51 protein-coding genes and 1 tRNA gene (1 of these 52 only partly in view) are annotated in these 56,658 nt (G+C 62.0%); 45 read left to right on the top strand and 7 right to left on the bottom strand.

Going from position 1 to position 56,658, the window contains the following annotated elements; genetic code table 11:
* A protein-coding gene (locus tag DMP11_RS04045; protein WP_123185222.1) for an IS3 family transposase crosses the window boundary here: on the top strand, positions 1-1,134 show its 3' portion. Its footprint begins 60 nt before the window's first position; 1,134 of the gene's 1,194 nt are visible here — the last part of the coding sequence; its start codon lies off the left edge, out of view; the stop codon is at positions 1,132-1,134.
* 66 nt (positions 1,135-1,200) lie between these two features.
* On the opposite strand, the gene DMP11_RS04040 is transcribed toward DMP11_RS04045, so the two are convergent.
* On the bottom strand, positions 1,201-2,049 hold the full coding sequence (locus DMP11_RS04040; protein WP_214647096.1) for a nucleotidyl transferase AbiEii/AbiGii toxin family protein: 849 nt from the start codon (positions 2,047-2,049) through the stop codon (positions 1,201-1,203).
* The gene (locus tag DMP11_RS04035; protein WP_123185226.1) at positions 2,046-2,645 is read right to left on the bottom strand and encodes a type IV toxin-antitoxin system AbiEi family antitoxin domain-containing protein; all 600 of its coding nucleotides are present in this window, start codon (positions 2,643-2,645) and stop codon (positions 2,046-2,048) included. The genes DMP11_RS04040 and DMP11_RS04035 overlap by 4 nt, the downstream gene beginning before the upstream one ends.
* A 311-nt stretch (positions 2,646-2,956) precedes the next feature.
* On the opposite strand from DMP11_RS04035, the gene DMP11_RS04030 reads away from it, so the two are divergent.
* From DMP11_RS04030 to DMP11_RS04005, 6 genes are all read left to right on the top strand, one after another.
* Positions 2,957-3,622, top strand: coding sequence for a hypothetical protein (locus tag DMP11_RS04030; protein ID WP_123185225.1), 666 nt, complete (start codon positions 2,957-2,959; stop codon positions 3,620-3,622).
* 77 nt (positions 3,623-3,699) lie between these two features.
* The gene (locus DMP11_RS04025) at positions 3,700-4,077 is read left to right on the top strand and encodes a hypothetical protein (RefSeq protein WP_123185224.1); all 378 of its coding nucleotides are present in this window, start codon (positions 3,700-3,702) and stop codon (positions 4,075-4,077) included.
* A gap of 12 nt (positions 4,078-4,089) precedes the next feature.
* On the top strand, positions 4,090-4,464 hold the full coding sequence (locus DMP11_RS04020; protein ID WP_123185223.1) for a hypothetical protein: 375 nt from the start codon (positions 4,090-4,092) through the stop codon (positions 4,462-4,464).
* Positions 4,421-5,614 (top strand): IS3 family transposase, encoded by a 1,194-nt coding sequence (locus DMP11_RS04015; RefSeq protein WP_123185222.1) that lies wholly within the window; start codon positions 4,421-4,423, stop codon positions 5,612-5,614. Before DMP11_RS04020 ends, DMP11_RS04015 begins: the two co-directional genes overlap by 44 nt.
* A gap of 59 nt (positions 5,615-5,673) precedes the next feature.
* A complete protein-coding gene (locus DMP11_RS04010; protein ID WP_123185221.1) occupies positions 5,674-6,666 on the top strand; it encodes a hypothetical protein in 993 nt (330 codons plus the stop codon).
* Positions 6,663-7,964, top strand: coding sequence for a hypothetical protein (locus tag DMP11_RS04005; RefSeq protein WP_123185220.1), 1,302 nt, complete (start codon positions 6,663-6,665; stop codon positions 7,962-7,964). Before DMP11_RS04010 ends, DMP11_RS04005 begins: the two co-directional genes overlap by 4 nt.
* 7 nt (positions 7,965-7,971) lie before the next feature.
* On the opposite strand, the gene DMP11_RS04000 is transcribed toward DMP11_RS04005, so the two are convergent.
* Positions 7,972-8,223 (bottom strand): hypothetical protein, encoded by a 252-nt coding sequence (locus DMP11_RS04000; RefSeq protein WP_214647095.1) that lies wholly within the window; start codon positions 8,221-8,223, stop codon positions 7,972-7,974.
* Positions 8,224-8,376: 153 nt separating this feature from the next.
* Complete coding sequence (locus tag DMP11_RS03995; RefSeq protein WP_214647094.1) at positions 8,377-9,531, bottom strand: DNA polymerase Y family protein; 1,155 nt, start codon at positions 9,529-9,531, stop codon at positions 8,377-8,379.
* 420 nt (positions 9,532-9,951) lie between these two features.
* On the opposite strand from DMP11_RS03995, the gene DMP11_RS03990 reads away from it, so the two are divergent.
* Positions 9,952-10,794: a hypothetical protein gene (locus tag DMP11_RS03990; protein ID WP_123185218.1), complete on the top strand. Its 843-nt coding sequence runs from the start codon at positions 9,952-9,954 to the stop codon at positions 10,792-10,794.
* Positions 10,795-10,811: 17 nt separating this feature from the next.
* Complete coding sequence (locus DMP11_RS03985) at positions 10,812-11,834, top strand: helix-turn-helix transcriptional regulator (RefSeq protein ID WP_161555294.1); 1,023 nt, start codon at positions 10,812-10,814, stop codon at positions 11,832-11,834.
* Positions 11,835-12,016: 182 nt separating this feature from the next.
* Here DMP11_RS03985 and DMP11_RS03980 read toward each other — a convergent pair whose 3' ends face one another.
* Complete coding sequence (locus DMP11_RS03980; protein ID WP_123185216.1) at positions 12,017-12,388, bottom strand: helix-turn-helix domain-containing protein; 372 nt, start codon at positions 12,386-12,388, stop codon at positions 12,017-12,019.
* 239 nt (positions 12,389-12,627) lie between these two features.
* Here DMP11_RS03980 and DMP11_RS03975 point away from each other — a divergent pair, with 239 nt between their 5' ends.
* From DMP11_RS03975 to DMP11_RS03900, 16 genes are all read left to right on the top strand, one after another.
* Positions 12,628-13,245, top strand: coding sequence for a TetR/AcrR family transcriptional regulator (locus DMP11_RS03975; RefSeq protein ID WP_123185215.1), 618 nt, complete (start codon positions 12,628-12,630; stop codon positions 13,243-13,245).
* 1 nt (position 13,246) lies between these two features.
* Positions 13,247-13,804 (top strand): flavodoxin family protein, encoded by a 558-nt coding sequence (locus tag DMP11_RS03970; RefSeq protein WP_161555293.1) that lies wholly within the window; start codon positions 13,247-13,249, stop codon positions 13,802-13,804.
* Complete coding sequence (locus DMP11_RS03965; protein WP_123185213.1) at positions 13,798-14,247, top strand: hypothetical protein; 450 nt, start codon at positions 13,798-13,800, stop codon at positions 14,245-14,247. Before DMP11_RS03970 ends, DMP11_RS03965 begins: the two co-directional genes overlap by 7 nt.
* Positions 14,237-14,695, top strand: a complete 459-nt coding sequence (locus DMP11_RS03960) for a hypothetical protein (protein ID WP_211329067.1) — start codon at positions 14,237-14,239, stop codon at positions 14,693-14,695. Before DMP11_RS03965 ends, DMP11_RS03960 begins: the two co-directional genes overlap by 11 nt.
* Positions 14,696-14,838: 143 nt before the next feature.
* Positions 14,839-15,456, top strand: a complete 618-nt coding sequence (locus DMP11_RS03955) for a helix-turn-helix transcriptional regulator (protein ID WP_161555292.1) — start codon at positions 14,839-14,841, stop codon at positions 15,454-15,456.
* Positions 15,457-15,536: 80 nt separating this feature from the next.
* Positions 15,537-16,565: a DNA alkylation repair protein gene (locus tag DMP11_RS03950; protein ID WP_170155475.1), complete on the top strand. Its 1,029-nt coding sequence runs from the start codon at positions 15,537-15,539 to the stop codon at positions 16,563-16,565.
* Positions 16,566-16,628: 63 nt separating this feature from the next.
* Entirely contained in the window at positions 16,629-17,540 is a 912-nt protein-coding gene (locus tag DMP11_RS03945; RefSeq protein ID WP_123185210.1) for a class I SAM-dependent methyltransferase, read from the top strand.
* Between the two features lie 130 nt (positions 17,541-17,670).
* On the top strand, positions 17,671-17,925 hold the full coding sequence (locus DMP11_RS03940; RefSeq protein WP_123185209.1) for a Sec-independent protein translocase subunit TatA/TatB: 255 nt from the start codon (positions 17,671-17,673) through the stop codon (positions 17,923-17,925).
* A 146-nt stretch (positions 17,926-18,071) separates the two neighbouring features.
* Positions 18,072-18,542: a transcription elongation factor GreA gene (gene greA / locus DMP11_RS03935; RefSeq protein WP_123185208.1), complete on the top strand. Its 471-nt coding sequence runs from the start codon at positions 18,072-18,074 to the stop codon at positions 18,540-18,542.
* Positions 18,543-18,777: 235 nt separating this feature from the next.
* Positions 18,778-20,778, top strand: a complete 2,001-nt coding sequence (gene lysS / locus DMP11_RS03930; RefSeq protein WP_123185207.1) for a lysine--tRNA ligase — start codon at positions 18,778-18,780, stop codon at positions 20,776-20,778.
* 267 nt (positions 20,779-21,045) lie between these two features.
* A complete protein-coding gene (locus DMP11_RS03925; protein ID WP_123185206.1) occupies positions 21,046-23,628 on the top strand; it encodes an ATP-dependent Clp protease ATP-binding subunit in 2,583 nt (860 codons plus the stop codon).
* Positions 23,629-23,726: 98 nt separating this feature from the next.
* A complete protein-coding gene (ispD, locus tag DMP11_RS03920; protein ID WP_123185205.1) occupies positions 23,727-24,584 on the top strand; it encodes a 2-C-methyl-D-erythritol 4-phosphate cytidylyltransferase in 858 nt (285 codons plus the stop codon).
* A 12-nt stretch (positions 24,585-24,596) separates the two neighbouring features.
* A complete protein-coding gene (gene ispF / locus DMP11_RS03915) occupies positions 24,597-25,091 on the top strand; it encodes a 2-C-methyl-D-erythritol 2,4-cyclodiphosphate synthase (protein WP_123185204.1) in 495 nt (164 codons plus the stop codon).
* 51 nt (positions 25,092-25,142) lie between these two features.
* A complete protein-coding gene (cysS, locus tag DMP11_RS03910; protein WP_123185203.1) occupies positions 25,143-26,651 on the top strand; it encodes a cysteine--tRNA ligase in 1,509 nt (502 codons plus the stop codon).
* Between the two features lie 87 nt (positions 26,652-26,738).
* Entirely contained in the window at positions 26,739-27,530 is a 792-nt protein-coding gene (locus DMP11_RS03905; RefSeq protein ID WP_123185202.1) for an ABC transporter ATP-binding protein, read from the top strand.
* A complete protein-coding gene (locus DMP11_RS03900) occupies positions 27,527-28,324 on the top strand; it encodes a hypothetical protein (RefSeq protein ID WP_123185201.1) in 798 nt (265 codons plus the stop codon). The genes DMP11_RS03905 and DMP11_RS03900 overlap by 4 nt, the downstream gene beginning before the upstream one ends.
* A gap of 222 nt (positions 28,325-28,546) precedes the next feature.
* Here the strand turns inward: DMP11_RS03900 and DMP11_RS03895 are convergent, their stop codons facing one another.
* A complete protein-coding gene (locus DMP11_RS03895; RefSeq protein WP_214647093.1) occupies positions 28,547-29,191 on the bottom strand; it encodes a TetR/AcrR family transcriptional regulator in 645 nt (214 codons plus the stop codon).
* 311 nt (positions 29,192-29,502) lie between these two features.
* Between DMP11_RS03895 and DMP11_RS03890 the strand changes: the two genes are divergently transcribed.
* From DMP11_RS03890 to DMP11_RS03860, 7 genes are all read left to right on the top strand, one after another.
* Positions 29,503-30,828 carry a U32 family peptidase gene (locus DMP11_RS03890; protein ID WP_123185199.1) on the top strand — a complete coding sequence of 442 codons (1,326 nt, stop codon included), beginning with the start codon at positions 29,503-29,505 and terminating at the stop codon, positions 30,826-30,828.
* A 116-nt stretch (positions 30,829-30,944) separates the two neighbouring features.
* Complete coding sequence (locus DMP11_RS03885; RefSeq protein WP_235869387.1) at positions 30,945-31,808, top strand: methylenetetrahydrofolate reductase; 864 nt, start codon at positions 30,945-30,947, stop codon at positions 31,806-31,808.
* The gene (locus DMP11_RS03880) at positions 31,808-32,473 is read left to right on the top strand and encodes a vitamin B12 dependent methionine synthase (RefSeq protein WP_123185198.1); all 666 of its coding nucleotides are present in this window, start codon (positions 31,808-31,810) and stop codon (positions 32,471-32,473) included. Before DMP11_RS03885 ends, DMP11_RS03880 begins: the two co-directional genes overlap by 1 nt.
* 3 nt (positions 32,474-32,476) lie before the next feature.
* Complete coding sequence (locus tag DMP11_RS03875; protein WP_123185197.1) at positions 32,477-34,951, top strand: homocysteine S-methyltransferase family protein; 2,475 nt, start codon at positions 32,477-32,479, stop codon at positions 34,949-34,951.
* Positions 34,952-35,137: 186 nt separating this feature from the next.
* Positions 35,138-35,434: a CDP-alcohol phosphatidyltransferase gene (locus DMP11_RS03870; RefSeq protein WP_123185196.1), complete on the top strand. Its 297-nt coding sequence runs from the start codon at positions 35,138-35,140 to the stop codon at positions 35,432-35,434.
* A gap of 152 nt (positions 35,435-35,586) precedes the next feature.
* On the top strand, positions 35,587-36,432 hold the full coding sequence (locus DMP11_RS03865; RefSeq protein WP_123185195.1) for an Mrp/NBP35 family ATP-binding protein: 846 nt from the start codon (positions 35,587-35,589) through the stop codon (positions 36,430-36,432).
* A gap of 57 nt (positions 36,433-36,489) precedes the next feature.
* Positions 36,490-36,565: transfer RNA gene (locus tag DMP11_RS03860), tRNA-Ala, on the top strand.
* Positions 36,566-36,867: 302 nt separating this feature from the next.
* Here DMP11_RS03860 and DMP11_RS03855 read toward each other — a convergent pair.
* Positions 36,868-37,110, bottom strand: a complete 243-nt coding sequence (locus DMP11_RS03855) for a hypothetical protein (protein WP_123185194.1) — start codon at positions 37,108-37,110, stop codon at positions 36,868-36,870.
* Positions 37,111-37,522: 412 nt separating this feature from the next.
* Here DMP11_RS03855 and fusA point away from each other — a divergent pair, with 412 nt between their 5' ends.
* The 13 genes from fusA to tyrS all read left to right on the top strand — a co-directional run bounded on the left by fusA (position 37,523) and on the right by tyrS (position 56,182).
* A complete protein-coding gene (gene fusA / locus DMP11_RS03850) occupies positions 37,523-39,592 on the top strand; it encodes an elongation factor G (RefSeq protein ID WP_170155474.1) in 2,070 nt (689 codons plus the stop codon).
* A gap of 188 nt (positions 39,593-39,780) precedes the next feature.
* Positions 39,781-40,986: a class II glutamine amidotransferase gene (locus DMP11_RS03845; RefSeq protein WP_123185193.1), complete on the top strand. Its 1,206-nt coding sequence runs from the start codon at positions 39,781-39,783 to the stop codon at positions 40,984-40,986.
* Positions 40,979-42,484 carry a glutamate synthase-related protein gene (locus DMP11_RS03840; RefSeq protein ID WP_123185192.1) on the top strand — a complete coding sequence of 502 codons (1,506 nt, stop codon included), beginning with the start codon at positions 40,979-40,981 and terminating at the stop codon, positions 42,482-42,484. The genes DMP11_RS03845 and DMP11_RS03840 overlap by 8 nt, the downstream gene beginning before the upstream one ends.
* A 5-nt stretch (positions 42,485-42,489) precedes the next feature.
* The gene (locus DMP11_RS03835; protein WP_123185280.1) at positions 42,490-42,954 is read left to right on the top strand and encodes a 4Fe-4S dicluster domain-containing protein; all 465 of its coding nucleotides are present in this window, start codon (positions 42,490-42,492) and stop codon (positions 42,952-42,954) included.
* A gap of 1 nt (position 42,955) precedes the next feature.
* On the top strand, positions 42,956-44,311 hold the full coding sequence (locus tag DMP11_RS03830) for an NAD(P)/FAD-dependent oxidoreductase (protein WP_123185191.1): 1,356 nt from the start codon (positions 42,956-42,958) through the stop codon (positions 44,309-44,311).
* Position 44,312: 1 nt separating this feature from the next.
* Positions 44,313-45,044, top strand: coding sequence for a GltB/FmdC/FwdC-like GXGXG domain-containing protein (locus DMP11_RS03825; RefSeq protein WP_123185190.1), 732 nt, complete (start codon positions 44,313-44,315; stop codon positions 45,042-45,044).
* 401 nt (positions 45,045-45,445) lie between these two features.
* Positions 45,446-45,874: an FKBP-type peptidyl-prolyl cis-trans isomerase gene (locus DMP11_RS03820; protein WP_123185189.1), complete on the top strand. Its 429-nt coding sequence runs from the start codon at positions 45,446-45,448 to the stop codon at positions 45,872-45,874.
* 498 nt (positions 45,875-46,372) lie between these two features.
* Positions 46,373-47,704, top strand: a complete 1,332-nt coding sequence (locus DMP11_RS03815) for an argininosuccinate synthase (protein ID WP_123185188.1) — start codon at positions 46,373-46,375, stop codon at positions 47,702-47,704.
* A 30-nt stretch (positions 47,705-47,734) separates the two neighbouring features.
* Positions 47,735-49,123, top strand: a complete 1,389-nt coding sequence (gene argH / locus DMP11_RS03810) for an argininosuccinate lyase (RefSeq protein WP_123185187.1) — start codon at positions 47,735-47,737, stop codon at positions 49,121-49,123.
* 138 nt (positions 49,124-49,261) lie between these two features.
* Positions 49,262-51,517 (top strand): transglycosylase domain-containing protein, encoded by a 2,256-nt coding sequence (locus DMP11_RS03805; protein WP_123185186.1) that lies wholly within the window; start codon positions 49,262-49,264, stop codon positions 51,515-51,517.
* A 161-nt stretch (positions 51,518-51,678) separates the two neighbouring features.
* Positions 51,679-52,203 carry a hypothetical protein gene (locus DMP11_RS03800; RefSeq protein WP_123185185.1) on the top strand — a complete coding sequence of 175 codons (525 nt, stop codon included), beginning with the start codon at positions 51,679-51,681 and terminating at the stop codon, positions 52,201-52,203.
* A 154-nt stretch (positions 52,204-52,357) separates the two neighbouring features.
* On the top strand, positions 52,358-54,892 hold the full coding sequence (locus DMP11_RS03795) for a U32 family peptidase (protein WP_123185184.1): 2,535 nt from the start codon (positions 52,358-52,360) through the stop codon (positions 54,890-54,892).
* A 78-nt stretch (positions 54,893-54,970) separates the two neighbouring features.
* Positions 54,971-56,182, top strand: a complete 1,212-nt coding sequence (tyrS, locus tag DMP11_RS03790; RefSeq protein ID WP_123185183.1) for a tyrosine--tRNA ligase — start codon at positions 54,971-54,973, stop codon at positions 56,180-56,182.
* Positions 56,183-56,658 lie beyond the last annotated feature (476 nt).

Below are 56,658 nucleotides of genomic sequence, written 5' to 3'. Positions count from 1 at the left end.
ATGCATACCGCCGAGATCATCGGGGTAAGCAGAAGGACGCTCCACAGATGGATTGAATCTGCGCGCACACTTAGCGAAGAGGCCGTACCTGTACCATTGGATGACGATGAGAAAGGTGCAGAAATGGACGATCTTTATGAGCCGCCACGCTCGGGACCCTTGGCGGGGCTTGAACCTTCCCAGATAGAGAACCTGCTGCTTCGGGCGGTGTTGGCCGACCTAAAAGCGGAAGGGTGGGCGCCGGATTCGATCTCGAACAGGAGCAAATGCGAGTTAGGCGAGAGATTGAGAATGGCGACAGGCCTGCCCCTCCGCTCGATCACAGGTTTCTTGAGGATATCGAAGAGCTCCTATGAGTACCACAAGCGCCGTCTTAGGTACGACAAGTACGCTGATCTCAGAAAAGAGGTGCGCATGCTCTTCGATGCGAGCAATCGCACCTTCGGCTACCGGCGCATCTGGGCGACCCTTAAAAGAGGCGGCGTGAAGGTCTCCGAGAAGGTGGTTCGCCGCCTCATGCGCGACGGGGGCATGCACGTGATACGTCCGAACAAGCCTAGGAAGTACTGCTCCTACAAAGGGGAGATCACAGATGCTCCAGCGAACCATGTCAAGCGCCACTTTCTGGCTGATGCTCCCGATGAGGTCTGGTTGACGGACATGACCGAGTTCGCGCTTCCCGGAGGTGGCAAGGTCTATCTCCATCCCGTGATCGATGTCTTCGACGGCGCCCCTGTCTCTTGGCGGATCGGAAGGCATCCTTCAAAAGAGCTCTCCGATGGGAGTTTGAAGGATGCGATCGCAAGGAAGCGGAAGGGATCGCATCCTATCATCCATTCCGATCGAGGTGTCCATTACCGTATCCCGTCATGGATTAGGCTCTGTGAGGAAGCGGGGCTTACAAGAAGCATGTCCAGGAAGGGATGCTGTGCCGATAACTCCGCATGCGAGGGCTTCTTCGGACGTCTGAAGATCGAGTTCTACCACGGACGCGATTGGCGGGGTGTTGGCGCTAACGAGTTCATCGAACGCTTAGATTCCTACCTTCGCTATTATTATGAGGAGCGTATCAAGAAACGCTTAGGCTGGCTAAGTCCCAAGGAGTACAGGCAATCCCTTGGATATGCAAGCTGAACGGTCCAAGAAAACATCCGCACTCCCTTTTGTCTCACCGTTTAGCTCTCTGAGGTTAGAGTCCAGCTATAGCCTCAGCGAACCCATCAATCTCTCGATCGAATCAAGCGAATCGTCGAAGGAGGTGCCCTTCGCATATGGGGCGTCGGCAATATAGGAAGACCAAACCTGATGCATGATGGCTGAAGCGCGAATCCCTTCGAGCGTGTCTTTCCAGTCCGCGATAGCCTGCTGTGAGCCTCGCTTCTCTGCAGTGTGGCGAAGAGCTTCTCGAAGGTCTTGTTCACTTATGGATCCGGAATAATAGCGCGGGATAGCATACAGGTCGTAGAAGTCCCTGCCGCGCGTGTTCGCCTCTCCTCGGCTAATCACCGTCTCCAGCTTCTCTGCCAGAACGGTAGCCGGATGATAGGACAGTACATCGAGCGTGCCTTGATCGAACATCAACTCGAAATTATGCCTTATCTGCGTTGGATAGATGGCATCGCCAGTCGTGATGTCCACTTTCACCGGCGCGTCGATTCTTCCATATAACGCCCTGAGGTGCGCGCGCCAGTTCGCGTACTCGTCGTCTTCGCGGATGGGCTCGATCCTCTCGAACTCGAATGTCATACCGTCGCCAACATCGGTTGCGCAGATCTCGCGCAGAGCCTTCGTAATTGTCGCCTCATCCATGGACATGCCCACGACGGTCGCATCCATGTCCATTGTCGTGCGCTGATAGATGCCGGTCATCGACGAGATCAGAAGGCCGCCCTTGAGAACGAACTTGTCAGCGTAGGAGCTCACCGCCAAGCGCATGAGCAGATGCTCGAAGAGATACATCTGAAGCACTTCCTGGGGCTTTAGTCCGTGCTCTTTGGCAAGGTGGCGCACTTTCCCTCTCAGGCTCGCATCGCTTCTCATCTCGCTCATTCGAGCACCTCCAGGTACCTTTGCAGCTCATCTCGAACGCCCAAGGCCTCGCACATCTTCGCGAGCTTGGGCAGGTCGCGGTCGCCCTTCCTGAAATAGCCCACTATGGCATCCCTCACGATCTGCGGGTTCGCGGTTCCCTTGGCCCTCTCTTGGATGATGTCGGCTATGGATCGCTCCGCATCGTAGGTGGGCACGATGATGCCCATAGGGTCTTTCACTGTGGTCTTGCCCAACCCGTAGAGTCTGTCGCTCTCGCGATGGATCCTCATGTCAGGATGGGTTCGCCTCAGCTCCTGCGGATTATAGTCCCGTGGGACACTAACGCTCAGGTTCCCGGGGACGCGGTCGGATAGCCCCAGCAGATACAGCGCGGTTCCATGCGAGAGTATGCACTTTGGCCAGCGCATGGTCACCGCCGCGAACTCATCGTCCAGCACATCGAGCGAGCAATAGACGCCTCGGGTCAGCCTGTCGATCTTGCCGCTGCTCAAGGCGTACTCGATCACACCAGGCGCATACCCAGCCTCCTTGAGTTGAGATGAGGTGGCGACGCCTCCCAGCTTCTCGATATGTTCTGCAATGGTTTCGGTCACTTGGCCTCCTAGACTAACAGACCCATATTCTAGCGTTTTTTGGGTCTAATAATCTACTTCCACTCGATTCGCCTTGCGCCCTATTGCGGCGAGCCCGCTTCTCCTTCTGGCTGAAAGACTTGCCGAGAACCAGCCTCGGCTCAAGGGCCTCGAAAAACTTTTGTCATGAGTGGAGGATTCCCGAACAGGCAAAACTCATAGCCCTCCGGGTTTTCGCTTTTCCCCTTGCGCCGTCCGCTGAACCTCGTCGCACCTCCGCCCGAAAGGCGAAGGCATAGGGCCTGCGCCGATACAATAGGAGGTCGCAAACCATGGGAAATCGAGCAGTCATCACGACAAAAGACCGCAAGCTCGGCGTCTATGTCCACTGGAATGGAGGCCGTGACACGATCCAGCCTCTCCTCAAGTACTGCGAGCTGAAAGGATACCGTCCGCCTAGCTCCGACTCATACGGCTGGGCTCGCTTGTGTCAAGTGCTGGGCAACTTCTTCGGAGGCTCAAACAGCGTCGGCATCAGCACCTACACGACGGATCGCCAGATGGACCCCGGCGACAACGGCATCTACGTCATCGACGGCTGGGAGATTGTCGAGCGCCTCACCACCGATTACGGCAGCGACTTCAGTACCTCCCGCATGGTCGCCTATCCGGAATCCCAAGAGCAATCCGAATACGACTTCGCTGAGATGCTCAAGGCCTTCGATGAGTGCATGCCCGAGACAGAGCGCCTAGGCGCCTACCTCGATGCGGAAGTGGTCCCGGTATGCGAGCTGAGGCTCGGCGACGAGGTTTGGATGTGCGAGGTTAACGGTTCGGTCAAGACGTATCCGGTCGTGGGCTTCGGCACCGGGATGGTTAACGGCTCAGACCGCAAAGGCGTCGCATACGTCGAGCGATACGACCACGAAGGCGACCACTCCTGGAACCCGAACAACTACCCCCACGGAGACACCTGCAGGATCGTGCCGCGCAGGTAACCGCCCCTGCCGCCGTCGGCTCACAAGAGCTGGCGGCGCTTCCTTGTTCAGCCGCCCATACGAGAAAGGATACGAAGATGGGATACAGAAGCGAAGTCAAGATAGCGACCATCCGTGAGGGGTACGACGCCCTTCTCGAAATAATGGATCTCAAGAACAAGAGCGGCAACGTCGAATATCCGCTCATCGGTTCCGACATCGACCCCGGCTACTTCGAGGAAGAAGGCGGCAGCGTCGTATTCGGATGGGACGACATCAAATGGTACGTCGGACTCCTCTGCGACGTCACCAACGTGGAAGAGGCGCTGGGTGAGTTCGACGAGCAGGAGATTCCCTACGAGTTCTGCCGTATAGGCGAGAGCTGGGATGACATCGAGTTCCGCACATCCGGCGACAACGAGAACCTCGCGATCCATGTTGAGCCGTCGGTGGCGATAGAGGTCGTATCTAGCTGAAAGGAGGCTCCTATGAGCCACGTAGCCATCGCAACGGTCATAACCGAGAACGGCATATCGCGCTGCATATCAGCAACACCGTCATCTGGACCCGGCACATCCGACCTCCGTATAACCGGTGTGACCGAGAGGGCTGCGAGCGAGATCAGGGCTCTGGTCATAGCCGCTATGCTCGCCCACGGCATTCAGTTGCCAGATCGCGCAATCACGGTTGATCTAGTCTTCGATGTGCCTTTCGAGGCGACGAGCGAGTTGGCTCTCGCTGCATACATCTCAATCGTTGAGACAATTTGGAGTGCGGACGAAAACTTGGACCTAAGAATCGGTCAGGTTAGGAGTCCGCATGTACAAGCAGAAGCTTCAGGCAAAAGCAATCAAGATGGTTGAGGAAGGCGCCACCGTCATGCATACCGCCGAGATCATCGGGGTAAGCAGAAGGACGCTCCACAGATGGATTGAATCTGCGCGCACACTTAGCGAAGAGGCCGTACCTGTACCATTGGATGACGATGAGAAAGGTGCAGAAATGGACGATCTTTATGAGCCGCCACGCTCGGGACCCTTGGCGGGGCTTGAACCTTCCCAGATAGAGAACCTGCTGCTTCGGGCGGTGTTGGCCGACCTAAAAGCGGAAGGGTGGGCGCCGGATTCGATCTCGAACAGGAGCAAATGCGAGTTAGGCGAGAGATTGAGAATGGCGACAGGCCTGCCCCTCCGCTCGATCACAGGTTTCTTGAGGATATCGAAGAGCTCCTATGAGTACCACAAGCGCCGTCTTAGGTACGACAAGTACGCTGATCTCAGAAAAGAGGTGCGCATGCTCTTCGATGCGAGCAATCGCACCTTCGGCTACCGGCGCATCTGGGCGACCCTTAAAAGAGGCGGCGTGAAGGTCTCCGAGAAGGTGGTTCGCCGCCTCATGCGCGACGGGGGCATGCACGTGATACGTCCGAACAAGCCTAGGAAGTACTGCTCCTACAAAGGGGAGATCACAGATGCTCCAGCGAACCATGTCAAGCGCCACTTTCTGGCTGATGCTCCCGATGAGGTCTGGTTGACGGACATGACCGAGTTCGCGCTTCCCGGAGGTGGCAAGGTCTATCTCCATCCCGTGATCGATGTCTTCGACGGCGCCCCTGTCTCTTGGCGGATCGGAAGGCATCCTTCAAAAGAGCTCTCCGATGGGAGTTTGAAGGATGCGATCGCAAGGAAGCGGAAGGGATCGCATCCTATCATCCATTCCGATCGAGGTGTCCATTACCGTATCCCGTCATGGATTAGGCTCTGTGAGGAAGCGGGGCTTACAAGAAGCATGTCCAGGAAGGGATGCTGTGCCGATAACTCCGCATGCGAGGGCTTCTTCGGACGTCTGAAGATCGAGTTCTACCACGGACGCGATTGGCGGGGTGTTGGCGCTAACGAGTTCATCGAACGCTTAGATTCCTACCTTCGCTATTATTATGAGGAGCGTATCAAGAAACGCTTAGGCTGGCTAAGTCCCAAGGAGTACAGGCAATCCCTTGGATATGCAAGCTGAACGGTCCAAGAAAACATCCGCACTCCCTTTTGTCCCAGTTAAGCAAGGAGGGAGAAGAGATGGATGCAGCAAGAAGGCAGCGATTGAGCTTGATCGGCTTCGGCACGCTGGGTCTCGCCCTCTACACCTACGGCGTCATCTCTGCTCCATACATACCAAGTCACATCGAAGGCGTCGCTTTGCCGCTCGACTTCATGGTCGGGATCCCTGTCGGCTTCTACCTTCTCGTCGTAAGGCCGCGAAGGCTCACGCTTCTTTCGGTCATCCCCGTCATTTGGATCGGCTATGGACTGAGCGTCTTCGCGCTCGGGTCTGCCGAGGCTGGTGTGCTGCCGTATCTGCTCGCTGCGTTGGTGCCTGTCGAGATCGCCATCGCTGTCAAGGAGTGCCTGAAGGTGGCCAGGGTCTACAAGTCCGCGAGGAAAGCCAGCGCAGATCCCATGGTCTGGTTCAAGGAGACGATGCTATACCTCGTGAGGAAAGATACGCCTGCGGGCATGGCGGCAGCCGAGCTCAGCGTCTGGTACTACGCATTGCTCTCGTGGCGAAAGAAGCCCTACGTGCTTCCGGGAGAGAGAGCTTTCAGCTATCACAATGCCGGAGGCTACATGAGCATGATGCTCGGTCTCGCGCTCGCGTTCCCGGTTGAGATAGTTGGTGTCCACCTCCTCATATCGCAGTGGAGCGTAGCCGCCGCATGCGTCGTGACGGCACTTTCGGTCTATGCGGTCATCTGGCTCGTAGGTGACGCGCGAGCTCGCGTGATGCGTCCTGTCGCGATAGGCGAGGATTGCGTTCGCCTGGAATGCGGCATCCAGATGGAGGCGGTGATTCCGCTTTCCGAAATCGAGAAGGTCTGCGTTACTGAAAGAGATGCCTGCGACCTTCCAAAAGAGGATGCGCTCAACTTTGGGACCTTCTACAAAGCAAATCTTTGGATCATCACGAAGTGCCCAGTGTTAGCGCGAACAATAACCGGCACGAAGCAAGTGCGGGCTATCGGAATAAGCATAGACGACCCCAAAGCAATGATTCGGGAGATCCAGAAATGAAAGACAACAACAGTGATAACGAAGAGCTGAATCTTGAAGCCGCACTCGTTCCTCCAGGTGAGGACGATGACATGATCTTGATTGGGTGCGAAGAGCTTGATGCGGTCCCGCTAGAAAGCGAAGACCATTCACTCGCAATCCCTTCTGGTTTCAGCGGGTTCAAAGCGAGACTCGATGCCCTCATTCCGCTTCTTGGCAACGTTGCTGCAGCCGTGCCAGGCAAAGATGCGGCCATAGTCCGGTTTCCAGTGGTCGATGGCAAGCAGCTTGGTTGGAGCGATCTGCTCAACCGCAAAACGCCCGGCTGGGAAGAATGGAAGCAACTGGGCGGATTCAACAAGGACGGAAATTTTAATCCCCAAGCCGCCATCAAAAAGGCGGGGCTGAAGTCCAACCCTGCCGCAGTTGCGAACTTGGCTCTTCAAGGCGCGGCAATCGTAGTAGGTCAAGCGTATATGACCGAAATCAATTCGAAGCTCGAAAGCATCGAGAGTGGGATTGCCACCATCGAGCGGATGCTTGGGCGCGACAAAGAAGCTGAGATCGATGGAATCTTCAGAAAGCTCAAGCAATACGCGACGGATCTTGAGGACAACAGCGCCGACCCGGTAAAGCTTCAGGCAGTAATCAATAACCTTGAAAGCATGAGTACCGCTGCACTACAGCTCTGGTCCTATCAGATCTCTTCGCTGAACGACTTTAAGCAAGAGCTGTCAAAGAGTGGCCGATTGAATGAAAAGGAAACAAGAGAGGCTATCGATAAGCTGCGAACCTTGGAAGAGGCGTCTGCGTCAACATTCCAGCTTGCAATGCTCGTTGAACAGACCAGCATGCAATACGATAACGACTTCTCCTCAAAACGCGTCGGCAAGCTGAAGGCATCTGCTTCGGACATGCTTGAGGAATATCAATCGGCTCACGACGATGTTTGCATGAAACTGAGCGTCAAGGTTGATAAAGTCAAAGGTCTTTCTCCCATCGCCGTAGCCAAGAAGCGCGAATTGAAAGAGCCGCCAAAGAACCCCGTGGATGGAGCGGTCAAGCACGTTGGCGAGTTCGTTGATAGGCACACACCTCTCGCTGTGCTCAAAGAGGGCAAGAAAAAGAACGAGGATAAAAAGCGCGGTCTCTACCGCGAAATCTCGAAGGACGGGTCCATGCCGTCAACAGTTGACGCGCAGATAAGCCAGCTTGATAATCTCGACTTCATGTTCAACGGTGCCAATGCGTTGTTAATAACTGAGGGCGAGATTCGTTTCATAGCAGATGCCGATACCGATACGTCGGGGCGCGAATGAGGCCTGCTCAGCAGATATGCCCTTCTGCGACCTTCTCCTCAACGAACCAGCGCGGGTCCTCGTGGTAGAGGAAGGTCTCCTTGCCGTTAATGATAACGGTGTAGCAGATACCATCGCCCCCTACGCGCTTAGATGAGCGGCGACAAACCGAGATGACCTTCTCTATGGGATAGGTCTCGCCGTTCCACCATTGCACGGACATGGGGCGCGTCCTGCCGTCCTCGTCTATGCGAGCGGTCACGCAGACGTACCGCTTCACCCTTCCATCTATTCCCTGAACCACGCTCATCGCCTACCTCAGAAATCCTACTGGGTGAACGGTGTTGTCGCGCTTGATGTCCAAACTGGACATCACCTCGTCAGTAAGCTCGACGGCACGATGGACGCACTTGTTGCCGAAGCGACGCCTGAGCTAGTCGATCACGAGGTCGAGCTTCTCCAATTTGCTGACCTTCTCGACATCCCCGAAGAGGTCGTGCTGCGTTGGCTCCAGCATCGAGGACAGGTTCGTGGTGCGCACATGGATGGTCCGTATCGCGTGCTCCTCATCGAGCGGCTGGCTTGCCCGTATGAGCTCCATGGCGATGTTGGCCACATCGGTCGTCAGGCAGGTCGGCACGCGCAAGGTCGTCTGCCTTGAGTATCCCGTGAGGTCCACTGCTCGCCTGATCCCGACCGATATTGTCCTGCAGCGAAGATGCGACTCACGAAGCCTCTGCGACACCGACTCCGACAGCAGCCACACGAGCGCTTTCACGTCCGCCTCGCAAACGAGGTCACGCGGGGCTGTGAGACCGTTCCCGATGCCCTTGACGACGTAGTCAGCATCAGCCTTCGCGGGATCCATCACGCGCACGGGGCTCTGGTCCTCGCCGCGAGCGAATGCGCGCAGCATCCTTCCGATCTTGCCGAACCTCTTGTCGAGGAAGCAGTCCCCGGCATGCGCGAGGTCGCCTATGGCCATGTAGCCCGCCGATTGGAGCTTGCGGGTGGTGGCCGGTCCCACGTAGATCATCTCCGAGGCTGGCATCGGCCATGCGACGTCCTTGAAGTTGCTCTTGGTGATGGCGATGATGCCGTCTCCCGGGTCCGTGTCGCTTCCGAGCTTCGCGGACACCTTGTTCCACGAGACCCCGACCGACACCGTAAGGCCTAGCTCCTTCTTGACGCGCTCCGAGATCTCTTGGGCTATGAGCATGGGGCTTTCGCCGAACAGGTGCATCGAACCCGTCACGTCTATCCAGGATTCATCCAGCCCGAAAGGCTCCACCTGGTTGGTGTACTCGTAGTAGATCATGCGCGCAAGCGTCGAGTACCTCTTGTAGGCAGCATAGTCCGGTGGCACGACGATGAGGTCTCGGCACTTCTGCTTGGCCTGCCATATCGCCTCCGCCGTCTTAACGCCGCACGCCTTGGCCTCTCGCGATTTGGCGAGGATGATCCCGCTTCTGCGCTCAGGGTCTCCGGCGACGGCTACCGGCCTGTTCCTGAGCGATGGGTCGAGGTGCTGGGCCACGGACGCGTAGAAGGCGTTCATGTCGATATGCATTATGACGCGCTCGCTCAAGAGGCACCTCCTCGGAATGGGAACATTTGTACGATTGTAAGGTTTCTAATGATGCACCCATTGGGTGAATCCGTCAATCGAACAGACTGTGGATTTTCCGAATTGGATGGGATTTGCCGGGTTCCGGGAAGTCGCAACGCCTTTGCTTCAGCATCATATGAGCCTGCTGAGCAGCGCAGTCCCGCTCTTGCTCTCAGGCGGTGGCTTGGCTAATCGCCCTTTCAGCGCACCTAGCAATCCGCATGTTCGCAGGCATCCGCTCATACGCGCAAGGGCCGCGAAAACTTTTTCTCGCCGCGTGACTATATCCGAAAGCGATAAAAACTCCAGCCCTCCGGGTTTCGCTTCCTCCCTTGCCGCGAATGCACGTCACCTGCGCCCCCGGGCGTGCAAGGCACGCAAAAGAAAGGGGCGATCCACATGCCAAGAACTGCCACACGAACCAGAGCGAGGCGAGCAAACCTTCCTCAGAGCGAGGCTCTGCTGAACTTCTGTCGGCATTGCGAGACGATCTACGAACCCGCAAGCTCACCGATTCAGGACGTCTGCCCGAACTGCGCTGAGACGCGATACACCCGATGCGACCATTGCGGCACCTTCCGTCTCACCGAGGAGACGCTCACCACCTCCGAGTCATGCGTCCTTTGCCGCAGCTGCGCCGATGCCCGCACATACACATGCGGCCACTGCGGGCAGCTCCACGAGACGGAACTGCACCCGCCAGCCATCGCCCACAACGGGCGCGAAATCTGCGAAGAGTGCCTCCCGAACTACTCCCGCTGCGAATGCTGCGGGCGGCTCTTCCGCACAAGCGACACGCGAGAGACCGAGAGTGGGCGCTACTGCTGGTCCTGCTCCTCATACGACAACGGGCAGTCCATACAGTCCTACTACTTCAAGCCCGCCCCGATCTTCCGCGATGATCCTGAGTCGGAGCCTACGGGCCTCTACCTCGGCGTTGAGCTTGAGATGGACGACGGCGACGCCGATGCCGCAGCGACCCGCATCAGCTCCATGTACGGAAACGACTTCCTCTACTTCAAGCACGACGGGAGCCTCGCCGACGGTTGCGAGCTCGTCACCCACCCTATGAGCCCCGAGTACATGTACGTGCCCAAACGTATAAAAAAGATGCTTGTGACCAGCCCTTGGCAACCACCAAGTTCCAGAAAAAAACGTATTTTGCACCGGCTGGTTGATGGCAGGAACCTGAAGAATGCTTTAATTTGGATCATCTCGACACAGTACAATTGCAACCGATGAAAAAAGGAATCACACCAATGGCATTCAGAGAGAACCTGCTGCATCTTCGATCAGCAAACAACATGACGCAAGAGGCCATCGCGGCACGTATAGGCGTGAGCCGACAAGCCGTCACAAAATGGGAAGCGGGGACAACGAGCCCCGAGATGGACAAGCTGCTTGCTTTGTGCGACCTGTTCGGCTGCACCCTCGATGATCTTGTGACGGGTGACCTTACCGGAGAGGGGCCAACGCCCGCCCTCGTGCAGCATCGAGCGCCATCCGACCTTTTCGGATACGACAAGATCATGCGAACCTTTGGCTGGAAGATCCCGACGGGCATATCGCTCATTATCTTAGGAGTGGCCTTCTGTGTCATTTTCGGAGGATTGTCCGATGTCGGTATTCTGCCGGAGAAGATCTCGGCGGGTTTCGGCATGCTCCTCCTCTTCGCAGGCATAGGCTCGGGGCTGGCATTCATCATCAGGGCAGCGCTTGAACATTCTGCATTCGTCAAACTCCATCCCTATCTGGAGGATTTCTACACAGAAGCCGACAAGGTGAAGGCGCGTGAACAATTCACCCGGGAGCTCATTATTAGCATCTGCCTCATCTTCTTGTGGATAGTCCTTGTCATCTTTTTCGGCTCCGAGACAGACGAAACGTCAATGAACGATATATTCGCCGCTTTCTCCATGCTCGTATGCATAGCGATAGACGTTTGGCTCATCGTTCACGGCGCGCTCGCCTTGGGGCGCGTGAACATCGACGAGTACAACAAGGAATCCGTAAAGGAGCTGAGCGCATCTGACATAGATCGAGCGAACCTGACGGAAGAACAACGTGAGCGCGCGCTTGCGCTCAAACAGGAGAGCAGGCTCGTGGGGCCGATATGCGGTTGCATCATGATAGTGGCGACCATCATCGCGCTTAGCTTGTTATTCATCCCCTTGGGCAACGGCAGCGAAGTTGACGAATTCTTCTGGCTTCCTTGGCCCATAGGAGGACTCCTCTGCGGTGCCGCGACACTGATCTTGAAAGCCTGTGGAAAGGCAGAATAAAAAACTGCCCAGCCCAAAGCTTACGTGGGAGAGCATGTCAGAAGGACAGATTGGGGTAGTGTTTCTTCGAAGCATTGCCCCGTCCCATCGTTTCCTTTCCGTATGCTTCAAGGACTAAAGCTGAATGGGAGCAATCTTTGAAGCATCTCTAAAAGCATTTTGTGCAGGCGCGTGAAGTCGCTTCACCACACGAAGATGGCGTTGATGACGAAATGCAGGACGAGCAGAAGCACGATTCCCACAGCAATGCCTGCGATGATGATCCACCATTTGATGCATTTCTTCGCAAACCCGACGTCGTTGTAGATGGAGTTCAGTTGCTCGGCACTCATGTTCTTATCGCGCACATCCTGCACGTCGAGATTGCGTACGAGCTCGTCTAAGGACAGCCCGTAATAGTCGCTCAAAAGAACCAGCCGCTGAAAGTCGGGGTAGGACTGGCCGGACTCCCATTTGGATATGGTCTGCCTCGACACGCCTATCTCGTGCCCCAACTCTTCTTGGGACAGGTGCTTGGAGTTGCGCAGCTCTATCAGCTTCTCGTTGAAATTCATGCTTCATCACTCCTCTGGATATTCTACGTGTTCAACGATGGGCTGAATGTACCGACTGCTGTGGTTGGCACTCAACCAACAAAGGTTGGAAATGCGTCAACCGAACTTGCCATATGCAGCTCAAAAGGCAAGACTTCCTCATTGGCAAGGACGATACCTTTAACTCTCCACACAGATTGACGCAACCTCCTTTGATCTCTATACTAACTAACAAATGTTAGTTAGTACAAGGGAGCCTTATGCCGAAAATCGAGGGAAACCCACGGGATCGAATTCTTGATGATTCGCTCGTCCTCTTCAGCGAGAAGGGCTACGCAGCGACCACCATGCGCGATATCGCAGAAGCTGCCGGGATGAAGGCTGCTTCGCTCTATAACCATTTCAAGGGAAAGCAAGAGCTCTTCGACGCACTGACCGAGCGGGAGAGCTCATATGTTGAGAGCACGGTGAGGGATGCGGGCGCGATGGCCTCTCCCGAAGACGACCCGCACGCTTACTCATGTGCGAAGAGCCAAGAGCTCTCCTCTCTCGTATGGGATAGCTACGCGCCCTTTTTCGATAATGCAAGGATCAAGCTCTTCATGCGGATGCTCGCCTCCAACCGCTATGGAGAAGACCGCTTCCGCGCGCTCTACGCAGCCATGTTCATCGAGCGCCCCATCGAGCTGCAGAAGACCATCTTCTCCCATTTGGTCGATGCCGGGGTGTTTGCTCCATGCGATATCGAGCTCGCAGCCATGGAGTTCCACGGGCCCATGCTCATGCTGATGGAGCAAGAGGCGTCAGCTGATCATGCCCGTGCTTTCTGTCTGCGCCATGTCGAGCAGTTCAACGATGCCCACAGAAAGGACGCCTAGGATGAGAGCCGCTGTTATCTACTGTTCACAGACGGGATTCACGAAGAAGTACGCCGAATGGCTCGCAGAAGACCTCGGGTGCGAGGCTGTTCCTTATTCCGAGAAGAATAGTGTTGCGTTGGACGATGTGGATGCTCTCGTCTTCTGCAGCTGGTTCCATGCGGCATCCGTCAAGGACGCCAAATGGCTGAAGAAGGTGATGCGAGATCATCCAAACCTTCGCGTTGTAGTGCTTGCCACGGGAGCTACGCCCATGCCGTGCGATATGTGGCCGGCATCAGAGACGGAGGAAGCGTTTCGCCGCACGTTCCCCGAGAACGAGTATCCCGCCCTCCCGCACTTCTACTGCCAAGGCGGGTTCGACTTTGAGCGCCTCGGGACGTCAGACAAGATTGCGATGAAGATGTTCTTCAAGGCGAACGCCAAGGCAGCAGAGAGCGACCCGAAGGCAGCCGAGATGCTGCGCGTCATGGGCGAGGGCTTCGACGGCACAAGGCGCGAGTACTTAGAACCGGTGCTCGCCTGCCTGAGCGCAATGGAGAAAGGGGAGCAATGCTAGGCAGGCTGTCCCGCGCTTTCGCGCTGTTCATGAACTGGTTCGACGGGATCTGTGCCTCGGTCTGCGGAGTCTGGATGATGGCGAGCGCGTTCTTTACGCTTCCGCTTTCATGGAATGATTGGATGCCCGCATCGATCCTCGATCCGCTTCCTATACCGGACCTCATGAAGCAGGACCTGTTCTGGGCGGGGTTTGCGCTTCTCCTCGTAAACGGGGTTCCAAACGCGATCGCTCTGGTCTTCCGCTTTCGCGGGAAACTTGCAGTCTCTTACCGCTGGGGCATCACTGCGGGAATCCTGCTCATTTTCTGGACCATGTTTGAACTGGTCTTCATTCCGAATGGGCTGTCTGCATTCTATCTGCTGCTCGGTGTCCTTCAGCTCGTTTCAAGTTCGCATGCTGCGGGCAATCTCAATAGAAGGAAGGATTATTGTGATAAATGAAGAAAGCGTCGAGATGCTGGTGCGCCAACTCCGCTCACCTAACAACAAAGTTGCTTACTGCGCGCTGAAATCGCTCGTCGAGGCCAGCGGTCAGAGCGATGAGGTATATCACTATATGGATACCTTCATCGAGATGATGAGCGATCAAAATTCCTACGTCCGAACGCGCGGACTGACTCTAATTGCCTGCAATGCGAGATGGGACGAAGCAGGCAAGATCGAAAAGATCATCGACGAGTACCTTGAGCATGTGACTGACGAGAAGCCTATCACGGCTCGTCAATGCGTAAAAGCATTAGCGCAAGTCGCTGAAGAGAAGCCGCAACTTACTGCCCGTATCTCCGATGCGCTAAGGCACGCGGATCTTTCTAAATACACCGATAGCATGCGACCTCTTGTTCAAGGTGATATCTGCGACGTTCTGCTGACATTGAATTCGTTAAAATAGACTTCGAATCGAAATCACCAGTTCAGAGGCTTATGTAAAGACCTTTTGACGCTTCGAATTGCTCTCAATACATCAATGTAAAGCCATCTTGGTGGTATCTTCGAATGCCGAATGCAAACCTCGTCTTCGGAAAGGAGGTGCCGATGGAGCTGCCAAGACAACTGAAGGCCAACCGCGAACGCCTGGGCCTGTCCCAGGAAGACGTTGCTCACGCGATATACGTGTCGCGGCAGACTATGTCCAGCTGGGAGAACGGGAAGACCTATCCCGATGTTCAAAGCCTTCTTTTGCTCAGCGACCTATTCGGCGTCTCCATAGATGATCTTGTGAAAGGAGACGTGGTTTCGATGAAAGAGATGGTCAGCAAGGATGCGATGGTGATGGAGCGGATGGCGGTCGGGTCTGTTGCGCTCATACTCATGGGCATTGCCTGCATGGTCGGGCTTAACGCTGTCTGGAAGAATCCCTCGCCTATACCGTTTTTGTCGACGGGCGCTCTTGCGGGAATAGCCGCCATGGTTGCCTTCTGGATTCCCTCGCTTGTGCTATCGGTGAGGATCGAACGGATAAAGAAGAGCCATAATCTCGTGACATACCGCGAAATCAGCGCGTTCATGGATGGGGAAGAGGTGCCCGAGGACGGAGAAGCCCTTTCGCGACGCAGTCCGTGGCTGTCCAACCTTACGAAGCTCATTTGCGGCGCGGGAATCGGATTGATCGTCGCATTCGTTCTCACGCTTATCGTTAACGCGCTGCATTAGCCGACGAGGTGAAGACGGTCGTCCTGCTGCTTTTTCGCCCAACCGCGCCGGTGGGGAAGCCCTATACTGGGCCCATGAGTATGTTCGAACATTACATGTACGTGCTGGAGTGCGGGGACGGCAGCCTTTACACCGGCTACAGCCCCGATGTGGCGGCGCGCGTGGCGGCCCACCAGGCGGGCACGGGGGCGAAGTACACGAAGTCCCACGGGCCGGTTAAGCTGGTTGCCTGCGCCCGCTTCTACACCAAGGAGCGGGCCATGAGCGCCGAGGCCCGCTTCAAGAAGTTGGACCGCCGCCAGAAAGACCGGCTTTTGGTGCTGGCGGCCCAGCGCCCCTTCGAGGAGGTGCTGGGCGCCGAGCTGGAGGGTTTCGGCGAGGACAGCGCTTTGGAGTTCGTCAACCGAAGCATCGCCCAGAACGTGGACGCGTCTTACCGGCAATTCCATTCCAAGCTGGTGCCCAATTTGGACTCGCGAACCATTGCCGGCGTGCGCACCCCGGCGCTGCGGCGCATTGCCAAGCAGCTGGCGAAGCTCCCCGACAAGCAGACCTTCCTCAAGGCGCTGCCGCATCGGCTGTACGACGAAAACCAAGTGCACGCCTTCGCCATCGGGCTGGAAAAAGACTACCGCACCGCGCTTGAGCTCTACGATGCCTTTCTTCCCCACGTGGACAACTGGGCCACCTGCGACCAGCTGCCGGTGCAGGTGCTGGCGCAGCAGCCCGGCCTGACGCTTGCGAAGGTGCAGGAGTGGCTGGCGTCGGGGAAGTGCTACACCATCCGTTTCGGCATCGGGGTGCTGATGCGCCTGTTCTTGGACGAGCTGTTCGAGGAGCGCTTTCTTCAGGCGGTGGCCGCGGCCTGCATGCCCAGCACGCGCCAGCAGCCGGCCAGCAAAGACGACGTCTACTATGCGAACATGATGCGGGCCTGGTATTTCGCTGAGGCGCTGGCGAAGCAGCAGGCGGCCACGATGCCCTATTTCGAGGCGAAGGGGGCGGGCGCCCTGCTGGACGAGTGGACCCGCCGCAAGGCCATCCAGAAGGCCATCGAGAGCCGCCGTATCTCTCCGGAGATGAAGGACCGTCTGCGCCAGTGCAGATAAGGGCCGTCCATTTGCCTTGAGCGAGTATAATAGCGAGACTGCCCGTTACGGAAAGGTTGCCCCATGACCCAAACCCCCGCCCTTGCCCCCATCGATTGGAGCGGCCGCTGGAAGGCGTTCCAGGCGGCCCGCCGCCGCAGCGACGACGCCGCCTACTGGGATGAGCGTTCCAAAACCTTCACGGTGGCCGATGCCCCCAGCACCTACGTGGAGGACTTCCTGCGCCTGGCGGCCATCCGCCCCGGCGAGACGGTGCTGGACATGGGCTGCGGCACTGGGGCGCTGTCCATCCCGCTGGGGGCCGTCGGCCATAAAGTGGTGGCGGCCGATTTTTCCGCCGGCATGTTGGGGGTGATGGAGCGCACTTTGGCCGAGAAGGCCATCGCCTCCGTACGCCCGGTGCAGATGAGCTGGGAGGATGATTGGGAGGCCCGTGGCGTGGGGGAGAAGTCGGTGGACGTGTGCGTGGCCTCGCGCTCGATGGCGGTGGCCGATCTGCAGGCCGCCCTGGACAAGCTGTGCCGCACTGCCCGGCGCCGGGTGTGCGTGACGCTGGCCACCGGTTCGTCCCCGCGGATGGACAACCGGGTGTTTCGGGTGATGGGGCTGCCGGAAGATGTGGCGCGGGACTACCTGTTCGCCTTCAACATGCTGGCGGACGGGGGGTTCTGCCCCGAGGTGAGCTACATCCGCAGCGTGCGCCGCGACCGCTTTTCCTCGCGGGAGGACGCGCGGGAGCGCTATCGGAAGATGGCGGAGCAGGCGCTGGACCAGCTGAGGGCATCGGCTCGGGCGGCGGCCCTTGCTCGCTTGGAGCGCTGGTTGGACGAGCAGCTGGTGCCCGCCGGCGACGAGGCCGGCGCCCCGGCCAAGCTGCACGGCGCCCGAGAGGACGGCGGGGCAGGCGAATGGCTGCGGCTGAAGGACCCGCAAATTACCACCTGGGCCTTCGTGGCCTGGGACGTGGGGCGGTAGCGCCCGCCGCCGTTTCCCCTGTGGAATCTTTATAGGGCAGCGCGCCGCGCGCCCGCGGTTGTGCTATCTTTTCCCGCTAGTTGACTTAAGGGCAGTGGTGCCCGAACCAAACCAACGCGAGGAGAAGAACATGAAGTTTCTGGGAATGGGCGTGCCCGAGCTGCTCATCATTCTGGCCGTTATCCTGCTGATCTTCGGCCCGAAGAACCTGCCCAAACTGGGCAACGCCATCGGCAAGACGGTGAAGAACCTGCGCGACGGCATGGGCGAGGGCCAGAAGGACGCCGAAGAGGCCACCGATGAGGAAGAGGTGGTGGAGGAAGTGGTGGAAGAGCCTGCTCCCAAGAAGACCGTTAAGAAGAAGGTAGTGAAGAAGGCCGAATAGCCCTTTGTAAAACACAATTACCTGGTTATAATTCCTCTGCTCAACGCAGAAACCCTGAAGACGCACTGCTTATCAGTTTGGCGGTGCGTCTTTGTTGCAGTCCGGGGGCAATTACCGTGCCCTCCGTTACCGAAGGAGGTCGGCTCATGGCTGACGGCAATTACATCCTCACCCAAGAGGGTAAGGAGAAGCTGGAAGAAGAGCTCCATTACCTGGAGAACGAGAAGCGTGCCGAAGTGGGCGAGCGCATCCGCGTGGCCCGCGAATTCGGCGATATTTCCGAGAACTCCGAGTACGACGACGCCAAGAATGAGCAGGGCATGATGGAGGCGCGCATCTCCGAGATCAACCGCATCCTGTCGGAGGCCACCGTGGTGAATGCCCCTAAGCGTTCCAGCAAGGTGAACATCGGCTCGTCGGTGACAGTGGAGATGAACGGCAAAGAGCGCGTGTTCTCCATCGTGGGCGCCGCCGAGAGCGACGTGGCCACCGGCCGCATTTCCAACGAGTCGCCCGTGGGCGCTGCGCTTTTGGGCCACAAGAAGGGGGACGTGGTGTCCACCACCGGCCCCACCGGTCGCACCATCGAGATGACGATTACCAAGATCGAGCATTAAGTTGGTTCCGTCGGCCTTCCGGCCGACGGAACCGCTCGGGCGCTGCGAAGGAGCCGGGCACCCCATCTTGCCCCTTCCAGAAGGCGCGGCGCGTACCGAAGTACGCTTGGCCTTCTGCGCGGGGCAATCTGGGGCACCGGGCTCCTTCTCGCTTACTTTTATCGGACCTGCATCTCTGAAAGAATTTGAGGAAAATAGGTTCTTACGTTTCTCCATGGACACGTTAGGAGGGCCCATGAGCGAAGAGATTGAAGCCGTTGTTGAAGACGACCCGATTGAGGTGCGCAAGGCCAAGCGCGCGGCGATGATCGCCGCCGGCCGCGACCCTTACGGCCACTCGTTCAAGCGCAGCCACACGGTGGAACAGCTGAACCAGCAGTTCGCCGGGCTGGAAGAGGGCGAGTCCACCGACAAGGCGGTGGCCATCGCCGGCCGCATCATGGCCAAGCGGGTGCAGGGCAAGATAGCCTTCCTGGAGCTGCGGGAGTCGGGCCACGACATCCAGCTGTTCTGCCGCATCAACGCTCTGGGCGAGGAAGCCTTCGAAGAGCTGAAGGACCTCGACGTGGGCGACTGGATTGCCGTGACCGGCACCATGATGCGCACCAAGCGCGGCCAGCTTTCGGTGGCGGTGGATTCCTTCGAGCTGATGAGCAAGAGCCTGCGCCCGCTGCCGGAGAAGTTCCACGGCCTGCAGGACAAGGAAACCCGCTACCGCCAGCGCTATGTGGACCTGGTGATGAACCCGGAGGTGCGCACCACCTTCGAGCGCCGCTTCAAGATTGTGTCCGCCATCCGTCGCTACATGGAGGAGCAGGGCTACTACGAGGTGGAAACGCCGTTTCTGCACGCCATCATCGGCGGCGCGAACGCCAAGCCCTTCATCACCCACTTCAACGCGCTCGACCGCGATTACTACCTGCGCATTGCCACCGAGCTGCCCCTGAAGCGGCTGTTGGTGGGCGGTTTCGAGAAGGTGTTCGAGATTGGTCGCCAGTTCCGCAACGAGGGCATGGACCCCTACCACAACCCCGAGTTCACTACCATGGAGGCCTACGAGGCCTTCGGCGACCTGGACTCGATGATGGACCTCACCGAAGGCTGTATCAAGGCGGCGGCCCAGCACGCCTGTGGCGGCCTGCAGGTGAGCTATCAAGGCGTCGACGTGGACCTTTCCGGCAATTGGCGCCGCGCTTCCATGATGGAGCTGGCTTCCGAGCACGCCGGCGAAGAGGTGTCTTTCGCCCGCAGCCGCGAAGAGCTGGTGGCCATTCTGGAGAAGAACGGCGGCCATGCCGAGGCGGCTTGGGGCAAGGGCAAGCTGATTTCCGAGATTTTCGAAGCGGTGGCGGAGGAAAAGCTGGTGCAGCCCACCTTCGTGATTGACCATCCGCTGGAGATTTCGCCCCTGGCCAAGAAGCACCCCGACAACCCCGAGCTCACCCAGCGCTTCGAGCTGTTCATCCTGGGCCACGAGTATGCCAACGCCTTCACTGAGCTGAACGACCCGATCGACCAGGCGGAGCGCTTCCGTGCCCAGGTGGAGGCCAAGGACATGGGCGATGACGAGGCCATGGGCTACGACGCCGACTACATCCGCGCGCTGGAGTACGGCATGCCCCCGGCCGGCGGCGTGGGCATCGGCATCGACCGTTTGGTGATGCTGCTCACCGACGCCCCCTCCATCCGCGACGTGCTGCTGTTCCCCCACATGAAGGATGAGGCGCCCGCTGGCGGTAAGGCGGCTGCGCCCGCTGGCGGTAAGGCGGCTGCGCCCGCCGCGGCGGCAACCCCCGCGGCTTCTGCGGCCCCGTCCGCCATCCCGGCCCCCAAGGCGCCGGCGGTGGACCTGTCGAAGGTGGTCATCGAGCCCCTGTTCGCCGACGAGGTGGACTTCGACACCTTCAGCAAATCCGACTTCCGCGCCGTGAAGGTGAAGGAGTGCGCGGCGGTGCCCAAGAGCAAGAAGCTGCTGCAGTTCACCCTCGACGACGGCACCGGGCAAGACCGCACCATCCTCTCCGGCATCCACGCCTACTACGAGCCGGAAGACCTGGTGGGCCGCACCCTCATCGCCATCACCAACTTGCCTCCGCGCAAGATGATGGGCATCGATTCCTGCGGCATGATCATCAGCGCCGTGAACGAAGTGGAAGGGGAGGACGGCCAGAAGCAGGAGCAGCTGAACCTGCTGATGGTGGACGACCGCATCCCCGCCGGCGCCAAGCTGTACTAATCGGCTGTTTGCCGGCTTTCCGACAATTGGCCCGTACCTTCCGGTGCGGGCCTTTTCGTTTGGGGTTCGTGGAACGGGGCGCTCCTTCGCCGCCGCCTGCTCCCATCCACAACCTGCCCACAACTACGGGGCGCTGCGGGCGGATTTTAGCAATTGCTTGACGCGAGTGCTAAACTGACTTCGATTATATTTCTGTGCCCGGCATGTCTGTTTTTGAGAGAGAAAAGTGTTCATTCGCGGGCACCCAATTTGGGAAATGAGGCAACCATGTCATTCGAGAAATTCACGGACAAGGCCCGTAAGGTGCTTGTCCTGGCTCAGGATGAAGCGCGCGGGCTGCATCAGCCCTACGTGGGCACCGAGCACATCCTGCTCGGCCTTATCCAGGAGAAGGACGGCCTGGCGGCCCAGGCGCTGGATCGTTTGAGCGTCACCTACGACGGCGTGGTGCAAACCATCCGCCAGGTGGTCACCATCGACCAAGATACCGACGTGTCCGGCCACCTTTCCTTCACCCCGCGGGTGAAGCGGGTGCTGGAGAACTCGCTGCGCGAGGCCATGCAGATGGGGCAGTCCTACATCTCCACCGAGCACCTGCTGCTGGGCATCGTGCGGGAAGGGGAGGGCACCGCCCTTGAGGTGCTGCAGCGGCTGGGGGCCAGCGGCGACGACGTGCGCTCTGCCCTGAACGATTTGGTGGGCCAAAGCCCCGTGTACGCCGGCCGCTCCGGTTTCGACCCCGCATCCGGCCCCGATTCCAGCATGCTCAAAGAGTTCGGCACCGACCTCACCCAGAAGGCCCGCGACGGCCAGCTTGACCCGGTGATCGGCCGCGCCGCCGAAATTGAGCGGGTGATGCAGATCCTCTCCCGCCGTCAGAAGAACAATCCCCTCATCCTGGGCGAGCCGGGCGTGGGCAAAACCGCCATCGCCGAGGGGCTGGCTCAGCTGATCGTGGCCAACCAAGTGCCGGATTTGCTGCGCAACAAGCGCCTGATCACGCTGGACGTTTCCGCCCTGGTGGCCGGCTCGAAGTACCGCGGCGAGTTCGAGGAGCGCCTGAAGAAGGTGATCAACGAGGTGATGGAGAAGGGCGATGTGCTGCTGTTCATCGACGAGATCCACACCATCATCGGCGCCGGTTCCGCCGAGGGCTCTATCGACGCCGCCGCCATCCTGAAGCCGCCGCTGTCCCGCGGCGAGATTCAGATCATCGGCGCCACCACCTCTGAAGAGTACCGCAAGCACTTGGAGAAGGACTCCGCTCTGGAGCGCCGCTTCCAGCCGCTCACGGTGAGCGAGCCCAACGAGGAGCAGGCGGTGCGCATCATGGAAGGGCTGCGGGACAAGTACGAGGCGCACCACCAGGTGCACTTCACCGACGACGCCCTGCGGGCCGCTGTCACGCTGTCCGACCGCTACATCCAAGATCGCTTCCTGCCCGACAAGGCCATCGACGTGCTGGACGAGGCGGGCGCCCGCATGCGCATCCGCAACATGACCCTGCCAAAAGAGCTGCGGGATTTGGACGAGCAGCTGCGCCATCTGCGCCAGGAGAAGGACGCCGCCATCGCCGACCAGGACTTCGAGAAGGCGGCTGAGCTGCGCGACAAGGAAACTGACCTGCGCAACAAGCGGGAAGATGCCGAGAAGCAATGGGAGGCCGACACCTCTAAAGCGGTGCAAGCGGTGACGATGGAGGACATCGCTGACATCGTGTCCATGACCACCGGCGTGCCGGTTTCCAACCTCACCGAGGCCGAAACCGAGAAGCTGCTGCGCATGGAAGGGGTGCTGCACGAGCGCATCGTGGGGCAGGAAGAAGCGGTCACCGCCCTTTCCAAGGCCATCCGCCGCTCCCGTTCCGGTTTGAAAGACCCGAAGCGCCCTGCCGGTTCGTTCATCTTCCTGGGCCCCTCCGGCGTGGGCAAAACCGAGCTGTCCAAGGCGCTGGCGGAGTTCCTGTTCAATTCCGAAGACGCACTGATCTCCTTCGACATGTCCGAGTACATGGAAAAGCATACGGTGAGCCGCCTGGTGGGCTCGCCTCCCGGCTACGTGGGCTACGACGAGGGCGGCCAGCTGACCAAGGCGGTGCGCCAGCGCCCCTACTCGGTGGTGCTGTTCGACGAGATCGAAAAAGCGCACCCGGACGTGTTCAACATCCTGCTGCAGATTTTGGAAGAAGGCCGCCTCACCGACGCCCAAGGGCGCACGGTGGACTTCCGCAACACCGTGATCATCATGACCTCCAACGTGGGCGCCCGCGACATCGCTCAGAGCACCCCGCTGGGTTTCTCGGCCGATTCGCAGGGGGGCCTGTCAGACAAAGAGATCAAGTCCCGCGTGATGGCGGAGATGAAGAAGCTGTTCCGGCCGGAGTTTTTGAACCGCATCGACGAGATCATCGTGTTCAAGAGCCTTACCGAGGAAGAGATCGGCCAGATTGTGGAGCTGATGGTGGCGGAGCTGCGCGACCGCATGATCGAGCTGAACATGACCATCAACCTCTCCGACGAGGCGCGCCGCTTCATCGCGAAGGAGGGCACCGACACCACCTTCGGCGCCCGTCCGCTGCGCCGCGCCATCCAGCGGCTGCTGGAAGACCCGCTCTCCGAGCAGATTCTGGAGGGCCGCTGGACCAGCGGCAGCGTGGTGGACGTGCAGCTTAACGAAGCCGGCGACGAGTTGGTGTTCACGGCGGGTACCGGTTCCATTCCGGCGCCCCGCAAGCGCGACTCCATCGCCCGCGACGCCGAGCTGCTGCTCACCAATTTCGACTTGGGCCACGCCGGCGCCCCCGGCCGCGCTCCGGCCGGCGTCCTTTCCGGCGGCGGTGCGGCGGAGTAGCCGTTACGTTTGCGTTCGTTCTGCCAGGGGAGGCCTTCGGGCCTCCCTTCCTCGTTTATACTGTTCACAAAAACGAAGCCTGAGAAAGGGGCCCATTCATGGCGCGCACCATCGATCCCATCTACGAACCTTCCGTGCTGCAGGCCCCCGATTTGCTGCTGAGCGATTTCGATTTCGACATGCTGCAGCACCCGCTGCTGGAGCTGCAGGGCAAAGTGGACAAGAACCCCAAAACCGCCGCCATCATCCTGGCCGGCGGCACCGGTGAGCGCTTCGGGAAAGAAGGGGGCAAGCAGCTGGTGGAAATTGCCGGCAAGCCCATTCTCACCTGGTCGGCCGAGGCGTTCGATGCGGTGGGGGACATCGGGCTCATCGTCATCGTGTGCCCGGAAGAGCGCCAGAGCGAGTACCTGCACAAGGCCATCGACCCGTTCCCCTTCGTCACGCCGGTGGTACTGGCGCCGGCCGGTTCCATTCGCCAGGAGTCCGCTTTCTCGGGGCTGGAGTACGTGGACGATAGCTTCGAGTTCGTGGTGCTGCACGACGGCGCCCGGCCCCTGATCAGCCCCGAGCTCATCGAGCACACCATCAATACCGTGCGGGGCAACCTGGATGCCGACGGTGCCGTGGTGGCCCATCCGGCCGTTGACACCCTGAAGGTGGTGGAAGACGGCATGATTATGGGCACTCCCGACCGCTCGGTGTTCTGGAACGCCCAGACGCCGCAGGTGTTCCGCAGCGGCATTTACCGCCGCGCCCATGCCGCTGCCTTGGCAGACGGATTTGTAGGCACCGACGACTCTTCCCTCATTGAGCGCCTGGGGGGCAAGGTGCTGGTGGTGGAAGGCAAGCGGGACAACATCAAGCTGACGGTTCCCGAGGACTACATTCTGCTGGCGGCGGCGGTGCGCATGATGTATCTGAAGAGTGCCGGCAGCGATGATATGGGCTTTTAAGGAGCGGCTGCGATGGAAGACTTCTCCCGTTTGCGCATCGGGCAGGGCATGGACGTGCACGCCTTCGCCGAGGGGCGCCGCCTCATTTTGGGGGGCGTGGACATTCCCCACACCAAGGGGCTGTTGGGGCACTCCGATGCCGACGTTTTGGCCCACGCCATTTCCGATGCCCTTTTGGGGGCGGTGCGCGGCGGCGACATCGGCAAGCTGTTCCCCGATACCGACCCCGCCTACAAAGACGCCGACTCGCTGAAGCTGTTGGCCCGCGTGGCCCAGTTCGTGCGCGATGCCGGCTACGAGATTTTGGATGTGGACAGCGTGATTGCCGCCCAGGCGCCCAAGCTTTCGCCTTACCGCGATGCCATGCGGGAGAACCTGGCCCGCGCCATGGGGCTGCCAGTGGAGAGCGTGGGGGTGAAGGCCACCACCACCGAACACCTGGGCTTCGAAGGCCGCGAAGAAGGCATCAGCGCCACCGCCGTGTGCCTGTGCGCCCGATGTTGCTAGGCGCCCTGTTCTCGCTTCGTTTTCGTTTCCGCAAATAGAAAGGCTCTCGCCATGACCGTTAAACTCTACGATACCAAGCTGCGCAAGAAGGTGGACCTGGTGCCACTGCACGAGGGGAAGATCGGCATGTACGTGTGCGGCCCCACCGTGTACAACCGCATCCACATCGGCAACGCCCGCACCTTTATCTCTTTCGACACCATTCGCCGCTACCTCACCTGGCGTGGTTTCGAGGTTACTTTCGTGCAGAACGTCACCGATGTGGACGACAAGATCATCAACCGCGCGAAGGAAGAGGGGCGCAGCGCCGCTGAGGTGGCGGCCGAGTACACCGAGACTTTCATCGCCGACATGCACGCCGCCGGCGTGGCCGACCCGGACATTCGCCCCAAGGCCACCGAGGAAATAGGCGCCATGCAAGAGCTCATCGCCAGCCTCATCGAAGGGGGCCATGCCTACGCTACCGACGAGGGGGACGTGTACTTCGCCGTGCGCTCCTACGATGGCTACGGCCAGCTTTCCGGCCGCAATGTGGACGAGATGGAAGGCGGCCATCGGGAGCTGCGGGCCGACGGCCAGGGGTTGGAAGATCGCAAGCGCGACCCGCTCGATTTCGCTTTGTGGAAGGCGGCCAAGCCCGGCGAGCCGGCCTGGGATTCGCCGTGGGGGCAGGGGCGCCCCGGCTGGCACATCGAGTGCTCCGCCATGTCTCGCAAGTACCTGGGGCTGCCCTTCGACATCCACGGCGGCGGGTCGGATTTGGTGTTTCCCCACCACGAGAACGAACGGGCCCAGTCGGAAGCGGCGTGCGGCTGCACCTTCGCCAATCACTGGATGCACTCCGGCATGCTGCAAATCAACGCCGAGAAGATGTCGAAATCGCTGGGGAACTTCATGCTGCTGCACGACGTGCTGGACGAAACCCGTCCGGCGGCGCTGCGCATGCTGATGACCCAGACCCACTACCGTTCGCCGCTGGATTTCTCGGTGGATCGCCTGAACGAAGCCGATGCTGCCCTCACGCGCATCGAGAACGCGGTGAAGAACATGGACTGGCTGGCGGGCAACGCCCAAGATGGCGCGCCAGATGCGGTGGATGCCCAGGCGCTCGCGGAGGCGGTGGCCCAGGCCAACGGTGCCTTCACCGAGGCCATGGACGACGACTTCAATGCCCCGCAGGCGTTGGGGGCGGTGTTCACCTTGGTGGGCATCGTGAACGCGGCGGTGGCCGACAAGTCGCTTTCCGTGAACGACGCCCAGGCGGTGGTGGCCGCCCGCGACGTGATCATCGAGCTTTTGGCGGTGCTGGGCATCGACGTGGAAACCGACATGGCCGAGGAAACCAACTACCCGGTGGAAGTGGTGGCCCTGGCGGCCGATTTGGCCGGTTACGGCGGCGCCAGCCCGGAAGAGGCGGTGGAGGCGCTGCTGGAAGCCCGCGCCCTGGCCCGCAAGGAAAAGAACTGGGGCCTGGCCGACGGCGTGCGCGACGGGCTTGCGGGCCTGGGCTTCGTCATCGAAGACACCCCCCAGGGCGCCCGCGTCACCTACGAGGGCTAACCCCTTCCCAAAACAAGTCAACGGAGTAGGCTAAACCCTATCAACCATCTGGCGCCTGCGGGCGCCTCCGATGAGGGGGTTTGGCCTATGGGCTCTGCAATAGAGATACGCAACGCCACGAAAGACTACGGCCGCGGTCGCGGCGTGTTCGACCTGTCGCTGACGGTGGCTCCGGGAGAGGTGGTGGGCTTTCTGGGGGCCAATGGCGCGGGGAAGTCCGTCACCATGCGCATGCTCATGGGGTTCGTGCGGCCCCAATCGGGCAGCGCGCGCATCTTCGGCCGCGACTGCTTCTCACAGCGGGCGGAAATCCAGAAGTCGGTGGGCTATCTTCCGGGGGAGCTGGCCTTTCCCGGCGATATGACCGGTTGCTCCTTCCTCCGTTTCGCCGCTTCGATGGCGGCGGTGGAAGGCGACGGCTTTCGGCTGGGATGCAAGCGCGCCGACGAGCTGGCGGAATTCTTCGAACTGGACCCTTCGGTGCCGCTGCGTTCCATGTCGAAGGGCACGCGCCAGAAAGTGGGCATTGTGGCCGCGTTCATGACGAAGCCCCGGCTGCTGCTGTTGGACGAGCCCACTAGTGGGCTGGACCTGCTGATGCAAAGGCGCTTTGTGGAGCTGGTGCAGGCGGAGAAGCATCGCGGCGCCACCATCATGCTCTCCTCCCATTTGCTGGGGGAAGTGGAGGGCACCTGCGACCGGGCCGTTTTCATCCGGCAGGGGCGGCTGGTCTGCACCGCATCTGCCGGTGAGCTTACCTTAGATGGCGTGATGGGCCAGCTCTATGGGCCCCAGGCACTGCAGCGCCATTGGGGCGATGGGAGGGAGCGCAGCGCTGTGGGTGCGCGCTCCTTTGAAGGGGAGGAGGTGCGGTCATGAGCTTGCCCCTCTTTCGGCGCAGCCTGCGCAGCTTGGCGGTTGCCGTTGCGGCCATTGCGGCAGTGATGGCCGTTTACATTGGCATGGTGGTCTACCTCTACGACCCGGAAGTGAACGAAAGCCTGCAACTCATGCAAGAGGCCATGCCGGAGCTGTTCGCCGCTTTCGGCATGGCGAACCCCTCCGCCACCCTGTGCGATTTCCTGCTGAATTACCTCTACGGGTTCATGTTCACCGGCCTGTTCGCGCTGATGGGCGCCTACATGGCCCAGCGCCTGGCGGTGGGGCCCACTAAGGACGGCTCGCTGGCGTGGCTTTTGGCCTCGCCCTGCTCCCGTCCGCGCCTTGCCGTCACGCTGATTGCAGCGCAGGTGGCAGTGGTGCTGCTTACGGTGCTCCTGCTGTGGGCCTCGGAAGCGGCATTTTGCGAGGCGCTCTTTCCTGGGGAATTGGATCAGGTGGCGCTGGCGCGGGCGAACCTCGGCCTTGCCGCCTTGGGGCTGTTTGCCGCATCGCTGTGCTTCGCTTCCGGCTTCGCCTTCCAAAGGCCGTCGGTGGCGCTGTGGGCCGGCGCCGGGGCGTGCATCCTCTTTTTGCTGATGGGCCTTGCCGGCACGGTGGGGGAAGGGTTGGAATGGGTGGCGAGCCTTTCGCCGTTTTCCCTCTACGATGCCTACGGTTTGGCGGCGGGGGAAGCGGACGCCGCTGCCGGCTCCGTCGGCCTGCTGGGGGCCTCCACTGCCCTCTTCGCCGCCGGTGCCGCTGCTTTCTGCCGCCGCGACTTCAGCTTGTAAGGTTTCTGGAGGGGAGGGGCGGGGGTAACCCAAGTCGCTCAGACAGTCCTGCTTTGGAAAACGCGCCACTGGCGCGTTTTCGTCGTGCGGAACTCGCTTTGTTGGGCCACCCCCGCCCCTCCCTACGGCCGTTCGCGGGTAGGGTGTCAAGGGGACATTCACTTTCGTCCCCTTGACACATGAGCGACTTGGGCTGCTCTCCCTTTCCCCTGCTCGAAAGGCCTACAAGTACTCCGGCTTGTAGGCCCAGGCGCGCAGGATGCCGCACCATTTGCGGTAGGCGGCCATGAAGTCTTCCAGGTTTATGGGCTCGCGGTCGGACAGCCGCTGGTGTAGGTAGCCGTCCCCCAGCATGATCAGCATGTCCAGCACCTCGCGGGGGTCCACCTCTTCGCGGAAGCGGCTGAAATCGACGTTCTGGAAGAAGCGATCGAACATGGTGTCCACCTGCGTTTTCGTCCACCCCGTCAGGGCATCGCGCAAATCGGAGTGGTCGGCGTAGAAGGCCCGGATGGAGAACTTCATTGCCCAGGGCCACTTTTTCAGGTTGTCCATTTTCTGCACGCCGGAGTACAGCATCAGCTCGAAGAAGTCATCGATGGCGTAGAACTCGTCGTCCACCACCCAATTCACCACCTTGTCCATAAGGTGGTCCAAGGTGCGCAGGTAAAGGGCTCTCTTGTTGCGGAAGTAGAAGAACAAAAGCCCCTTCGACATGCCCGCCCGCTGGGCAATCTCCTCCGTGGAGGCTTCCTTGTAGCTGTGGCGGCCGAAGCCCTCCACTGCGGCGCGCATGATGGCCTCTTGGCGCTCGGGCGGAAGGGCGTCGAAATCGCCGTGGCGGTTCGTGGGCTTGAGCGGGCGCACGGGCATCTCCTTCAGGGCGGGGGTGGCTTGTGCGGGAAGCTCTCGGTTCGCTCCCCGGTGCGTTGACCCATCGGTCAACGTGCCCATTGTAATCTGTTGACCCGTTTCGGGAAGGGGTGGGTGGAAGCCGGCAACGAGAAGGGGGATGCTCGTTTTCGGCAGAGGCCGGGGGCTCCATAGAGCGGGCCTTTCTCCGAAGACGAGTGACGGCGCCCGCGGGGCGGCCGGGCCGCTGCGCGTGGACGGCCGACGGCGGTGCTTGCCGCTATAATGGCCCTTCAGTTTTTCGGAAGGGCGGAATTTTGGGCACTATGGAACTTTTGGCCCCCGCAGGGGGCATGGAGCAGCTGCGGGCGGCGGTGCTGTTCGGCGCCGACGCCGTGTACCTGGCGGCCGATCGTTTCGGCATGCGGGCTCGTGCCGCCAATTTCCCACTGGCCCAGATTCCCGAAGCGGTGGCCTTCGCCCATTCCCATGGGGTGAAGGTGCACGTTACCTGCAACATCCTCATGCACGATAGCGACATCGCCCAGCTGCCGGACTTCTTCCGGGCGCTGGATGCGGCGGGGGTTGACGCTTTCATCATCGGCGATCTGGGGGCTTTCGCCATTGCGGGCCAGGTGGCGCCGCGGGTGGAGCGCCATGTTTCCACCCAAGCCTCGGTGGCCAACGCCGAGGCGGCGAAGGTGTGGCATTCGCTGGGGGCTGCGCGCGTGGTATGCGCCCGCGAGATGTCGCTGGCGGACATTGCCCAGATGCGACGTCAGATTCCCGATGATTTGGAGATCGAGGCCTTCGTGCACGGGGCCATGTGCATGGCGGTTTCCGGTCGCTGTCTCATCAGCTCGTACCTCACGGGCCGCTCCGGCAACAAGGGCCATTGCACCCAGCCCTGCCGCTGGAATTACAAAGTGGGGGCCGGCGCGCCCGGCGCGTCCGAGACGGCGGGGGAGTACCTGCTGGAAGAGGAGAAGCGCCCAGGGGTGTTCTTCCCCTTAGAGCAAGACGAAACCGGCAGTTTCCTCATGAACGCCGAGGACCTGAACATGCTGCCCCATCTGGCCGATCTGGCCCGGGCGGGGGTGAATTCCATAAAGATAGAGGGGCGCAACAAAAAGGCGTTCTACGTGGCCAGCGTGGTGGGGGCCTATCGCCGCGTGCTGGACGGCGAGCCGTGGCAACAGGTGGCGCCGGAGCTTTTGGACGTGTCCCACCGCCCCTACGGTACGGGCTTTTACTTCGGCGAAGCGCGCCAAGCGGTGGACTACGACGGCTACGAACAGCAAACGATGCACGTGGCGGACGTGGTGGCCTGCGGCGATGGCAAGCTGTACGCCCTGGCCCGCAACCGCTTCGAGGAAGGGCAGGCGCTGGAAGCGCTGGTGCCCGGCGGGGCCGCCGCGCCCGTGGAGGTGCGGAACCTGTGCTGGCTACCCGCCTTCGGTCCCGACGTGCACGACGAGGGGGCGCCGGCAACAGTGCCGGAGGCCCTTGACCGGACGGCCGCGGACGATTGGCTGCCGGCGCCGGTGGCCAACCGCTCCTGCAACCTGTACCGATTGGATTGCCCGCAGCCGGTGCCGGAGGGCAGTTTCTTGCGGGCCCGGGTGTTTCGCCGTTCTGCCCGCCACGGCTAGCGGGCGGGGTGCCTTTGTGCGGACATCGTTCGCGCGTTCCCCGGCCCGCCTGGCCTGCGCTGCAGGGGGCGGGCGTATAATTGCCCTTTCGGTCCCGTTCGTTGTGAGGTATCCCAGTGAGTTCCCTTTCGTCCCTGTTCCCCGCTTTCGCCCTGCCGTTTTCCGTCGAGATGTTCCCGCCGAAGGGGCAGTTCACGCTTGATGCCGCCCGCACGGTGGCCGCGGGACTGGCTCAAGCGCGCCCCAGCTTCGTGTCGGTAACCTGCTCGGCCGGCGGCAGCGGCAACTCGGCCCAAACGGTGGATATCGCCGCGCTTCTCCAAAACGAATTCGCCATTCCCGGCATCGCCCATCTCACCTGCGTAGGCGCTACGCGCGCGTCCCTGGATCAGCAGGTGCGCCGTATGCGGGAAGCCGGCATTACCACGGTGTTGGCCCTGCGCGGTGACATGGCCGAAGGGCAAGAGCCGGGGGATTTCCTCTACGCGAAGGACATCATCCCGCTGCTGAAGCAGGAAGGCTTCACGGTGGGGGCGGCCGCCTATCCGGAGGGGCACATCAGCTGCTTCAGCGCGGCCGACAACCTCTGGCACCTGAAGGAGAAGCAAGAGGCCGGCGCCGATTTCTTCGTCACTCAGCTGTGCTTCGACAACGACGTGTTGCTGCGCTTTTGCCGCCAGGCGAAGGAGGCGGGGGTTACGGCGCCCCTCACCTGCGGCATCATGCCCTTTTTGGCGAAGAGCCAGCTGCAGCGCATGGTGTTTCTGTGCGGCAGCAGCCTGCCGGCTCCCATCATCAAGCTTCTGGCGAAGCACGAGGACAGCCCGGAAGAGCTGCGGCAAGCGGGCATCCGCTACGCCTGCCAGCAGCTGGTGGGGCTGGCGCAGGCGGGCGTGGACGGCCTGCACGTGTACGCCATGAACCAGCCCGATATTGCCCTTGCCGCGGCCGAGGCGCTGGCGGCGGAAGGTTTGCGCTGATGGGGGACGCCGCTGCGGTGCAGTTCGGGCCCCAGCCGCTGCCGTGCGCGGTGGACCTGCCGCGGGCGCTGCGCTATCTGGGGCAGCGGCGCGAAGGACTGCCGGAGCATTTGGGGCAGCGGCTGCAGGAGGCGGCCGACCAGTGCGCTTCCGCTGCTCGGCCCCGCGGCGTGGGCCGGGCCTACCCGCTGCTATGGGGCGGCCCGGGCCGGCCGGTAGAGTTGGCGGGCACGGGGGTGGCGCTGCCCGGTGCCGACATCGCCCGCTTCCTGGAAGGCTGCACCCACGCGGTGGTGCTGGCGGTTACTCTCGGCATGGAAAGCGAACGGCAGCTGGCCCGCGCCCAGGCGCTGTCTCCCTTGGAGGGGCTTTTGGCCGACGGCTGCGCTTCCTCGATGGCCGAAGAGGCGGCCCGCGCTGCCTCGGCCGAGATAGAGCGCCGGGCCCGGGTGGCCGGTTTCCGCCCCACCAAGCGCTTCAGCGCCGGTTACGGCGATTTGCCCCTGCAGCTGCAGCCAGACATGCTGCGGCTTTCCGGCGGCGACAAGCTGCTGGGCATCCATGTGGGCCCCTCCCTTCTCATGACCCCGATGAAAAGCGTCACGGCGGTGGTGGGGCTTGCGCCCTTGGCCGGGCCGAAGGCGCGCGATACGGAAAGGCGGTAGCCCATGGCTGCTCCCCGCACGATGACCGTGGAATCTCCCTTGCTGCACGATGCCCTGGAAGGGCGGGCGCGCCTGCTGGTGGACGGCGGCATGGGCACTCTTATCCAGGAGGCGGGGCTTGCCGCCATCCATGAGGTGCCCGACCTGCTGAACCTCACCCATCCGCAGGCCGTTCGCCAGTTGCAGCGGCGCTACGTGGAAGCCGGCGCCGATTGCATCACCACCAACACCTTCAACGCCAACCGCCTGAAGCTGGAGGGCTCGGGGGCAACGGTGGCGGAGGTGTACGCCGCGGCCGCGGCCATCGCGCGAGAGGCCGGCGCGCCGCTGGTGGCGGGCGACATCGGCCCCACCGGCGCGCTGCTGCAGCCGCTGGGGCCTCTGGGCTTCGACGAGGCCTATGACATCTTCGCCGAACAGGCGCGCGCCGCCGAGGCGGCCGGTTGCCAGCTTATAGTGGTGGAAACCTTCTCCGACCTGCTGGAAGCCAAGGCGGCCCTGCTGGCCTGTTTGGAGAACACGGCGCTGCCGGTGCTGTGCACCATGACCTTCGGCGAAGACGGCCGCACCTTCATGGGCACCACGCCCGCCATCGCTGCCGCCACCTTAAGCGCCATAGGGGCCAGCGCCGTGGGGCTGAACTGCTCGCTTGGCCCGGCCGAGCTGGCGGAGCTGCTGCGCCAGATGGCCCCTTACGCCCGGTGTCCGCTGATGGTGCAGCCCAACGCTGGCCTGCCACGGGTGAACGAGCGCGGGGAAACGGTGTTCGACGTGGGGCCCGACGAGTTTTCCGCCGCCATGGAGGGCATCCTGGCCGCCGGGGCCGCGGTGGTGGGGGGCTGCTGCGGCACCACTCCCGCCCATATCGCCCGCTTGCGGCAGTTGCTGGCGGAGGCGCCCTTTGCCGCGCCCGCCTACCGTCCTTCGTTTCTAGTGACCAGCGCCCAGGCCATGGCCGAGCTGCGCCCCGACAGCCCCAACATCGCGGTGATAGGGGAGCGCATCAACCCCACGGGCAAGAAGCGCCTGAAAGCGGCGCTTCTGGCGGGGGATTTCGATGTGGCGGTGGCGGAAGCGGTGGCCCAGGTGGGTGCCGGCGCCGACATTTTGGATGTGAACGTGGGGGTGCCGGGGCTGGACGAGCCGGCGGTGCTGCGGGCGGTGGCCCAGCGGCTGCAGGCCACGGTGACGGCGCCGTTGCAGCTGGACTCTTCGAGTCCCGAAGCCCTTGAGGCGGCATGCCGCACCTATGCGGGCCGGCCGCTCATCAACTCGGTTACCGGCAAGGCGGAAAGCCTGGCGGCGGTGCTGCCGGTGGCGGCCCGCTATGGCGCCACTGTGCTGGGTCTCACGCTGGATGAAGGGGGCATTCCCCCCACCGCCCAGGAGCGCTTCGCCATTGCCCGGCGCATCGTGGAGGCGGCCGAAGCGGCCGGTATTCCGCAGGAAGACATAGCCATCGACTGCTTGGTGATGGCCGCCGCCACCAACCAGGACGAAATTCCCCAGATACTTGAGGCGCTGCGCCTGTGCAAGCAGCAGCTGGGGGTGCGCACCGTGCTGGGGGTGTCCAACGTCAGCTTCGGCCTGCCGCGGCGGCCGGTACTCAACGCCGCCTTCCTCACTGCGGCGCTGGCCTCGGGCCTCGACATGCCCATCCTGAATCCGTTGGAGCCCCGCTACCAAGACGCGCTGCGGGCGTTCAAGGTAATCAACGGCCAGGACGGCAAATGCCTCGCGTACTTGGAGGCTTATGCCGGAACCGAAGAGGCGGCTCCCGTTGCGGCCGTTGGCAGCGCGGCCATCAGCGGCGCCGAGCGCTTAACGGACGACAGCCCCCGGTTTTCCGCAGAAGAGGCCGCCGTCCTGTACCAGGCAGTGCTTACCGGCAGGCCCGATGGGGCCGCTGCAGCCGCCACGGCGCTTCTGGCGCAGCAGGAACCGGTGGCCATCGCGGGCGACGTGCTCAGCCCGGCGCTCGACGAGGTGGGGCGCCGCTACGATGCGGGCACCTACTTTTTGCCGCAGCTCATGGCCGCCGCCGAAGCGGCGAAGGCGGCCTTCGACGTGCTGAGCGCCGCCAGCGGTCAGCACGCCGACGTGCCGGCCGCTGCCAGCGCCCCCATCGTCATCGCCACGGTGGAGGGGGACATCCACGACATCGGCAAGAACATCGTGCGCATGCTGCTGGAAAACTACGGTTTCGCCGTGCGCGATTTGGGACGCGACGTGGCGCCGCAGGCGGTGCTCGACGCGGTGCGGGAAACCGGTGCGCGGCTGGTGGGGCTGTCGGCCCTCATGACCACCACCGTGGGGGCCATGGAACGCACCATCGCGCTTCTGCGGCGCGAGGCCCCCGGCGTGTCCGTCATGGTGGGGGGAGCGGTGCTCACCGCCGACTACGCCGCCCAAATCGGCGCCGATTTCTACGTGGAAGACGCCGCCGCCAGCGTAAAGGTGGCCAAGCAACTGCTCTGATGGGGGGGTTTCGGGTGGTTTCCCCCGCGCCGTTTCGCAGGCCCGCCGCCCGCGCTCGTCCCTTCGCGGGCGCCCCTTGGTTTCGCTTCGGAAAAGATTATCGAATTGCGCCGCAATGCCGCAGGAATTCTGCGGCCTTCCATGTATGATTGTTCCATCGGAAAAACCCGAATGAAAGGGGCTCCTATGGGAGTGAAAGCTGAAGAGGCATTGGAAGTGTCCTACGAAGACCTGCCCATGTACCTGCACGCCAACCATTCCATGTACATGGACGTCGATGACGCCACCTACTACCTGACCGATGTGAACGACCGCTACTGGCGCGTTCAGGACACCACCGTGAAAAACGACAAGGGCCATTACGTCGATTGCAGTGCGCTGGTGCCCACCATCAGCGAGTTCTTGGAGCTTCCGTTTGTGCAGGGCAAATCCATTTCCGATCTTTTCGACGGTGCCACCTTCTACGCGTCGATCAAGGAATAGCCGCTCGCGCGTTGTATTTCCGCTCGTGAATAAATCAAGGACGGGGCCGACGGGCTCCGTCCTTTTTTGCGCCCTGTGCTATCATGTCCGCTGTTCAAAGAGGATGGGTCGGCCGTCTGTTTGCCGACACCGCAAATGAGAAAGAGGGAGAAATGGCAGAAGAATGCTCTCATGAGTGCTCCAGCTGCGGCGTTTCCGGCTGCGGCGACCGCACCGAGGCCAGCGGCCCCAGCTCGCTGGAGCCCAACAAGCGCTCCAACATCAAGAACGTCATCGGCGTCGTGTCCGGCAAGGGCGGCGTGGGCAAATCGCTGGTAACCAGCCTGCTGGCCAGCGAGATGCAGAAGCGCGGCTTCAAGGTGGCCATCCTGGACGCCGACATCACCGGCCCCTCCATTCCGAAGTCCTTCGGCGTGGACACCCGCCTCACCGCCGATGCCGACGGCATCAACCCGGCCGTCACCGCTTCCGGCATCGAGATCATGTCCGTGAACCTCATGCTGCGCCGCGAGGACGAGTTCGTGGCCTGGCGCGGCCCGGTGGTGTCCAACGCCATCAAGCAGTTCTGGCAGGAAGTGAACTGGGGCGATATCGATTACATGTTCGTGGACATGCCTCCGGGAACTTCCGACGTGTTCCTCACCGTGTTCCAGTCGCTGCCGGTGGACGGCATCGTCACCGTTTCCGCCCCGCAAGAACTGGTGGCCATGATCGTGGGCAAGGCCGTGAACCTGGCTCGCTCCATGGAGGTGCCGGTGATTGGCCTGGTGGAGAACATGGCTTATTTCAAGTGCGACGATTGCGGCAAGAAGCACTTCATCTACGGCGAGCCCCAGGGCGAGGAAGTGGCCAAGCGCTACGAGATCCCCTCGGTGGCCACCCTGCCGCTGGACCCCTCCTTTGCCCGTTTGGTGGACAAGGGTTCCGTGGAGGATTACGACGTGGAAGGTGCGCTGGACTCCATCATCGACCAGATTGAAAAAACTTGCGCCGCTTAGAAAAAAGGGTGTTGACCAATCTCTGAGGTTTGGTAGTATATCCCTTGCACGTTTTACGGGGCATTAGCTCAGCTGGGAGAGCGCATGGCTGGCAGCCATGAGGTCAGGGGTTCGATCCCCCTATGCTCCACCACAAACTTCACGAGGGCCTATACGGCCCTCGTTTCGTATTGTCCGCGGGAAGCTTCCCATGCACCCGGCCTTGCCGTTCAGAGCTTTCCTTCGCGTACCCTAAGTACGCTCAGCCGCTCTTCACGCCAATTCCGGGCACCTGGGAACCTTCCCGCTACCTGTTTGGTCAGGAGTGGCGGGGCGTACACTTTTGGGAGACAAAGGGACAACCCTAATGTCTCGTTGGGGGTGACGGGGGGACGTACACTTTTGGCACGCTGAAGCGTGCCAAAAGTGTACGTCCCCCCGTCAGCGCTTTGTGGCTCATGCCTGGAAGGCGAGCTCTTCGGCGAAAGAGGCGGCAGGGGCAGGGGCTGCCTTCGTGGCGGGGAACATCGAAGGGGTGGCGGCGCAGGAGATGAAGTCGGGCACGGCGTTCTTCTCCACCAGGGTGGCAACAGCGTCCTGCGCGGCTTTCTGGGTGATGCCCATGTTTGCGAAGTGTTTGGTCAGCTTTTCGCAGTAGGCGGCGTCGGCGGAATCGCTGAAGGCGATGTTCTTGAACATGATGGTCTCCTTTTCGGTTGGCGCGTTGTCTGTTGCGATGGGCACAGGGTACGGCCGCCGGTCTTCGGCGCTGTTGGGCGATTCGCCAAAGTGCCCTAGCCGAAAAAGTGCAGTTTCACAATGGCCTTTCATCGCCCGCGGGCCCCGTTGCCGGCAGGCGCTGTTTCGGAGGGGGAGGGGCGTCATCGTTTTTGCCATCCCGCACCGGGCGCGCAAGGCCCTTTCTTAACGAAATAATTACGGGGCTTTTTCTTTGGCGGCGAGCAGGGGGAATCCTTCGCCATACGGTAAACTTTACCTACATGCTTCGCTTCGAGCGGAGTCGTATCCGAGGGGTCGGGCGCGCGCGTCCGACGGGCCGGACGACGAAGGAGAAGGCGGCCGGCCGCAAACAGGAAAGTTGGTGGTCATTATGGCAGCTCCTGCTACCGAACACGTGAGGAACATCGTGCTGGTGGGCCAAGACGGCGCCGGGAAAACATCCCTGGCCGAGGCCATGCTGTTCGTTTCCGGCAAAACACCGCGCATGGGCACCACTCATGATGGCAAGTCTTACATGGACTACGACCCCGAGGAAATCAAGCGCAAGTTCACCATCGGCACTTCCATCGCCCCCATCCCTTACCGTGATTACAAAATCAACGTGCTGGACACTTCCGGCCATCCCGACTTCATCGGCGACACTCTCACCACCATGCAATCGGCCGAAATGGCCATGTTTGTGGTGGACGCCGTTGCCGGCCCGCAGGTCATGACCACCAAGCTGTGGCGCGAAGCCGAGAAGATGCGCCTGTCCCGCGCCGTGTACATCAACCACATCGACCGCGAGAACGCCAACTGGGACACTTCCATGGCGCTGCTGCACGCCCGCTTCGGTTCGCGCCTGGCGCCGGTCACCATCCCTATGGGAGTGGCGGAGAACTTCGAGGGCGTCATCGACGTCATCCGCATGAAGGCCCATTACTACGACAAGAACGTGGGTTCCGAAGTGGTGGTGGACATCCCCGAGCCCTACTGCGAGGTGGCCGAGGCGGCCCGCGAGAAGCTGTGCGATCTGGTGGCCGAGGTGGACGACGAGCTGATGATGAAGTACCTGGAAGGCGAGCCCATCACCCAGGAGGAGCTGGAGGGTCTTTTGGACAAGGCCATCGCCCAGGAGATTTTCATCCCCGTGTTCGTGGGTTCCACCATCATCATGCAGGGCGTGCAAAACCTCATGGAGGACATCGCCACTTACTTCCCGCACCCCCGCTCCCACGGCCGCTACCAGATGGCCGGCGGCGAAACCATCGCCATCGACGAGACGAAGCGCCCCGCCGCCTTCGTGTTCAAGTCGGTCACCGACCCCTTCGTGGGGCGCCTCAGCTTCCTGAAGGTGCTGGCCGGCGTGCTGGAGCCGGGCATGGAGCTGATCAACGCCCGTACCGGCAAGAAGGAACGGCTGGGCCGCCTGTACGTGATGATGGGCAAAGAGCCCATGGACGTGAAGAGCGCCAAGGCCGGCGACATCATCGTGGTGCCGAAGCTGGCGGAGGCGAAGGCCGGCGACACCCTGTCCCAGACCGGCGAGATTGCCGTGGAACCGCTTGAGCTGCCCGAACCGCTGTACCCAGTGGCGGTGGAAGCGGTGAACAAAAAGGACGAGGACAAGCTGGGCACCTTCCTGGCCCGTAGCGCCGAGGCCGACCCCACCATTCGCATCTCCCGCAACGAGGACACCCACCAGACCATCCTCACCGCGATGGGCGACACCCAGGTGGACATGCTGATGAATCGTCTGAAAGAGCAAACGGGCGTGGATGCGCAGCTGGTGCCGGTGCGGGTGCCTTATCGCGAGACCATCCGCAAATCCGCCGAGGCCCAAGGGCGCCACAAGAAGCAAACCGGCGGCGCCGGCCAGTTCGGCGATTGCTGGCTGCGGCTGGAGCCCCTGCCCGGCGGCGGCTACGAGTTCGTGGACGAGATCAAGGGCGGCGCCATTCCCGGCGGCCTGATCCCCGCCGTGGACAAGGGCGTGCAAGAAGCCATGCGCGAGGGCTTTTTGGCGGGGTATCCCATGGTGGACATCAAATGCGCTGTGTTCGACGGCTCCTATCACCCCGTCGATTCCAACGAAATGGCCTTCAAGACGGCCGCGCGCATTGGCTTCCGTGCCGCCTGCGAAAAGGCCAACCCGGTGATTTTGGAGCCCATGGCTTCCATGGACGTAACCGTGGGGGAGGAGTACGCCGGCACCATCATGGGCGACATCTCCACCCGTCGCGGCCGCATCGTGGGCACCGACTCCAACGACGCTGGCGAAACCATCATCCGCATCCGTGTGCCCTACGCCGAGGTGATCACCTACACCAAGGACCTCCGTTCCCTCACCCGCGGCTCCGGCAGCTATACCATCGAGGTTGAGGGTTACGAAGAGGCGCCCCACGACGTGACCAAGAAGCTGATCGAGGCCTACCAGGCGTCCCGCGCCGAAGGGAAGTAGCCGCTTCGCCCCATAGCTTTGCCCAAGGAAGGCCGGCTTGTCCGGCCTTCCTTCGTTTCTCTTCGCTGCTGCGCGTCGTCCTTCTTTTACCTGCCTTTTACGTGCCCGAAACAAAGGCTCCGTAGGATGAAAGAGGTTCGGGGCGCAGGCCCTGGTGGAAGAATAGGCGAAGCGAGGGGAGACATCCCATGTTCGAAACGAGAGGACCGCGGGAAGGGCAGGTGCGCATACCGTCCGGGTGTGCCATCGCCGCCATCATGGATCGCAGCGGAAATCGCCACGATGGCAGTGACATCCTGAAATCCATCGCCCTCATGCACGACCGCTCCAACGGCCTCGGCGGCGGCTTCGCCGCTTACGGCATTTACCCTGAATACCGCGAGCTGTACGCGTTCCACATTATGTACGAAAGCCGCGAGGCGCGCGCGCAAACCGAGGCCTATCTGGACCGCTACTTCATGAGCGAGAAGCAGGAGCGCATTCCCACCGAAGCGGTGGCGGCCATCAAGAACCCGCCGGACATCTGGCGCTACTTTGTGGCGCCCCACCCCATGCGCTTGGCCAATTCCGGCCTTGACGAGGCGGAATACACCATGCAGCACGTTTTCCACATCAACGGTAAAATCGACGGCGCCTTCGTGGCCTCTTCCGGCAAGAACATGGGGGCCTTCAAGGGCGTGGGCTACCCGGAGGACATCGGGGAGTTCTACCGCATCCAAGACTACGATGCGTGGGCCTGGACGGCCCATGGCCGCTTTCCCACCAACACCCCGGGCTGGTGGGGCGGCGCCCATCCCTTCACGCTGCTGAATTGGTCGGTGGTGCACAACGGCGAAATTTCCAGCTACGATGCCAACCGCCGCTACGTGGAGCAATTCGGCTACGACTGCGAGCTGCAAACCGACACCGAGGTTATCACCTATCTGTTCGACCTACTGGCGCGCCGTCACGGCTTCTCCCAGGAAATGGCGGCCCGCATCATGGCGGCCCCGTCGTGGGAGGACATTGACCGTATGCCGCCTGATCAGGCCGCATTCGAAACAGCGCTGCGCACTGTGTACTCGTCGGCGCTCGTGAACGGGCCCTTCTCCATCATCATCGGATCGGACGAGGGGCTGCTGGCCTTGAACGACCGCTTGAAGCTGCGGGCGCTCATGGCGGCTGAAAAGGGCCCCATGGTGTATATGGCCAGCGAACAGGCGGCCATTGAGATCGTGTGCCCCGATGCCGAGAACGTGCGTTCCATCGAGGGGGGCCAGCCTTTCGTGGTGCAGCTGGATTCGGTGGCCGCTGCCAAGGCCCGGGAGTCGGCGGAAAACTGTCCTGCCCGCGAAAAGCCGTTCCGCCATGAAGTGGAAGTTCACCCCCGCAGAAAGGAGCGCAGCCATGCTTGATTACGTGCTGCCCCGCTATCGCGTGCTGCGCGATGGCGATTTATGCATCCAGTGCGGCGTTTGCGAGCGTTCGTGTTCCAACGAGGTGCACCATGTGGACGAGGAGCTGGGCCGCGTCACCGCCAACAACGGCGCCTGCGTAAACTGCCAGCGCTGCGTGGTCATGTGCCCCACCCAGGCGCTGGCCATAACCCGTTGGCCGCAGGTGGACAGCGGCTCGGCCAATTGGACGCTCGAAACCATGCAAGACATCGCCAAGCAGGCGCAAACCGGCGCTGTGCTGCTGGGCTCTATGGGCAATCCCAAGCCGTTCCCCGTCTATTGGGACCACTTGCTGTTGAACGCCAGTCAGGTGACCAACCCCTCCATCGATCCGCTGCGCGAACCCATGGAAACCCGCGTTTTCCTGGGGTCGCGCCCCGAGATACTGAAGGTGAACGAGCGCGATGAGAAGCTGTCGGCCCCGCTGCCCCCGCAGCTGCGGCTCGACGTGCCGCTAATGTTCTCGGCCATGAGCTTCGGTTCCATCTCGCTGAACGCCCAAAAGGCGTTGGCCATGGCCGCCCGCGAGCTGGGCACGTTCTTCAACACCGGCGAAGGCGGCCTGCACCGCGACCTTGAGCAGTACGCCGACTGCGCCATAGTGCAGGTGGCCTCGGGCCGCTTCGGGGTGGACCCGCATTACCTGGGCGTGACCGGCGCCATTGAAATTAAAATAGGGCAGGGGGCCAAGCCGGGCATCGGCGGCCACTTGCCCGGGGAGAAGATCAGCGCCGAAGTGTCGCGCACCCGCATGATTCCCCAGGGCACCGACGCCATCTCGCCGGCGCCCCACCACGACATCTACTCCATCGAGGATTTGCGCCAGCTGGTGTTCTCGCTGAAGGAGGCCACCGGTTACGCCAAGCCGGTGGCGGTGAAGGTGGCCGCCGTGCACAACGTGGCCGCCATTGCCAGCGGCATGGCGCGCGCCGGCGCCGACATCATCGTGGTAGATGGCTTCCGCGGGGGCACGGGCGCCGCCCCACGCCGCATCCGCGACAACGTGGGCATTCCCATCGAATTGGCCTTGGCGGCGGTGGATCAGCGGCTGCGCGATGAGAGCATCCGCTCGACGGTGAGCCTGGTGGCGGCCGGCTCCATCCGCAGCTCCGCCGACATCGTGCGCGCTATCGCGCTGGGGGCCGACGCCGTGTACTGCGCATCGGCGCCGCTCATCGCGCTGGGCTGCCATCAGTGCCAGGACTGCTCGTCGGGCAAGTGCAACTGGGGCATCGCCACCCAAAGGCCCGATCTGGTGAGGCGCCTGAACCCGGAGATCGCCGCCGAGCGGGTGGTGAACCTGGTGCACGGCTGGACCCACGAGATCAAGGAAATGATGGGCGGCATGGGCATCAACGCCGTTGACAGCCTGCGGGGGAACCGTCTCATGCTGCGCGGCGTGGGCCTGAACGAGAAGGAACTGGAAATCCTCGGCGTGAAATACGCGGGAGAGTGATGACGATGAAGCGAATTTATGCCCTGGAGGATTGGTGCATCGACTGCAAGCGCTGCGAAGTGGCCTGCAAAGTGTTCCATTCCAAGAGCAAAGACCCGGTGAAAGCGTTTCTGTTCGAGCAGCCCCGGCCGCGCAATCGCGTGCGCGTGGAAGGCAACCGCACTCTGTCCATCGCCATCAATTGCCGCCATTGCCCCGCCCCCAAGTGCGTGGAGGGCTGCATTTCCGGCGCCATGACCCGCAACCCCGAAACAGGCGTGGTCACGTCGAACCCCGAGAAATGCGTGGGTTGCCGCACCTGCGTGTCGCTGTGCCCCTTCGGCGCGGTGACCATCGAGGAGGGCCCGCGCCACCCCATCGCCTTCAAGTGCGATTTGTGCGGCGAAGTGCCCGGGGTGCCCGGAAGCCCCAGTTGTGTTGCCGCCTGCCCCAACCGCGCTCTGATTTACGTGGAAAGCGAGGGTAACTGATATGGCCGCTTCTGTTGATTACCTGATCATCGGCAATTCGGCTGCGGGCATCTCCGCCGCCGAGGCAATCCGTAAAACTGACCGCGAGGGTTCGGTGCTCATCGTGGGAAGCGAGCCTCACAGCGCTTACGGCCGCCCCCTCATCTCTTATCTGCTGGAGGGCAAGACCACCCTTGACGAGATATGGCTCAAGCCAGAAGACTTCTACGAGAAGAACCGTTTGGAGCGCTGGCTGGGCCCCGAATTCCAGGTGACGCGGCTCGACCCCGCCGCCCATCGGGCCATCTGCACCGGCGGCGAGCAGATAGAGTACCGCCGCTGCCTGCTGGCCACTGGCAGCGTCCCCTTCATGCCCCCCATACCGGGGCTTGGCCAGGCGGCCAACGTGTACCCGTTCATCACGCTCGACCAGGCGCTTTCCGTGCAAGAGGCGGCCCGTGCGGCCACCGAGCGGGCCCATGGGGCCAACCGCCCCAGCCGCTGTGTGGTAATCGGCGCCGGGCTCATCGGACTGAAGGCGGCCGAGGCGCTGTGCGGTTTCGTGGACGAAGTGGCGGTGCTGGAGATGGCCCCCCGCATTCTGCCGGCCGTGCTGGACCAAGAGGGCGCCCAGGTGCTGCAGCGGCAGCTAGCCTCGCGGGGCATCACCTGCCTTCCGGGCGTGACCGCTGCCAACATCGAAGTGGAGCAGGGAAGCGCCGTGGCCTGCCACCTCACGGACGACACCGTGATGGCCTGCGATTTCATCGTGGCCGCCGTGGGCGTGCGCCCGAATTCCACGCTGGCGGTGGAGGCCGGCGCCCGGCAGGGGCGGGGGCTGGTATGCGACGAGCATCTGCGCACCAGCCTAGCCGACGTTTGGGCCGCCGGCGATTTGGTGCAAGTGACCGACGCCATCGACGGCAGCCAACACCCCCTCGCCCTGTGGCCGGCGGCCGTTGCCCAGGGGGGCGTGGCCGGCGCCGCCATGGCCGAAGCGCCCGAAGCACCGGCCTATAGCAGCGCATTCGCGGTGAACGCGGTGGACTTCTTCGACAGCTCGCTGCTCACGGCCGGCTGCATCAATCCACCCGATGACGGCGGTTTCACTGTGAAGACCGAAGTGGATGGCGACGCCTATGTGAAGTTCGTTTTCCGCGAAGGGCGGCTCGTGGGCTACATCTTGCTGAATCGTCCCGCCAACGCCGGCATCTACACCGCCCTCATCGAGAACGCCGTGCCGGTTGACCAGCTGGACCCGGCCATGTTCTCGGCCGCCCCCGAAAACCTCGATTTCCCTCAGCCGTTGCGTTGGGCCCGGCTGCACCGTTTCTATCCCACCGACCGCGACCAGCGGGGCTGGAAGGAGGGCTGCTGACATGGAGGCAACCGTGAAGAAAGTGTACCTTGGCACCACGCATTTCCACGAAGCCAACGAGATGGTGCGGGCTGCCCTGGCCCAGGCCGACACGGTGCAGCTGGAAGACGTGTTCGCCCAGCGCTATCTGGGATGCACGATGCCCGCCGGCAAGCGGCTGGAGATATTCGGCACTCCCGGCAACGACATGGCCTGCTACATGGACGGCGGCTCCATCGAGGTGTTCGGAAACGCCCAAGACCAGATTGGCAACACCATGAACGGCGGCGAAGTGGTCATCCATGGCCGTTGCGGCGATGCCGCCGGCTACGCCATGCGCGGCGGCCATATTTTCGTGCGGGACAACTGCGGCTGGCGCGTGGGCATCAACATGAAGCAGTACGAGGAAAAGGTGCCCGCCATCGTGATTGGCGGCGATGCCGGAAGTTTTCTGGGCGAATACATGGCCGGCGGCATCATCGTGCTTTTGGGGCAGCCGGGGGAGTACCTTGCCACTGGCATGCACGGCGGCGTGATGTTCCTGGCCCGGCGCCCCGATGAGCGGCTGGTTGCCGACGGGCTGGTGTGCGAGCCAGTGGACGAAGAGGGGCTTGCGGTGCTGCGGCCCTTGCTGGCGGCCTACAATCGCCACTTCGCACGTGAGCTGGGGAAGCCGATTGCCGAAGACGGCGCTGGCTTTTGGGCCCTGCGCCCCGCCTCCAGCCGCCCCTACGCCACCCTCTACGCCAACTAGCCGTTCCGCCGAGGGCCTTCCATGCGCCCCGTCTTGCCGCTTCCCGCCGCCTCGGCGCGTACCGAAGTACGCTTGGGCGGCGGCGCGCGTCAACCTGAAGCACCTGGAAAGCCCTCAGCTTCCGTTTTTGACCTGATGGCCAAGCGCCATTAGAGACAGCGCTCTTTCGTAGGGCAGAGATTCTATCTCTGCCTGAGCTGCGAGAGCGAATCGGCCATCTGTCTGGAGCTGAAACCCCATCTGTCTTTTTGCACGTCCTTCGTCCTTCCGCCTCATCCCGCGGTTATGGACGCTGGGTGACGGAATGGCTCGTGGGTTTGGCCCTCGCTTTCGCCGCGGGCCGCTTCCCCTATACTGATAACGCTGAACTTATGTTCATCCCTTTCGAAAGGAAATCTGTCATGAGCAACGAAGGCAAGAAGGTAAAGATCCACTACGTGGGCACCCTCGATGACGGCGAGCAGTTCGACTCCTCCGTCGATCGCGGCGAGCCCATTGAGTTCGTGTGCGGCGCCGGCCAGGTTATTCCCGGCTTCGACGAGGCGGTAATGACCATGGAAGTGGGGGAGAAGCGCGACATCCACATCGAGCCGGCCGATGCCTACGGCGAGTTCGACGAGGCGCTGGTGCAGGAAATCCCCCTGTCCCACATCCCCAACGCCGAGCAGCTGCCGGTGGGCCAGCAGATTTACATGCAGGGCCCGGGCGGTCAGCCCATGCCGGTCACCGTCACAAAAATCGAAGACGGCGTGGCCACTTTCGACATGAACCACCCCTTGGCGGGCAAAGCGCTGAACTTCGCCCTTGAACTGGTGGAAGTGGACGACTAGCCCTCTTTTGGCAACCGATTGCGAACAGGCGGCCTCCATGGCCGCCTTTCTTTTTGCCCGCGTTCGCCCCGCCGCTCGGCGCCGTTCGGAAAACTTCTGGGGAAATTTCATTGCGCCGAAACAAAAGAGGGCTACTATACCGTCAACCGAACGCGAGGAGAAAACCTTTTGAATACCGAAAGCGCATATCAGATGAACCGGGCCTGCGGCCTGGGCGCTGTGCGCTTCGCGAGCGTTCGTGTTTCTGCTGCTGCAGGCCGACGAGCCGTTGCGGCTGATCAAGCGCGACGACGTTAAAGTTCGCCTTGATTCAAGCCTTCCCCGTAAGCGCCTGATGGGCGCTTAAGTTTTGCGAGTTGCTCGGCTCGCGGGGGAAATTCGGCTTTTCGCAAGCAGCAATCGGGTTGCGCCCTCCCTTTCCCTGTGAAGACATCGTTTCCTGCTCTTGTTGCCTGCTTCCGAGCGTAAGCCCCTTGTGCGTTTGAAAGGAAGAGAGAGATGGAAACGCAGAACACCCCCAAAGAAAAAGTAGTGCTGGCTTATTCCGGTGGCCTGGACACCTCGGTGTGCATCACCTGGCTGCAGGACAAGTACAATCTGGACGTCATTGCCGTGGTGGGCGAAGTTGGCCAAGACCACGAAGGGCTTGAGCTGGTGAAACAGCGGGCCCTTTCCACCGGCGCCATCGCCTGTCACGTGGTGGACATGCGCGAGGCCTTCGCGGAAGAGTACCTGTCCAGCGCGCTTGCGGCCAACGCCATGTATGAGAACAAGTACCCGCTGGTGAGCGCCCTGTCGCGTCCGCTCATTTGCAAGCATCTGGTGCAAATCGCCCACCAGTACGGAGCCAAGTACATCGCCCACGGCTGCACCGGCAAGGGCAACGACCAAGTGCGCTTCGAGTCGTCCATCACCATGCTCGACCCCACCTTGCAGATTATCGCGCCGGTGCGCGACTGGGATCTCAAGTCCCGTGAAGAGGAGATGGAATGGGCCGCCGCCCACGGCATCACCGTGCCCACCACCAACGCCTCGCCCTATTCCATCGACGACAACCTGTGGGGCCGCGCCATCGAGTGTGGCGTGCTGGAGGATCCCTGGGCCGAACCGCCGGCTGACATCTACACCATGACCGTGGACCCCATGCAGGCGCCGGACGTGCCCACCTATGTGGACATCCAGTTCGAAGCGGGCCTGCCGGTGGGGCTGAACAGCAAGCCCATGAGCTACCTGGACATCGTGTACGCCATGAACGACATCGCCGGAAGCAACGGCTACGGCCGCATCGACATGATCGAGAACCGGCTGGTGGGGGTGAAGAGCCGCGAGTGCTACGAGGCTCCGGGCGCGCTTGCCCTGATTATGGCCCACAAGGCGTTGGAGGACCTGTGCCTGGAGCGCAGCGTGCTCCATTACAAGCTGGGCATCGAGCAAAGCTGGGCCGAGTGCGTGTACAACGGCCTGTGGTTCTCGCCGCTGAAGGACGCCTTCGACGCGTTTCTGGCCAGCACCCAGCAGTGCGTCACCGGCACGGTGAAGCTGAAGCTGTACAAGGGCAGCTGCACCGTGGTGGGCCGCAAGAGCGACTTCTCGCTGTACACCTACGAGCTGGCCACCTATGCCGCCGACGACCAATTCGACCATCAGGCGGCCAAGGGCTTCATCGACCTGCACGCGCTGCCCTGCAAGGTGTGGGCCGAAAACCGCCTGGCCATGGGCGTCCGCATGGACTCCTTCGCCACGGTGGACGCCACCAACCAGCACCTGGGCGAGGGCCTGGTGGAAGAGGCGGAAGAGATTGTGGCCCAGGCTCAGTCGCAGTTGGTGTAGCGGTTTCGCGCGGTAAGGAAGGATAATTCGATGGCACTTTGGTCTGGCCGGTTCCAGGAGCAGGTGGGGGAGTTCACCCAGCGTTTCGGCGCATCGCTGCCCGTGGACAAGAAGATGTACGCCGAAGACATTGCCGGCTCTTTGGCCCACAGCGCCATGCTGGCCCAGCAAGGGGTGATCAGCGCCCAGGATGCCGAGGCCATCGCGGAGGGGCTGGCCGCCATCAGAGGGGAAATCGAAGCGGAGGAGTTTCCCTTCGACATCAACAACGAGGACATCCACATGTCCATCGAAAGCGTGCTCACCCAGCGCATCGGCGATGCCGGGAAGCGACTGCACACCGGCCGCAGCCGTAACGACCAAGTGGCTACCGACACGCGCCTGTACATGAAGAAGCGGGCCGGCCAGCTGATGGAGGCCAACCTTGAATTGCGCCGTACGCTGCTGGAAAAGGCGCAGCAGCACCCCGATGCGGTGATGCCCGGCTACACGCACCTGCAGCACGCTCAGCCGGTGCTGTTCTCCCATCACCTGATGGCCTATACCTGGATGCTGGCCCGCGATTTCGAGCGCCTGGCCGCTGCCCGCAAGGCGGCGGACGCCAACCCGCTGGGGGCGGCGGCTCTGGCGGGCACCACCTACCCCCTCGACCGCTTTGCCACCACCCAGGCGCTGGGGTTCGCACGCCCCATCCCCAACTCGCTGGACGCCGTGTCCGACCGCGACTTCCTGCTGGACCTCATCTACGCCTGCAGCGTGTCGTGCCTGCACCTTTCGCGCCTGTGCGAAGAGCTCATCCTGTGGTCGTCCAGCGAATTCGGTTTCGTTACCATGGCCGACAGCTATTCCACCGGCTCCTCCATCATGCCCCAGAAGAAAAACTCGGACTTCGCGGAGCTGATTCGGGGGAAGTCGGGCCGGGTGGTGGGCGACCTGATGGCGCTCATGATGACGCTGAAATCGCTGCCGCTGGCCTACAACAAAGACCTGCAGGAAGACAAGGAAGGGGCCATGGACGCCGCCGATACGCTGGAGGACTGCTACCGCTGCGCGGCGGGTATGGTGGCCACCATGACGGTGAACGGCGGGGCCATGATGGCCCAAGCGAAGAAGGGCTACATGGCCGCCACCGATGTGGCCGACTACCTGGCGAAAAAGGGGCTGCCCTTCCGCCAGGCCCACGAGGCGGTGGGGCACCTGGTGCTCCTGTGCGAGCAGCGGGGCTGCGGCCTGGAAGACCTCACCCTGGAGGACTTCCAAAACGAGAGCCCGCTTTTCGAGGCGGACATCGCCGGATGCCTGGATCTGCCCGTCATCGTGGCCGCCCGCACCACCTACGGCGGCACCGGCCACGAAGCGGTGAAGGTGCAGATGGCCGAAGCCCAACAGCAACTGGAGTCAGACGCCGCCGCCCTCTAGTGGCGCCCCATTCCCATATCGCCCTCAAAGGCCCCGATTCGTTCGGGGCTTTTTTTGTGATGCTTCCCCGGGCTGCCGTTGCCGCCTTGTTGGCGTTTTATCGCGGAATCGTAGAGAACCTATGCGCGCAAAGCTGCGATGGTAGAATACGAACCCGACATTTACTATGTGGAGGTGATCATGGGTTCTCGGGCTATGAAAGGCCGCCCCGGCACAACGATCAGTCAAAAGAAAACCGGCTTCCTGATGGTGATCACCATCATCGTGGCCGTTATCGCAGCGCTGGGTTTCGGCGCCATTTCCGTAATGAACACGTGGTTGGAGGACTTGCCCGACTACGCCGACGCCGACGCCTACAACGCGTCGCTGCCCACGGTGGTGTACGCCAGCGACGGCACCACGGTGCTGGCGGAGTTCCAGCTGGAGTTCCGCGAGCCGGTGGCCATCGACCAAATCAGCGACTACGTTCTGAAGGGCACTGTGGCCACTGAGGACGAGCGCTTCTACAGCCACGGCGGCGTGGACTTGTGGGGCATCGGCCGCGCGTTGGTGAACAACCTGATGGGAGGCCAGCTGGAGGGCGCTTCCACCATCACCCAGCAGTTCGTGCGCAACACCATCTTAAGCGACGAGATGAACGACATCACGCTGGCCCGCAAGGTGCGCGAAGCCTACATCTCCATGAAGCTGGAGGAGAAGTACACCAAAGACGAAATCCTGCTGATGTACCTGAACACCATCAACTACGGTTCGGGCGCTTACGGCATCGAGGCGGCTTCGCAGCGCTACTTCTCCAAGTCGGCGAAGGACCTCACCCTGGTGGAGGCGGCCACCCTCATCGGCATCCCGCAGTCGCCCACCTACAACAACCCCATCGACAACATCGACCAGTGCACAAAGCGTCGCAACGTGGTGCTGGACCGCATGATGTCCAACAACGTCATCACCCGCGAGGAGGCGGATGCCGCCAAGCAAGAGCCCATTGTGCTGAACGTGCACGAGCAGTCCCAGAACGGCATCCTGGCCTACGACTACTTCACCGCTTACGTGCGCGACCAGCTCACCAGCGCTTCGGGCAAGTACGCCTACTCCCGCGATGAGATCTTCAAGGGCGGCCTTTCGGTGTACACCACCCTCGATGTGGATGTGCAGAAGGCGGCCGAAGCCGCGGCCAAGGAAAAGGAGGACGACATCGGGGAGCCCTTCGAGGTTTCCATGGTGGCCATCGATCCCGACAACGGCTTCATCCGCGCCATGGTGGGCGGCAAGGATTTCCAGGAAACCCAGGTGAACATGGCAACTGGCACGGGCGGCACCGGCCGTCAGGCGGGATCGAGCTTCAAAACCTTCACGTTGGCCGCCGCCATCGAAGAGGGTATCGACCCCAACTTGCTGGTGGACGCCGGGCGCGAGGTGGAGTTCCCCGGTTGGAAGTTGCACAACTACGGCAACATCGACTACGGCACCCGTACCATTGCCAGCGCATTCCACGTGTCGTCGAACACCGCCTTCGCCCGCCTGTGCATGGCCATCCACCCCATGAAGGTGGCGGATATGGCCTATCGCCTGGGCATCGAATCCACTCTTACCGAAACCGGCTCCATTACGCTGGGCACCTCTTCGGTCACTCCGCTGGAAATGGCCGACGCTTATGCCACTTTGGCCAACGGCGGCATCCACTACGACGCCGAGTGCATCGAGCGCATCGTGGACAGCAAGGGCAACACCATCGTGGACAACAATGATCCCGAAGGTGAGCGGGTGGTTTCCCCGGAGGTTGCCGCTGCCACCGTTGAGGTGATGGAGGGCGTGATTACCGCCGGCGACGGCACCGGCCGCGCCGCCCGCCTGAAGTCGGGCCAGGTGGCCGCCGGCAAAACCGGCACCACCGACGAGTACGCCGACGTGTGGTTCTGCGGCATTACCCCCCAGTACTCGGTTGCCATCTGGATGGGTGACCGCAGCGACTACGTGGACGCCGAGCGCATGCCCGATGGCTGGAAGGTGGCGGACGTGTTCGCTAACTTCCTGAACCAGGTGCTCGATCCCAACAACCTGGAGCAGTTCCCCACTGCGGACAAGCCCCAGTACGACAAGAACTACTACAATTCCGAGTACCATATCGGCGGTTATTTCGGTAGCAAGTCGGGAAACGAGGTGGACAATGAGGAGGAGCCGGAAGAGGAGGACCCCACCGAGCCCACCGAGCCCACCGAGCCCACCGATCCCACTGAGCCCAATGGCGGCGCCAACGGGGGGCCCCAAGAGCCGGTGCCGGTTGATCCCCAGCCCACCGAGCCCGATCCTCCTGTTCAGCCCGACCCGCCCACCGAGCCCGACCCTCCTGTCGAGCCCGATCCCGGCCCTCCCTCAGGTGGGGGAGAGGGGCAGTAAGCCCTGGGCCGGCGCGCGGGGAAACGGTGCGATTACGCACCAGCGCCCGTCTGGAAAGGGACAGGGCGGAAGCGCTACCCTTAGTGATTGAAATCCGCAAGCGGCGTTGGGCCATCCCGATGCTGCTTTGCCAGAAGGCAGTTGCGAATAGGAGATGAAACATGCAGAAGGTGCTGAAAAGCGCATGCAAGCAAGTGTTGGCCCTGGCGGCCGTGGCGGGGCTTGTCCTCGCGCTGGCCGGATGCGTTGCCGGCCCGCAGCAGGCGGCAACCGGCGAGAACGCCAACGCCAACAGCCAGTACATGGCCCAGGTGAACCAGGCGGTGGAAGAGCTCAGCACCAAGCTGGGGGCTTTCGACGACGCGGTGTCCCGCAACGACGTGGTGTCCATGCGAACCCAGGCCGACGGCGCCTTCGCCGCACTGGACAAACTGGATCAGCTGCAGCCGCCCGAGGCCCTCAAGGAAGTGCAGGAGTACTATTCCGACGGTTGCGCCTCGCTGAAAGAGGCCCTCAGCGGCTACGTGGATCTCTACACCGAGATCGACTCGGCCACCGACCAGCAGCCCTTCGATTACTCCACCTATGAGCAGCGGCTGTCCTCCATCCAGTCCGCCTACGACACGGGGCTGCAGGCGCTCAGGGCCGGCGACCAAAAGGTTACCGAGCTGCGCTCCGACCAGTAAGGCCGCCCGTCCGCTTGTCTGGGAAAAAAGCGAGCCGCCCCTCTTGCGGCGTGCCCCTTTTCCCGAACCTGTGATAATGGGCAAGAGGAAAAGCTGACATCAAGCGGCCTCGCGGGGCCGCTTTTTCTATGACCGATCAAGAACAGGAACCACTATGGACAACGGAATCGCCGAAGGCCGCAAGTCAGTTGAGCTGCTGGCGCCCGCCGGAAACATGACGGCCCTCCACGCCGCTGTGGCCGCAGGGGCCGACGCGGTGTATTTGGGGCTCGATGAGTTCAACGCCCGTCGCAATGCCGACAACTTCACCCTGGAAACCCTGGAGGAGGCCTGCGACTACGCCCATTTGCGCGGCGTTGCCGTGTACGTAGCCCTCAACGTGGTCATTCTGCCGGAAGAAATGAACGCCGCCCTCGAATGCGCCCGCCAAGCATGGCGCGCTGGCGCCGATGCCTTCATTGTGCAGGACATCGGCCTGGCCTCCCGCTTGCGGAAAACCTTGCCCCAGGCGCGGGTGCACGCGTCCACCCAGATGAACACCCTCGATCTGGACGGTCTGGCCGCCGCCGCGCGGCTGGGGGCCAAGCGCGTCACCCTAGGCCGCGAGCTCAATCTGTGCGAAATCGGCATCCTCGCCCAGGCGGCCGGTGAGATGGGGATGGAGGTGGAAGCCTTCGCCCACGGGGCGCTCTGCATTTGCTACTCCGGCCAGTGCTTCATGTCGTCGATGATCGGCGGCCGCTCCGCCAATCGCGGGCTGTGCGCCCAGGCTTGCCGGCTGCCCTACCAGCTGGTGGACTGCAGCACCGGCAAGTCGGCCGATGTGGCCGGCGAGCACCTGCTTTCCCCCAAAGACCTCTCATCTGCTCCATTGCTTCCCGAATTGGTGGCCGCCGGGGTTTCCTCCCTCAAGATAGAGGGGCGCATGAAGTCGCCGGAATACGTGTTCAGCGTGGTGTCCACCTACCGCCGTCTGCTCGATCGCGAACTGGCGGCCGCGGGCACCGGCGCCGCCAGTCCCCAAGAGCAAGAGCAGCTGGCGGCCACGTTCTCCCGCGGGTTCACCACCGCCTATCTGTCTGGCCAGCGGGGCAACGACATCATGAGTTACCAGCGGCCGAACAACCGCGGCGTGCCCGTGGGGAAGATGGCTTCTGCCAAGGGCGGCAAGCTGGTGCTGAAGTCTGCCAAACCGCTGATGCCGGGCGACGTGGTGGAGTTCTGGACCCGCAAAGGCCATCAGCCCCTTACCCTCACCGTCGATCATTTCACGGGAGAGGGGAGGCTTGCCCCCTTCGCTCCGGCGGCGCTGCCCGGCGTTGCCACCGGCGACCGGGTGTTTCGCGTTCGCAGCGCCGAAGCCGCTTTCGACGACGATGCCCTGGCGCCGCGCATCCCCCTTGCCTGCGACGCCACTATCGAGATGGGGCAGCCGGTGTCCGTGCGGTTCGCCCTCGCCGATCCGAGCAGCCCCGACATCTCGCCGGTGCAGCGTCGCATGCTTTGCCGTTTGGCCGAATTTAGCGCCGCGCCCGGCCCCGTGGAGGCGGAAGGCCCGGTGGTGGAGCCCGCCCGCTCCCGCCCTTTGGATGCGGAGGGGGTGCAGGCCCATATCGATCGCTTGGGGCAGACCCCTTACTGCATCGCCTCTTTCCGGCTCCACCTCGACGAGAGGGCCGGCATGGGCTTTTCCACGTTGCACCACGTGCGCGCCCAGGCGCTTGATCGGCTCACCGAGGCTCTTTTGGCCCCCTGGAAGCAGCGGCGCCTTCCCAAGGTGGAGAAGGAGCCGGCTCCGCAGCGCAAGGAGCTGGGGCGTTGCACCATAGCCGTATGGGCCACCAACCCCGTGTGCGCCCGGGCGGCGAAGCGGGCCGGCGCCGCAGAGATCATCGTGCCCGCCCTGAACTACCGCCGGGGAACCGCCCAGGTAGCCGGCGTTCTCAGCGCCAACGTGGAGAGCGCCGGCTACCCCAAGCAGTGCACGCTGGCACTGCCGGTGGTCCGTCACGAATCTTGCGAAGGCACGCGGGAGAGCGCCCTTTCCGACCCCGCCAACCCGGCGGCTTCCGCCATCGCGAGCGCCGACAGTTTGTTCGTGGACAGCCTGGGCGGGCTGGAGGCCGCCACTGCCACCAAAGCCGTGGTGGCAGTGGGCCCGCACCTGCCGCTTTGCAACCTTCCCGCCCTGCAGGCGGCCGCCGATTTCGGGGCCAGCCGCGCTTGGCTTTCCCCCGAGCTCACCTTGGGGCAAATCAAGCAACTGGGGGATGTACGGCCGCTGGAGCTGGGCCTTACCGTAATCGGCGCCCAAGAGCTCATGACCTGCGAGCACTGCCTGTTGATGGCCAAGGGCCCCTGCGCCCAGAACTGCGACAGCTGTACCCGCCGCAAGGGCGCCCATGTACTGCGCGATCGCAAGGGCTACGAGTTCCCGGTGGTTACCGATGCCCTGGGCCGCAGCCATCTCTACAACTCGGTGCAGCTGGACATCGTGCCCGACATCCCGCAGCTGCTGGCGGCCGGCGTCACTGCCTTCCTCATCGACTCCACGCTGATGAACGGCGAAGAAACGGCCCAGGCGGTGGGGCGGGTGAAGCGGGCGCTGGCGGTAGCCCAGGCGGACGGCAACTCGCTGGCGAAGATGCCCAACACCACCAGCGGCCATTTGCATCGCGGGGTCTCCTAGCCCCAGCGGCCCATGTGCTAGAATCACCACCGCTCCTTGGCGGGCAAGTAAAGACATACGGAAGGAACGGAAGAGCCCATGCTTTCACCGGAAGAACAACTGCACATTATCGCATCCGGAGCCGCGCAGATTGTCCCTGAATCGGCGCTGCTTGAGAAACTGAAGCGGGGCAACCCCCTGAACATCAAGCTGGGCGTAGATCCCACCGCTCCCGATATCCACCTGGGCCATGCGGTGCCCCTGCGCAAGCTGCGGCAGTTCCAAGATCTGGGGCACCAGGTAACCCTCATCATCGGCGACGGCACCGCGCTCATCGGCGACCCCTCTGGCCGCAACTCCACTCGTCCGCAGCTCTCCCGCCAGCAGATTCAAGAGAACGCCCAAACCTACGTGGACCAGGCCTTCAAAGTGCTCGATCCTGAAAAGACCACCCTGCGCTACAACTCCGAGTGGATTCTTGCGCTTGACATGGAGCATCTGCTGAAACTGCTCAGCAATTTCACCGTGGCCCGCATCCTTGAGCGCGACGACTTCCACAACCGCTACGCGAATAGCCAGCCCATCAGCCTGCACGAGTTCTTGTACCCGGTGATGCAAGCCTACGATTCGGTGGTCATCAAGGCAGACGTGGAACTGGGCGGCACCGATCAGCTGTTTAACCTGCTGGCCGGCCGCGAGCTGATGGAAAAGATGGGCATGGAGCCCCAGGTGTGCCTCACCCTTCCGCTTCTGGAGGGCACCGACGGCGTGAAGAAGATGTCCAAGAGCTACGGCAACTACATCGGCCTCACCGACGAGCCGAACGACATGTTCGGCAAGGTGATGTCTATTCCCGACCCAATGATTGTGAAGTACTACCGCCTGGCCTCCAACGAGTCGGTGGAGGAAATCGATAGAATCGAGGCGGGGCTTGCCGCCGATCAGCTGCACCCCAACAAGGTGAAGCGCGCCCTGGCCCGCAATATCGTTTCCGCCTATTACGACGACGCGGCGGCCCAGGAAGCAGAAGCAGCCTTCGACGCCCTGTTCAAGAACCACGACTTTCCCGAGGACGCCCCCCAGTTCGCCGCCGACCTCATCCCCAATAGCGAGGGGCTGGTGTATGTGGCCAAATTGCTGCACGATGCGGGGCTGGCCCCCAGCGTAGGCGAAGCCCGTCGCCTCATCGACGGGGGAGGGGTGAAGGTGAACGGGGAAGCTTTGCCCCCCAAGTCCTACAACGTCGATCCCGCTCTTTTGGAGGGCGCCAAGATCCAGGTGGGTAAGCGCAAGTTCCTGCGCCTGGTGTAGCTGCAGCCACGCACCTGCCTATTGCGCCGCTTAGGCCGCCGGTCCCCGCAGTGGGGGCCGGCGGTTTTCTTTTACGTAAGTGATAGTGAAGAAAATGTGATGGTAAAAATAGGAGCTTGATTTCACGGAGGTAAAGTACTAATTTATTTCCTCCACACTTTTGGTGCGGGCTGTGCAGCGAAGCGGAATAGCGATGCACAGTAGGCAGTTTTGCCACTGCAAAATTTTTTGAAAAAAGTTCTTGCAATTGATTTGAAAGCTGCTAATATTATTCCTTGCGCCGCTCGCGAGAGCAGCGCGGCGGGAGCATCCCGCGGCACCTTGAGAACCGGATACTGCAGAGCGCTTCCCCGAGAGGGGGAGCGCGAGAGAAGTCAGAGTGACATCACTTTCGATTTAGGAAGACCCGCCCGCCCGAGAGGGCAGGGCAGATTCCATTTGAGAGACAACTTATGAAAGCCAATCGGCTTTCCAAT

It is taken from the genome of Parvibacter caecicola, from assembly GCF_003725335.1.
GTDB classification, from domain to species: domain Bacteria; phylum Actinomycetota; class Coriobacteriia; order Coriobacteriales; family Eggerthellaceae; genus Parvibacter; species Parvibacter caecicola.
Note: the sequence above shows the minus strand (reverse complement) of the source record. Positions and strands in the feature narration are given on the sequence as shown.

What these genes read in the sequence shown, in the direction of transcription:
- DMP11_RS04040 (WP_214647096.1), bottom strand. Translation starts at nt 2,049, where the DNA reads ATGAGCGAGATGAGAAGCGATGCGAGCCTGAGAGGGAAAGTGCGCCAC.
- DMP11_RS04030 (WP_123185225.1), top strand. Translation starts at nt 2,957, where the DNA reads ATGGGAAATCGAGCAGTCATCACGACAAAAGACCGCAAGCTCGGCGTC.
- DMP11_RS04025 (WP_123185224.1), top strand. Translation starts at nt 3,700, where the DNA reads ATGGGATACAGAAGCGAAGTCAAGATAGCGACCATCCGTGAGGGGTAC.
- DMP11_RS04020 (WP_123185223.1), top strand. Translation starts at nt 4,090, where the DNA reads ATGAGCCACGTAGCCATCGCAACGGTCATAACCGAGAACGGCATATCG.
- DMP11_RS04015 (WP_123185222.1), top strand. Translation starts at nt 4,421, where the DNA reads ATGTACAAGCAGAAGCTTCAGGCAAAAGCAATCAAGATGGTTGAGGAA.
- DMP11_RS04010 (WP_123185221.1), top strand. Translation starts at nt 5,674, where the DNA reads ATGGATGCAGCAAGAAGGCAGCGATTGAGCTTGATCGGCTTCGGCACG.
- DMP11_RS04005 (WP_123185220.1), top strand. Translation starts at nt 6,663, where the DNA reads ATGAAAGACAACAACAGTGATAACGAAGAGCTGAATCTTGAAGCCGCA.
- DMP11_RS03990 (WP_123185218.1), top strand. Translation starts at nt 9,952, where the DNA reads ATGCCAAGAACTGCCACACGAACCAGAGCGAGGCGAGCAAACCTTCCT.
- DMP11_RS03985 (WP_161555294.1), top strand. Translation starts at nt 10,812, where the DNA reads ATGGCATTCAGAGAGAACCTGCTGCATCTTCGATCAGCAAACAACATG.
- DMP11_RS03980 (WP_123185216.1), bottom strand. Translation starts at nt 12,388, where the DNA reads ATGAATTTCAACGAGAAGCTGATAGAGCTGCGCAACTCCAAGCACCTG.
- DMP11_RS03975 (WP_123185215.1), top strand. Translation starts at nt 12,628, where the DNA reads ATGCCGAAAATCGAGGGAAACCCACGGGATCGAATTCTTGATGATTCG.
- DMP11_RS03970 (WP_161555293.1), top strand. Translation starts at nt 13,247, where the DNA reads ATGAGAGCCGCTGTTATCTACTGTTCACAGACGGGATTCACGAAGAAG.
- DMP11_RS03965 (WP_123185213.1), top strand. Translation starts at nt 13,798, where the DNA reads ATGCTAGGCAGGCTGTCCCGCGCTTTCGCGCTGTTCATGAACTGGTTC.
- DMP11_RS03955 (WP_161555292.1), top strand. Translation starts at nt 14,839, where the DNA reads ATGGAGCTGCCAAGACAACTGAAGGCCAACCGCGAACGCCTGGGCCTG.
- DMP11_RS03950 (WP_170155475.1), top strand. Translation starts at nt 15,537, where the DNA reads ATGTTCGAACATTACATGTACGTGCTGGAGTGCGGGGACGGCAGCCTT.
- DMP11_RS03945 (WP_123185210.1), top strand. Translation starts at nt 16,629, where the DNA reads ATGACCCAAACCCCCGCCCTTGCCCCCATCGATTGGAGCGGCCGCTGG.
- DMP11_RS03940 (WP_123185209.1), top strand. Translation starts at nt 17,671, where the DNA reads ATGAAGTTTCTGGGAATGGGCGTGCCCGAGCTGCTCATCATTCTGGCC.
- greA (WP_123185208.1), top strand. Translation starts at nt 18,072, where the DNA reads ATGGCTGACGGCAATTACATCCTCACCCAAGAGGGTAAGGAGAAGCTG.
- lysS (WP_123185207.1), top strand. Translation starts at nt 18,778, where the DNA reads ATGAGCGAAGAGATTGAAGCCGTTGTTGAAGACGACCCGATTGAGGTG.
- DMP11_RS03925 (WP_123185206.1), top strand. Translation starts at nt 21,046, where the DNA reads ATGTCATTCGAGAAATTCACGGACAAGGCCCGTAAGGTGCTTGTCCTG.
- ispD (WP_123185205.1), top strand. Translation starts at nt 23,727, where the DNA reads ATGGCGCGCACCATCGATCCCATCTACGAACCTTCCGTGCTGCAGGCC.
- ispF (WP_123185204.1), top strand. Translation starts at nt 24,597, where the DNA reads ATGGAAGACTTCTCCCGTTTGCGCATCGGGCAGGGCATGGACGTGCAC.
- cysS (WP_123185203.1), top strand. Translation starts at nt 25,143, where the DNA reads ATGACCGTTAAACTCTACGATACCAAGCTGCGCAAGAAGGTGGACCTG.
- DMP11_RS03905 (WP_123185202.1), top strand. Translation starts at nt 26,739, where the DNA reads ATGGGCTCTGCAATAGAGATACGCAACGCCACGAAAGACTACGGCCGC.
- DMP11_RS03900 (WP_123185201.1), top strand. Translation starts at nt 27,527, where the DNA reads ATGAGCTTGCCCCTCTTTCGGCGCAGCCTGCGCAGCTTGGCGGTTGCC.
- DMP11_RS03890 (WP_123185199.1), top strand. Translation starts at nt 29,503, where the DNA reads ATGGAACTTTTGGCCCCCGCAGGGGGCATGGAGCAGCTGCGGGCGGCG.
- DMP11_RS03880 (WP_123185198.1), top strand. Translation starts at nt 31,808, where the DNA reads ATGGGGGACGCCGCTGCGGTGCAGTTCGGGCCCCAGCCGCTGCCGTGC.
- DMP11_RS03875 (WP_123185197.1), top strand. Translation starts at nt 32,477, where the DNA reads ATGGCTGCTCCCCGCACGATGACCGTGGAATCTCCCTTGCTGCACGAT.
- DMP11_RS03870 (WP_123185196.1), top strand. Translation starts at nt 35,138, where the DNA reads ATGGGAGTGAAAGCTGAAGAGGCATTGGAAGTGTCCTACGAAGACCTG.
- DMP11_RS03865 (WP_123185195.1), top strand. Translation starts at nt 35,587, where the DNA reads ATGGCAGAAGAATGCTCTCATGAGTGCTCCAGCTGCGGCGTTTCCGGC.
- DMP11_RS03855 (WP_123185194.1), bottom strand. Translation starts at nt 37,110, where the DNA reads ATGTTCAAGAACATCGCCTTCAGCGATTCCGCCGACGCCGCCTACTGC.
- fusA (WP_170155474.1), top strand. Translation starts at nt 37,523, where the DNA reads ATGGCAGCTCCTGCTACCGAACACGTGAGGAACATCGTGCTGGTGGGC.
- DMP11_RS03845 (WP_123185193.1), top strand. Translation starts at nt 39,781, where the DNA reads ATGTTCGAAACGAGAGGACCGCGGGAAGGGCAGGTGCGCATACCGTCC.
- DMP11_RS03840 (WP_123185192.1), top strand. Translation starts at nt 40,979, where the DNA reads ATGCTTGATTACGTGCTGCCCCGCTATCGCGTGCTGCGCGATGGCGAT.
- DMP11_RS03835 (WP_123185280.1), top strand. Translation starts at nt 42,490, where the DNA reads ATGAAGCGAATTTATGCCCTGGAGGATTGGTGCATCGACTGCAAGCGC.
- DMP11_RS03830 (WP_123185191.1), top strand. Translation starts at nt 42,956, where the DNA reads ATGGCCGCTTCTGTTGATTACCTGATCATCGGCAATTCGGCTGCGGGC.
- DMP11_RS03825 (WP_123185190.1), top strand. Translation starts at nt 44,313, where the DNA reads ATGGAGGCAACCGTGAAGAAAGTGTACCTTGGCACCACGCATTTCCAC.
- DMP11_RS03820 (WP_123185189.1), top strand. Translation starts at nt 45,446, where the DNA reads ATGAGCAACGAAGGCAAGAAGGTAAAGATCCACTACGTGGGCACCCTC.
- DMP11_RS03815 (WP_123185188.1), top strand. Translation starts at nt 46,373, where the DNA reads ATGGAAACGCAGAACACCCCCAAAGAAAAAGTAGTGCTGGCTTATTCC.
- argH (WP_123185187.1), top strand. Translation starts at nt 47,735, where the DNA reads ATGGCACTTTGGTCTGGCCGGTTCCAGGAGCAGGTGGGGGAGTTCACC.
- DMP11_RS03805 (WP_123185186.1), top strand. Translation starts at nt 49,262, where the DNA reads ATGGTAGAATACGAACCCGACATTTACTATGTGGAGGTGATCATGGGT.
- DMP11_RS03800 (WP_123185185.1), top strand. Translation starts at nt 51,679, where the DNA reads ATGCAGAAGGTGCTGAAAAGCGCATGCAAGCAAGTGTTGGCCCTGGCG.
- DMP11_RS03795 (WP_123185184.1), top strand. Translation starts at nt 52,358, where the DNA reads ATGGACAACGGAATCGCCGAAGGCCGCAAGTCAGTTGAGCTGCTGGCG.
- tyrS (WP_123185183.1), top strand. Translation starts at nt 54,971, where the DNA reads ATGCTTTCACCGGAAGAACAACTGCACATTATCGCATCCGGAGCCGCG.